The following is a 57,084-nucleotide window of genomic DNA, read 5'->3' as shown; positions in this document are numbered from 1 at the left end:
CGTGGAAAAGGCGATCCTGCGTCACGTCTACGCGCAACAGCACGAGTTTCATATCCTCGCGACCGTGGGCCTTGCACTCGTGTTGCAGGAATGCGCGATCCTGATCTGGGGGCCGCTCGGCGACAACGTTCCGGTGCCTGACGTCCTGAATGGCGTCGTGATGTGGGGCAGCTTCATTTACCCGAAGTATCGTCTCTTCGTGATCGGCTTCACGGCGGTGCTCGCCGTGCTGCTGTGGTGGATCCTGGAAGGTACGCGGCTTGGCAGCGCCGTGCGCGCCGGCAGCGAGTCGAGCGAGATGGTGTCGCTGCTCGGCATCAACGTGACGCGCATCTTCAGTCTCGTGTTCGCGCTCGGAGCGGGCACGGCGGCGCTGGCGGGCGTGCTCGCGGCACCGATTCGCGGCGTCGATCCGTTCATGGGAATCGAGGCGCTGGGCGTGGCATTCGTCGTCGTGGTGGTCGGCGGGATGGGTAATTTTCTCGGCGCGCTCGTCGGCGGGCTGCTGGTGGGCATCGTGCAAAGCGTCATGAGCACGCTCTGGCCCGAAGGCGCGCGCCTCATGATTTACGTTGCGATGGCGGCCGTGCTGCTGCTTCGTCCCAACGGACTGCTCGGGAGAGCCGCATGAACGCCAAGACACTCGATGCGGGCGCGCCGCCGCGTTCGCTCAGCGCAACGCTCAATCGCTACCGGTTCATGCTGCTCGCGGTGCTGGTCGTCTGCATCCTGCCGATGACGCTGCGCTCCGGCTCGCTCGCGACCGAAGTGCTGGTGTTCGCGCTCGCGGCGCTCGGTTGCAATCTGCTGCTCGGGCATACCGGCTTGCTGTCGTTCGGCCAGGGCATCTTCTTCGGGCTCGGCAGCTACAGCGCGGGCCTCGTGCTGACGAAGACGGGCTTGCAGGCGCCGTCCGCGCTCGTGGCGGCGATCGTCGTCGGCGCTGCGGCCGCTGCGCTCGTCGGCTGGTTCTCGATCCGGCAGCGCGGCGCGTACTTCGTGATGCTGACGCTCGCGTTCGGGCAGATGTTCTACTTCCTCGCCTACACGACGCCCAACCTCACGGGCGGCGACAACGGCCTGCTCGACATCCCGCGTCCCGCGCTCTCGCTCTTTGGCCGCGCGCTCGTTCCGATCGCATCGCCGTGGCAGTACTACGCGTTCGTGGCCGTGCTGTTCCTGGCCGCGTTCTGGCTGATGATGCGCGTCTCGCATTCGGTTTTCGGCCGCACGCTGCTCGCGATCCGCGAAAACGAAGCGCGCGCGGCGGCTGTCGGCTACGACGTCAAGCGCTTCAAGCTGGCGGCGTTCGTGGTGTCGGGCGCCGTGACGGGTTTCGCGGGCGCGCTCCACGCGATGATGACCGGCATCGCGCCGCTCTCGAACATCGACTATCACACGAGCGAGATGATCCTCGTGATGACGGTGATCGGCGGCACGGGCAATCTTTTTTCATCGGTGCTGGGCGCGGCGTTCTATGTGCTCTTCGCCGACTGGCTCTCGACACTGTGGCCGCGCTGGCTGCTGCTGCTCGGTCTCGTACTGATCGCGGTCAGCCTCTTCATGCAGCGCGGCCTCTGGGGTCTTGGCGAACGAATCTGGCGGGCGGTGCGCCGAAACGGGGAGGCCGCATGAGCGAAGCAATTCTTCAGGCGAAGGGCGTGGTGAAGCGCTACGGCAAGTTCACCGCGCTCGCGCAAGTCGATCTACGGATCAAGCCGCGCACGGTCCACTCCGTGATCGGTCCGAACGGCGCGGGTAAGACGACGCTCTTTCACGTGCTGACGGGCACCGTGCCGATCACGGCGGGCAACATCGTCTTCGACGGCCACGATGTCACGCACGAGCCCGATCACCGCCGCGTGAAGCGCGGCATCGCGCGGTCGTTCCAGGTGACGAGCCTGTTCGCGAACCTCAGCGTGCGCGAGAACCTGCGGCTCGCGGCGCAAGGCGTCGATTCGAAACGCGCGCTCAACGCGTGGAAGCCGCCGCGCGGGGCGCTCGAACACGCGGAAACGGTCGACGCGATCCTCGAACGCCTCGCGTTGCAGCGCTTCGCGGCGTCGTCCGCGGGCGTGCTGTCGCACGGACAACAGCGGCGGCTGGAAGTGGGCATGGCGCTCGCCGCCAAGCCGAAGGCGATCTTTCTCGACGAGCCGACATCCGGCATGGGCATCGACGACCTCGACGACATGAAGCAACTGATCTGCGGCCTGCGCGACGACTACACCGTGGTGCTGATCGAACACAACATGGGGATCGTGATGGACATTTCGGACACCATCACCGTGATGCAGCAGGGACGCGTGCTGGTCGAAGGCCGCCCCGACGACATTCGCGGCGACGAGCGCGTGCGCAGTGCCTATCTCGGCAACATGATCACCGGAGGCCGCGCATGATGCTCGACGTGCGGGACATTCACGCGTTCTATGGCAAGAGCCACATTCTTCAGGGCGTCTCGCTGACGGTGGGCGACGGCGAGACCGTCACGCTGCTCGGGCGCAACGGCGCGGGCAAGTCGACGACGCTCAAGAGCATCGCGGGCGTCGTGCCTGCCGCGCGCGGCACAATCGTCTTCAAGGGCGAGCCGACGGCGAAACTCGCGGCGCACAAGATCGCCGCGCGCGGCGTGTGCTTCGTGCCGGAGCATCGCGGCATATTCCGGCTGCTCACCGTCGAGGAGAACCTGCGCCTCGGTGCGCGCAAGGATTCGCCGTGGCAGCTCGCCGATATCTACCGGATCTTCCCGCGCCTCAAGGAACGTCGCGCGAACGGCGGCGGACAGTTGTCGGGCGGCGAGCAGCAGATGCTCGCGATCGGCCGCGCGCTGATGAACCATCCGCGCCTCCTGATGCTCGACGAACCGGTCGAAGGACTCGCGCCGGTGATCGTCGAGGAGATCGTCGCGCAACTGAAGCTCATCAAGCAGGCGGGCGTCGCGATCCTGCTCGTCGAGCAGAATCTCGAAGTGTGCACGCAGCTGGCAGACCGGCACACGATCATCGAGCAGGGAAGGATCGTCTACGAGGGCAGCAACGCCGCGTTCGCCGCCGACGACACCATCAAGGATCGCTACCTCGGCGTCGGCGTGGTCTGAGGCCGGTCCCATCATCCATCATTTGCAAGGAAACGCGATGCAGGTTCACGATTTGCCGGCGCTGGCCGGCTTGCGCGTCGACGGAGCGCGCCTCTGGAAAAGCCTGATGGACCTCGCGCAGATCGGCGCGACCGCGAAAGGCGGCGTGTGCCGTCTCGCGCTGACCGAACTCGACCGCGAAGCGCGCGATCGCTTCGTCGAGTGGGCGAAGGAGACGGGCTGCACGGTGCGCGTCGATGCGATCGGCAACATCTTCGCGCGCCGTGCGGGACGCCGCGACGACCTGCCGCCCGTGACCACCGGCAGCCATATCGATACGCAGCCGACCGGCGGCAAGTTCGATGGCAACTACGGCGTGCTCGCCGGGCTCGAAGTCCTGCGCACGCTGGCCGACGCGAACGTGCAGACGGACGCGCCGCTCGAAGTCGCGGTGTGGACCAACGAGGAAGGATCGCGCTTCGTGCCGGTCATGATGGGCTCCGGCGTGTTCGCAGGCGCTTTCACACTCGACCACGCGCTCGCGCAATGCGACCGCGAAGGCGTCTCGGTGCGCGACGCGCTGTGCGCCATCGGTTACGACGGCGCGGCGCTCGCACCGCATGCGGTCGGTGCGTACTTCGAAGCGCACATCGAACAGGGGCCGGTCCTCGAAGCCAACGACAAGACCATCGGCGTCGTGACGGGCGCGCTCGGCCAGCGCTGGTACGACCTCACGATCCACGGCATGGAAGCGCACGCCGGCCCCACGCCGATGGAACTGCGCCGCGATGCGCTGCTCGTCGCCGCCGACCTGATTCGCGCGGTCAATCGCATTGCGCTCGATCACGCGCCGCACGGTCGCGGGACGGTCGGCTGCGCCGATGTGCATCCGAATTCGCGCAACGTGATACCGGGCCGCGTCGCACTGACCGTCGACCTGCGCGCCGCCGACGACGCCTCGCTCCGGGCGATGGACGCCGCATTGCGCGCCGCGTGCGCGAACGCGCCGCTGCCGGTCGACGTGAAGGAGGTCGTGTATTTTGCGCCGCAGCCGTTCGATGCCGCGCTGGTCGAGTCGGTGCGCGAAGGCGCCGGCGCACTCGGTCTCTCGTCGATGGACGCCGTGAGCGGCGCCGGTCACGATGCCGTGTATCTCGCCCGCGTCGCCCCCGCCGCGATGATCTTCGTGCCGTGCAAGGACGGCATTAGCCACAACGAAATCGAGGACGCGCGCGCCGATCATCTCGAAGCCGGCTGCAACGTGCTGCTGCATGCGATGCTGCGCGCCGCCGGTTCGACGCAAACGGAGTCCGCATGAAAATCCTGATCGCGCGGATGAATCACGAGACCAACACGTTCTCGCCGGTCGCGACGCCGCTTTCGGCGTTCGGCCGCAACGGACCGGCTTATGGCGAGGACGCGTATCGCGAGAACAAGGGCATGCAGACTGCGATGGCGGCGTTCATCGACGCAGCCGAGCGCGAGGGCGCGCAGATCGTCACGCCGGTGTCGGCATCGGCGAATCCGAGCGGGCCGGTTCATGCCGCCGCCTACGACGCGATCTGCAACGCCATCGTCGAGGCCGCGCGCGGCTGCGATGCCGTGATGCTCGATCTGCACGGCGCGATGGTCGCGGAGAACTCGGACGACGGCGAGGGCGATCTGCTCGAACGGGTGCGCGCCATGCTGCCCGATGCGCCGATCGCCGTCTCGCTCGACCTGCACGCCAACGTCACGCAGAAGATGATCGACAACGCGGACGTGATCGTCAGCTTCAAGACTTATCCGCACGTCGACATGTACGAGTCCGGCGCGCATGCCGCGCGGCTCATGTTCGATCGCGTGCATGGCCGCGCGCAGCCGGCTATCGCGTGGGCGCAGCCGCCGCTTCTCACGCACACGCTGCGCAGCACGACGGCGGCGGGCGCGATGAAACGGGCGGTCGAGGCGGCACGTGCCGCCGAACGCGAAGGCATGCTCGCCGTGTCGGTGCTGTCGGGCTTTTCGCTCGCGGATATCGAGGCGCCGTGCATCAGCGTGGTCGTTGTCGGCGACGGCGATCGCGAGGCGGCGGCGCGGGCCGCCGAGCGCATCGCGCGGCAGATCTGGGATGTGCGCGACGAGTTCTTCTATCGCAGCGCGCCGCTGGCCGAATCGGTGGCCGAGGGCGCCGCGCTCGGCCGCGACGGCGGCAAGCCGGTGCTGCTGCTCGATCACGGCGACAACTGCATGTCGGGGGGAACGTGCGACACGATGGATGTCTTCGAGGAAGCGCTGAAGCAGGGTCTCGACGGCATCGTGACCGGGCCGTTGTGCGATCCGCAAGCAGTCGCGACGCTCACGGCGGCGGGCGTCGGAGCGACGGTCACGCTCGATGTCGGCAACAAGCTTGCAGGCAACGCGGCGAAGCCGCGCCCGCCGCTCACGCTGACGGGCGTCGTGAGCGCGGTGACAGATGGCGAATACGTGATCAGCGGCCCGACCTACACGGGACAGCGCGCGTATATGGGCCGCGCGGCGGTGCTCGATACCGGCTCGGCGCGCGTCCTCGTGACCGAGCGCACGCACGAGCCGTGGGATCTGGGCGTATTCGAGAGCGTCGGCATCGATCCGCGCGGCGCGCGATTTCTGATCCTCAAGTCGCGGATGTATTGCCGGCCGGTGTTCGTGCCGATCGCGCAGGGTCTCGTCGAATGCGACAGCCGCGGTGTCACGAGTTCCGATTTCGGGCTGTTCGAGTTCAGGAAATTGAAACGGCCGGTGTATCCGCTCGATGTGGATGCTTCGTGGTAGCGGCCAATCCATGCCATCGACCATAGGAAATTCCCTCGTCTGGATCTTCGAAGCATTCGAGCGCGATGCAACCTACATTCGCAGACGGATGTTCGGCTGCGACGCCGCATATATCGACGGCCTGTTGTGTCTGGTCGTAGCCGATCGGGACGAGCCTTGGAATGGCTTGCTGGTTTGCACATCGCAAGAGCGCCACGCGGCTCTCATCGAAGACATGCCTGCTTTGCGGCCGCATCCCGTGCTTGGGAAATGGCTTTTCGTGCCGCAAGCCGATCCGGCGTTTGAAGACATCGCGCAAAGGATGACGTCGCTCGTGCTTGCGCGCGACTGGCGCGTGGGCGTCGAGCCGAAGCCACGCCGACGTGGCAAAAAAACTTCGCCGCCCGGGACATAAGGAGTGGGGCGTTCCTGCATGTGGTCCGTTTGAAAATAGATCGCGACAATCTCATCGAATGCGCCCACACTGTGAGTCGTGACGAGCGCCTTCGCGCCCGTCGAAGCGGAGCAACATGATGGCAAAGGGTCAAGCGCGTAGTAATCGAGAGGTAAAGAAGCCCAAACAGCCGAAAAAGGTCGCTTCTCCCGCGGAAGCCGTGTCCTGGACGACGACTTCCAAGAGCACTGCAGCCAGCGCGCCCACCAAGAAGAAATAGCAGTTACGCGCGAAAGCGGGTCAATCTCTCTCCATCGACGGCCCCTTTCTCGAAGGCTCAGGCCTTATCCGAACTGGTTCAGACACCGGCACGAAGGCACGGCGTGAACGGTGACGCGCGACCTGCGTGCCTTACACCTGGAGGACGCATCTTCCGGATCGTAATCCCTCTACTTCACACTCTTGCATTGGAATAGCCATGTCATCGCCCATTAAAACGAACGCATCCATCCCGGCCAAGCAAAGCGAACACGCCCTCGCGCAGAAGTCGCGTGCCTCGGCCCTGGAGCGCGCCGACGCCGACCGCGCTCAACAACGGCGCATCAATTACGCGCGCATTGATGTCAATGCGAGCAAGTGGCGCTATGTCACGTCGACACAATGAGAGAAAAGTCCGTGGCGCTCAGCTTCCCCAATCCGAGCCGCAGCTACGACCCAGCGCGACACTGTGTGTGCTTCTGGGGCTATGACAATGCGCGCGAGATTTCCTTTCTCGTCGACGATGCGATGCTCAAGAAACTGAACCCGGATATCGGCACTGGCGAACCCGCGCTGCTGGCTGCATTCGACCGCAACCGCGATCGCATTCTTGGGCTTGCCCAGAACCTTTACACCGGCGGCTCGCAGAACCGATACACGATCTCGTGAGCAATCCCGGATAGCTTTGCGAAAGAGATAGCTAAGGCGCGAGCAAGCTCTTCAGGTCGTCGAGTGGAATGGCACCCGTGACCAGCTCGCCGTTTGCAAAGATGATCGTGGGCGTGATTCTTACCCCTAAACCTTTCGCCAGCGAGAGATTGCGTTCAAGCGGCGCGCCGGCGCACACGCGTCGGAGCGGAGTTCGGCCATCGAGCATCCAGGCATGCCAGGTCGCTGAGCGGTCGGATGCGCACCAGATTGCAGCAGCCATTCGCTTCGAATCGGCTGTGAGGATCGGGAATAGAAACGTATAAATCGTGACGTCGGGCACCTCGCTTAGCCTTCGCTCAAGCGTCCTGCAATAAGGGCAATACGGGTCGGCGAATACAGCCAGCTTTCGCATTCCGTTGCCTTGAACCGTCTTGATCGCATCGCCGAGCGGCAGGCTGGCGAAGTCGATACGCCTGCCTTGCATTTGCGTCGCGCTCGCTTCTTCTTCGCCTGTCGCGGTAGAACTCAGGAAGAGCAGCGTCGAACCGATGACGAATGCAGCGAGTAGATCGCGCACGCCAATCATGGACCAAGGTTTCATCGAGTCTGCCGCGCCGCAGCGCATGTTCCTCACGACGGGATCGTCACCGCAGCGTAGGCGCGCGGCAACTCAGACTACACCCAAGCCCAAGCGCCCGAAAGCGAGCGGCGCAATCAAATGGGTTGAGCAGCCGGTCCCAACGTTTTTTCTTCGACGCCGCTGCATTCGTCTGCGCCTATACTGGCATTGGACAGATGAATGACCTTCAATGCCGTCGATCACTCCGAGACCGCGTGGGATGCCGATATGACCGCCGACAAGTCCGGCATACCCTTGAAATGCACGATATGGACTACGCGCAAACGAAGCGGGCGCCGCGTTCCGCGCGTCCTTGTCGTCGATGACTACGCCGACACCGCTGACGCAATCAGCATGGTTTTGTCACTCGACGGTTTCGATGCGCAAGTCGCCTACCGCGGGGACGCGGCTGTTGATGCCGCCGCGCGCTGGCAGCCGCAGGCGGTGTTACTCGATATCTGTATGCCGGACATGTCCGGGCTAGAGGTGGCAGCGAGACTTCGAGCGACAGAGAGCACGTCGGAGACCGTGCTGATCGCGCATTCGGCACTGGCTTCGGAGGCCGATCTGGCGCGCGCAAAGGAGTCCGGCTTCGACGCATTTTGCGCAAAGCCGACTGATGCGATGAAGCTTGGTCCGCTTCTTCGCTGTTTCGTCGGCCCCGCTGGCGATTGAGTGTGCGCGTTGTCATCGTGTGGCACCGCTAGCAGTACAATCGAATCACTTCGTGAACCTGAGGAGTCTGTCATGACCGAGTCGATGACCGTCGTGCTCTTAGGGCTGGTCGTTCTTGCGCTTGCAGGAATCCTCGTAATGGAACACTACAGACAGGAGCATCGCCGAAACCGACAGCTTCGGTGGCTCGACACGCATCCAATGAAGGACTGGGTGCATCGTCGGCCTTGAGGCTAGACGTGTATTGAAGCGCTTCACGGATAGCGCTTGCGCACCGCGCCCACAGCCGAGCCGTCGATCAATGCGTGCAGCAGCTTGATCGCCATCGTTGCGGCGACTTCCGTGGGCACCGCCACCGTGGAGAGCGCGGGCCGCGACTCGCGTGCCAGTTGAATATCCGTGATGCCGATAACCGAGAGGTCGCGCGGTATGTTGGGGACAAGGTCCGCCGCGGCATGCATCGCGCCGAGCGCGCGGAGATCGTTGGTCGGGAAAATCGCGGTCGGGTCAGGCGATGCCCCGTCAGTAACGCCGTCGTGCGTGATCCCTGCGTCGTGCAATGTCGCGCAAAAGCCCTGGTAGCGTGCCGCGTGCACGCCATCGCGCTGGCTGCCTATGATCGCGCCGAATCGTTGGTGGTCGTCGAATGCTGGTCAACCCGGAGACAAACGATTCATGAAGCGAGCATGGGCGTTCTCCTGCATTCTCGCCTTGAGCGCGATCCTTGGCGGATGCGGCAAGGACACGAAGCAAAACACGGCTCAGGAATCAGGCGCATCCGCGAGTCAGGCGCCGGTTCAGCCTGGACAGTCCGCGAGCGGCACACCTGCCGCATCAGGCGCGCAGGAGCGCAGCGCGCCGGCCTCCGTCACCAAGGCGCAGTTGCCGGCGGAAGCAGCCGACACACTGCGTCTGATCAAAGCGGGCGGCCCTTTCCCTTTTGGCGAGGACGGTGTCTTGTTCCGCAACAGCGCGGCATTGCTGCCGGAGCATCCGCGCGGCTACTACCATGCCTATACGGTGCGCACGCCTGGCTCGACGGATCGCGGGCAGCGTCGCATCGTATGTGGCGGACCGCGCAAGCAGACCACCGACTGCTATTACACCGACGATTACTACGTCAGTTTCAAACGCATCGCAGGATGACTTGAGCCGGTGAGAAACGCGCGGGCCTTCTATTACATCGGACTGCGCTCCCGAATGCTGTGGCGTGCTTCCTGATAGCTGCGCCATCCGGCGAGGCTGAGTAACGCCGCGCGATTTCAAACCGCGAGAGCGCGCTGGCGCACGTGATGCCGAAAGTCGGCTCGCCAGCGCAGCCTGCGCCACTCTCGCAAATGCAACGTTTTCATTTGGCTTGCGCGATGTCCGTCTGAGCCGCTTAAGCGAACGACGTGAACGAACCAATGGCCTGCTGCACTGGGCGCCGAGGTGGCGGGCGCCTTCGTGGTGCACGCTTCCTGACATGGCGACGACCAGGTTTGCAACATTTCCGACGCACGTCTTTGGGCCAGCGTTTGATTCGAGCGCGGTGTCGAACGAATCCCGTCGATGAAAGCGCGCAAACGCTACACCCGTTTCCGATGCGGCCATGAAACCGCCTTCGGCGACCGGCATGTTCTTTTCGTCTGTTCAAAACTGAATCAAATCCGCCTGAACGCCTACCGTACGTTGCGGGACATTCCGTGATCCCGCTTACTGGTAGGCGCTTTTCGGTCGCTGGCACGCCTCTCGCTTATGTACGACAAAGCACAAGAACAGCCGCCAACCCGCGTCGAACGAGCGGCAATAACAGTGCTACGGGGCCGGTCACGCCAAATTTCGATAAACGCCGCAGATGCGTTCACGAAGCGGAAGCGGACCGGAAAAAGTACAGCGCATCGCGCACAGACCAGGCGAAAGAAAATCATGTTGACCCTTCAGTCCGACCTGCACGGCAATCATTTGTTGGGCGCGCTTCCGGCGCATGAATGGCAAGCCATCGCACCTCATCTCGAACTCGTTCAATTGCGCACCGAGCAACTGCTGTGCGATTCGGGCCAGCGCATTCATCACGTGTATTTTCCGACCACGGCCATCGTCTCGCTTCTGCACACGATGGAAGACGGTGGTTCGGTCGAAGTGGCGGCAGTGGGCCGTGAAGGGATGACGGGCGTGCCCGTGCTGACCGGCGGCGATACGATGCCCACTCGCGTTCAGGTTCAGGCTGCGGGTTTCGCTTATCGGATGAGCGCAAGTGCGTTGCGCGAACACTTCGGCCGCTCCGATTTTCTGCGTCGCGTGATGCTTCTGTATATGCAAGCGCTGCTGACGCAAGTGGCGCAGACGGCCGCGTGCAATCGCCATCATGCGCTCGCCAAGCAGTTGTGCCGCTGGCTGTTGATCCAGGCAGACCGCACTTCGTCCGACCAGTTTCGCGTGACGCAGCAGATGATCGCGGACATGCTCGGCGTGCGTCGCGAGGGTGTCACGGAAGCAGCGGGCAAGCTCCATGACGCGGGGCTGATTCAGCACAGCCGCGGTTGCATCAAGGTGCTCGATCGCGCTGCGCTCGAGGCGCGCGCGTGTGAATGCTACGGCATCGTCAAGCGTGAGTTCGAACGGATGCTGCCGCGTACGCGTCAGGCCGAAGCCATTGCGTAGTTGTGCATCGGCTGCGCGTTGCCGCGCAGCTCACCGATTGACGTGCGGGCTTACGGGTTTCGCGGCGGCGGCCGGTAACCCGTTTGCCCGAGCGTTTCGGCGACAAGTTCTCTGAACCACCTGTGTCTTGCATCGTTGTGATGCCGCGCGCGCAGAACTGCTGGACCGTCAGATCGGGAAGCTTGATCGGCAACGAAAACACGTCGACATCCGCGAGCCGCGAGAACACTCGGCGAGTTTATCGGGCACGGCCGCAATGAAATCGGACGTGGCGACGAGGACTGGTTCGTGAGCGCGAGCGTGCCCGCGACCACATGCTTGCGCCCGACGAACTCATCGAGCGTCATCCACACCTTCTTGCGCGTCGCGCCGCCTTTGACGATGCCGACGAGTGAGCGCCTAAACAGCGGCTGCTGATGCAGGTTCTCTCCCATCTTGCCCAGATAGCCGATCGCGAGATCCAGCGCGCCGTTCGACGCCGTCGTCCCCGAAGACGCGAAGCGCGGCGCCATCGGCGAAAGCGCGGTTTTGCTCGGCCGAGTGCCGTTGCCGGTGGCTTTAGTTAGAATCTGTATTCGATTCGTTTATTCGTCTATCACCGGAGACGACCGTGCCAGGATTACTTCCCCATGTCGACCGCGAGGGCCTCCTCGAATATTCCGTCGTTTACACCGACCGATCGATCAATCACATGTCGGCGCTCTTTCAGGGCGTCATGCGCGATATTTCCGCCGCGCTGAAAAAAGTCTACAACGCGAAGTCGGCCGTCGTCGTTCCGGGCAGCGGGACCTTCGGCATGGAAGCCGTTGCCCGGCAGTTCGCGACGAACAGGAAGTGCCTGGTCATCCGCAATGGCTGGTTCAGTTTCCGCTGGTCGCAGATTTTCGACATGGGCGGCATTCCGTCTGAATCGTTGGTGTTGAAGGCGCGACCGGTCCAACAAGGCAGGCAGGCCGCCTATGCGCCGCCTCCGATCGAAGAAGTGGTCGCTGCGATCAAGGAAAACAAGCCGGATCTGGTCTTTGCGCCGCATGTCGAAACCGCATCCGGAATGATGCTGCCTGACGTCTATTTGCGCGCGGTGTCCGACGCCGTTCATGCCGTCGGCGGCATGTTCGTACTGGATTGCATCGCCTCCGGTACGGTCTGGGTGGATATGCAGGCGAGCGGCGTCGATGTCCTCATCAGCGCACCGCAAAAAGGATGGAGCGCGTCACCTTGCTGCGCGCTGGTCATGCTCAGCCCTCTCGCCCGCGAAAGAATCGAGCTGACCACCAGCACCAGTTTCTCCTGCGATCTTCGCAAATGGCTGCAGATCATGGAAGCTTACGAGCACGGCGGGTTCGCGTACCACGCGACGCTGCCCACGGACAGTCTCGCGACGCTGCGTGACGTCATAAAGGAAACCGAGTCTTACGGCTTCGACAAAGTGAGAGTGGAGCAGCTTGAACTCGGCAAGCGCATTCGCTCGCTCTTGACTGGCGCAGGTTTCAAAAGCGTGGCGGCCGAAGGTTTTGAGGCTCCGGGCGTCGTGGTCAGCTACACGGACGATGACGGCATACGATCCGGGAAGAAGTTCGCCGACGCCGGCTTGCAGATCGCGCCCGGCGTCCCCCTGCAATGCGACGAGCCTGACGACTTCAAGACCTTCCGCATCGGGTTATTCGGACTGGACAAACTGCATGACGTCGAAGGCGCTGTTGCCAGGTTCGCCAAGGCGTTGGACAGTATTGTTTAGGGCGCGGCGCGAGGAGTGTTTGATCGCGCTCGAACGAGGGCGCACTAACAAGAACCTCTGTCGAGGGGTCTTCAAGAGTCGCAGGCAGCATAGCATCGCCGCTTGCGCCAATATCGGTCACGGACAATCTTTACGTTACGCTGAGCGCCCCGGGTCATCTTCAGACAGGATTCGATCATGAGTGAATGGAAGCCAGCGAGCTATCCGTCGGTCAGTCCGTATCTCATCTGCGTCAATGCCGAGGACATCATCCGCTTCCTGGAGGGCGTGTTCGACGGCGCAGTGACGCGTCGCGTCGATCGATCCGATGGGACGTTGATGCACGCGGAAGTTCGCATCGACGACAGCATCGTGATGATCGGCGGCGGCGTAACCGCAGAGCAAAGTGCGGCGCCGCATGTCCACGTCTATGTCGCGGATGCGCAAGCCGTCTATGACCGCGCGATTCGGCACGGCGCGCAGCCGGTGCAGCCACCTGAACGCAAGCATCCAGATGACGATTTCAGAGGCGGCTTCCGCGATGCAGCGGGAACGACATGGTGGGTGGCGAATCAGTGAAGTGTTGATGCGACGAAGAGATTCCGGCTCGGAACTGCCAAGACCTCGTTTCATTCTGCGGCAATGCGCTGACTTATCCTTCCCTCTAAGATCGCGCAGTTCGCGTAGACGTTTTTTGCTACATGCCATACAGTCCTCCAAGGGCGGGAAACGCGCGACCTTGGATGCATTCGCTGCGACGATCCCGTGATCCACGCGGCATGACGATGGCAACGTCAGTCAATCAACGGGTGGGAAGGGCATATGCTCGTACAACGACCAATCGGCTTTCGTACAGCCATGCTGGCGCTCGCTGCCGCAATCGGGATCAGTCCGGCACTGGCGCAAGTCCCGGCGCAGCCCGAGCCGCAGGCAATGGCTTGGGCAATGGGTACGGTTGTCTACCGCGGACAGCACAAGGGCAGACAGTCTTACGTCTTCAACGCCAGTCTGCCCGTTCCAGGTCGGCCGCAAAACCCTGGAGCTTCGGCAGCATTCGGCGTTGACGATGCGGGAAACGTGACGTGGCTGGGGCAAACCGAATATCAGCCTACGCAGGCACTGGCGACCGTCAGGCGCCGCTTCTCTACGCCCAAGCCACCGCTGACGAACGAACAGGCCCCTCGCTATTTGATGGTCTGCTCGTGGCCGCTCAATGACCAGCGCAAGATCACTGGACCGGTCAGCGTCGGTTTCGCGGAGCGTGACGACTCGCGAACGACATCCGCCAAGGACGGAACGCTTCAAGAAAACACCAACATGCATTGGGTTGGTGTGCCCGCCGCTCGCGCAAAGGACAAGTTCTCGAAGCGCGACTACTGCGGCGAAGTGGCAAACGGGAAGGTCAGTTCAGCCCCGCATTGGTTGCAGGACCGGACGGAAAACTAGCCATCGCGTTGCACCGCAAACGCTGGAAAATGTCGTGCTTCTGCTGCGAGTCGTGGGCGAATTAATTCGACGGCGGAAGCTGCCCGGATAACGGCCATCCGCCCTCGATTATCCACGTGCCTCTTGGGAGGGGTGGGAAGCCGCAGGCTTCTCGCTTCGACCACGCCACGACTCCAGGCCGAGCAAGCGTATTTTTTCTTCCATCGACCGCTTCGGTCCGAGCATTCCGGCGCGACACGTTCGCAGGCACGCCCAGTCTGAAAGAATGCTTGCCCTACCTGTTCATTTGCACGGCATCTGCGGACCTGCTCGGCGCCGCGCGATTTTCGCGCCGAGGCACGCTGGACAAAGGGCTCAGGCGAACCGCCAGATGTCGCACGAACGCTACGACTGTCCCTCATGGTCTCCGATTTCGACGTTTCTTTTGTAAGTCTTATATAAGACATAAGACATAAGACGTTTGACACACGGTCACATCGTAATTAAAATTGCAGCCAAAGTAGTGCCCGGAACAGCCTCGGCGTGTCTGGAAAGGCTCCCCTGAAACGCAATACAAACGGTGTCCCATGCTTGAAAACTATCGTGCTCACGTAGCCGCACGCGCCGCGCTCGGCATTCCTCCCTTGCCGCTGACGGCGCAGCAAACCGCCGAATTGGTCGAGTTGCTGGCGAATCCGCCCGAAGGTGACGAGCAGACCCTGCTCGACCTGATCACCCACCGCGTGCCCGCCGGCGTGGACGAAGCCGCCCGCGTGAAGGCGGGCTTTCTGGCCGCCGTCGCCAAAGGCGAGACCGCCTGCGCGCTGATTTCGCGCGCGCGCGCCACCGAACTGCTCGGCACGATGCTGGGCGGCTACAACATCCAGCCGCTGATCGAACTGCTGTCCGACGCCGAAGTGGCGGCCGTGGCCGCCGAGGCGCTGAAGAAAACCCTGCTGATGTTCGACCAGTTCCACGACGTCAAGGAACTGGCCGACAAGGGCAATGCCAACGCACGTGCCGTGATGCAAAGCTGGGCCGACGCCGAATGGTTCACGAGCCGTCCGGAAGTGCCGCAAAGCCTGACGATTACCGTCTTCAAGGTGACGGGCGAAACCAACACTGACGACCTGTCGCCGGCTCCGGATGCCACCACCCGTCCGGACATCCCGATGCACGCGCTGGCGATGCTCAAGAACGCCCGTCCCGGCCTCACCCCGGAAGAAGACGGCAAGCGTGGTCCGATCAAGTTCATCGAGTCGTTGAAGGAAAAGGGCCACCTGGTGGCGTACGTCGGCGACGTCGTCGGCACCGGCTCTTCGCGCAAGTCGGCCACCAACTCGGTGTTGTGGTTCACGGGTGAGGACATCCCCTTTATTCCGAACAAGCGCTTCGGCGGCGTGTGCCTGGGCAGCAAGATCGCCCCGATCTTCTACAACACGATGGAAGACGCCGGCGCGCTGCCGATCGAACTCGACGTATCGAAGATGGAAATGGGCGACGTGGTCGAACTGCGCCCGTACGAAGGCCGTGCACTGAAGAACGGCGAAGTGATCGCCGAGTTTCAGGTCAAGTCGGACGTGCTCTTCGATGAAGTGCGCGCCGGCGGCCGCATTCCCCTGATCATCGGCCGCGGACTAACCGTCAAGGCACGTGAAGCGCTGGGTCTGGCGCCGTCGACCTTGTTCCGCCTGCCGCAGCAGCCCGCCGACAGCGGCAAGGGTTTCTCGCTGGCCCAGAAGATGGTCGGCCGCGCTTGCGGCTTGCCGGCTGGGCAGGGCGTCCGTCCGGGCACGTACTGCGAACCCAAGATGACTTCGGTCGGCTCGCAGGACACCACTGGCCCCATGACGCGCGACGAACTGAAGGATCTGGCGTGCCTCGGCTTCTCGGCCGACCTCGTCATGCAGTCGTTCTGTCATACGGCCGCCTATCCGAAGCCGGTGGACGTGAAGACCCACCAGACCCTGCCGAACTTCATCAGCAACCGTGGGGGCATCTCGTTGCGTCCGGGCGATGGCGTGATCCACTCGTGGCTGAACCGCATGCTGCTGCCCGACACCGTGGGCACCGGCGGCGACTCGCACACCCGCTTCCCGATCGGCATCAGTTTTCCGGCTGGGTCGGGTCTGGTCGCGTTCGCGGCCGCCACCGGCACGATGCCGCTCGACATGCCGGAATCGGTGCTGGTCCGCTTCAAGGGCAAGATGCAGCCGGGCGTGACGCTGCGTGATCTGGTCAACGCGATCCCGCTGTACGCGATCAAGCAAGGCATGCTGACGGTTGCCAAGCAAGGCAAGAAGAACATCTTCTCCGGCCGCATTCTCGAAATCGAGGGCTTGCCCGAACTGAAGGTCGAGCAGGCGTTCGAATTGTCGGACGCTTCCGCCGAGCGCTCGGCCGCCGGTTGCACGGTCCACCTGAACAAGGAGCCGATCATCGAATATCTTCGCAGCAACGTCACGCTGCTGAAGTGGATGATCGCCCAGGGCTACCAGGACCCGCGCAGCCTGCAGCGCCGCATCCAGGGGATGGAGCAGTGGCTCGCCGATCCGCAACTGCTGTCGCCGGATGCCGACGCCGAGTACGCGGCGGTCATCGAGATCGACCTGGCCGACATCCACGAGCCGATCGTGGCCTGCCCGAATGATCCGGACGACGTGAAGACGCTGTCGGACGTGGCCGGTGCCAAGATCGACGAGGTGTTCATTGGCTCGTGCATGACCAACATCGGCCATTTCCGTGCCGCGTCGAAGCTGCTGGAAGGCAAGCGCGACATTCCGGTCAAGCTGTGGGTGGCCCCGCCGACCAAGATGGACCAGAAGCAGTTGACCGAGGAGGGCCACTACGGCGTCTTCGGCACAGCCGGTGCGCGTACCGAAATGCCGGGCTGCTCGCTGTGCATGGGCAACCAGGCGCAGGTGCGTGAAGGCGCGACGGTCATGTCGACCTCGACGCGTAACTTCCCGAATCGTCTCGGCAAGAATACGAACGTGTATCTCGGCTCGGCGGAACTGGCGGCGATCTGCTCGCGCTTAGGCAAGATCCCGACCAAGGACGAGTACATGGCCGACATGGGCGTGCTCAACGCCGACGGCGACAAGATCTATCAATACATGAACTTCGACCAGATCGAGGACTTCAAGGAAGTGGCCGATACCGTGACGACGTAAGCATGCTATCGGGCTGCGACGTGTCGTTGGCGTCGCAGCGTCGTCGTAGCGGCATGACATGGCGCCGCAGGCTGTATGCCTGCGGCGCCATTTTTTTATCAATGTTCAACCTGCCATTTCAGAACCGGATGAGTCGCGCCAGCCGGCATCACCCACACGCCGTTCTGCCCGAAATTCCAGGTCGGGCCGAAGCTCGATACGACGCTCATTTGCGCGGTCGTCAAACCGTTCGCTGAAGGAACCGCCGTGCCCTCGAAGACACCGTTGGTGCGGCCCGTCGTTTGCGTGTTCCAGTACACGTCGCGTCCCATCGTGCCGGTGTTATTGCGCACGATGCCGCCGGCCGAAGGCGGCACGCCCGACGGTATCGACGTCGCCGCGAACGATTCGGTGATCGTCCCTGTGTTGAAGTCGACCAGACCGCCCGTGTCGAGCGCGCCAGCCGAGCCCGACGCATACGATTGCCGGATCGTCCCTTCGTTCACGCCGACGAGACCGCCTGCTCCGGTTAGCGCGGTGCCGCTAACCGAACCGCTCGCGTAGGACTGCCTGATCAGGCCGTTGTTCGTCGCGACGAGGCCGCCCAGTTCTCCCGAACCCGTGACCGTTGCGCTGCTGCCCGAGCGTTCGATGATGCCGTTGTTGATGCCCACGAGGCCGCCCGCGCCCGCACCGGAAAAGGCATTGAACGGTGACACGTCACCCGACGTATACGCATGCGTGATGAGTCCGTTGTTCGTCCCTGCAAGCAGGCCGACCGCCGCGACGAACGAGTTCGCTGACGAATCGACGATCCCGACATTGCGCACCACGCCTGCACTGCCGATCGTCGAAAAGAGGCCGACGTAGGCGAGGTACGAAGGATCGGTCTCGTCGTAGCCCGTTATCTTGATGCCCTTGATGACATGGTCCATGCCATCGAACTGGCCGTTGAACGCCGTGTTCGTGCGGCTGCCGAGCGAAGTGAAATGGGTGGTCGACGTGCTTGCGTCGATGTCCTTGCCGAGCGCATAGGTCCCCGCGAGATCGCTCGAAATGCGAGCGAGATCGTCGATCGAATTGACGAGTTCGTAAGCGGTAACTTGCGTCTTGAGACCGCTGTAGCCCGCTGGGCTCCATGCGGGATTGCTGCGTATCGCGCCTGCGGTGTAGGTCCCGTTCATGTCATAGAGCGCCGCGACGGTGCCCGTGCTTTGCGACCAGTCGATCGTGCCGCCGTTGGTTACGCTGCCTGCGTTGTCGATCGCGCCAGCGTCCGCGCGCAAGGTCAGATTGCCCGCGCCCGTGTTCCCGACTGTCGCAAGGGGGCTCACATTCACCGAGTGCTGCGCGTTCAATGTGAGCGATGCGTCGCCGCTCCAGCGCAACGCCGACTGCACGTCGATGTCGCCGCTCGAGTCTTGCGTGCCCGTCGCGTTCACGGTGATCGACGTGCCGCGCGACAGGTTCCTCGCCAACGTTGCAGCGGATCGCGGGCCGGCCACGTAGGCGGGCGCGCTCACGTTCCATTGCGCGGCATCCACGACGACGTAATCGAGATCGAACGTTCGCGCCGTGGTATCTACTGTGCCACCGCTGCCGTTCGCATTCGATGCGCCTACATACCCGTGACTTTCCACAGTGCCGCTATCGGCGACGAGCCACACGTGACCGTCACGCGTCGCGGTGCCGGCCGCGCGCAACTCGCTGTTCTTGCCCGCGAGCGCGAAGATGTTGCCATCGGCGGCTTGCAGATTGATCTGCGCAGCGCGGATCGCACCCTCGTTGGTCACGTTGCCCTGGCTGCCCGCTTGCACGAACACCTGCGAACCGCTCGTCGAATCCTTGAGCAACACCTGACTGCCCGCGGCGAGTTCGACTGTTCCGCGCGGCGCCTCTACCGTGCCCTCGTTCACGACGCTCGCGTGCGAGATCAGGAACACATCGCCCTCGCTCGAACCGATTTTGCCGAGGTTGACGACGACGCCGCAGCTATCGCCGGTAAGCGTGAGCGGGCCGCCTTTCATGAAGGCGTCGTTGGTCATGTCGAGCGTGGATGCAACGAAGCGCCCGCCTGTCGTGACGATGCCGCTCGTCCCGACCAGCACGCCATGCGGATTGATGAGATAGAAGCTGCCTGTCGCGTTCAACTTGCCGTCGATGATCGACCGGTCGATGCCTGTCACGCGGCTAAGCGTTGCGCCCGATCCATTGTCGACGTTGACCCTGTTGCCGCTGCCAATCGAAAAGCTGCGCCAGTCGATGACGCCGCGCGTCGTGGTCTGCGTGATGTCGAGGGCGCTACCATTTGCGCGAATCGCGCCCGTGCCCGCAACGAAGTTGCCGGCCTCGGGCAGTGGACCTGCATGGGCGAGTTGCATCGTGAACAACATCGAAGCGATCGCACGAAGGGGATGCCCTGCCGCGAGTCGTCGATGCCTTGGCTTAAACGCGTCACACACTGAAGTTCCGAGGATCAATGCGATTCTGGCGTGCGGCATGTTCCACTCCAAATTTCTTGTTCTTACATTCGGCCTTAAGTCCCTAATAGTTATAGCAGACGGTTGTAACGCGCACGGCTTGGCGACCCCAGCTAAATCGGACATTGTTATCAGCGATTTTTACCGTCGGTTTCGGACGGCTCGCGATCCGGGGACAGGACAGTCGCCTTAAATCCACTGGTCGTTTTCGACCGTGCGCTCTCCCTTCGTGCCGTCACCCGTGTTCACCACGCCTCGCGGTTCGATCAGCAGCAGCTTTACTTCTGCGCTCGCACAGGGCTTGTGCTCGACGCCCTTCGGCATCACGGCCATCTGACCAGGGCGCAGCACGATCGAACTGACGTCCGAAGGCCCCGTCCGAAAATCGATACGCAACTCGCCTTCGAGCACGATGAACGTCTCGTCGGTATCGGCGTGCTGGTGCCACTGGAATTCGCCTTCGACCTTGACGACCTTGAACTGATAGTCGTTCATTTCAGCGACGACGCGCGGTTGCCAGTAACCGTCGATCAGGCCGATCTTGCCGACCAGATCGATGGTCTGGGATTGGCCGCGTTCAGTCGGCGCGGCAGTGTGGTTCGAGTGCTGGGACATCGTTCTCTCCGTTAAGGGTCGATGCGTTGAAGATACACGTGTTCCCAGCGATCGCGGTGCTTTGCCGCGTCGAGTTTGCCGAGGGGAACGACGCGCGCAGTCGACGTGCAGATAGTTGCAGCCACAAGGCGCGAATCGGTCGTCACGCCGGCCCGGGGAACGCGTGACTACGTGAATTTCTCTCAATACCTCATGCAGCCTCAGGCATATTGTTGAGCGAGCTACAAAAGCCTAAGCTTGTCCCTTGTCATGGGCAAGACGAGGAGATGCAACGTGGAAAAGCGCAAATTGGGGACGCGGCGGGCTGAAAGTGTCGGCGATCGGAGTCGGCTATATGGGCCTGAGCTTCGGCTATGGCCCGGCGACTGAAAAGAGCGAAGGCATCAAGGTGATTCGCGCGGCGTTCGAACACGGCGTTACCTTCTTCGATACCGCGGAGTGCTACGGCCCGTTCGTCAACGAGGAATTGGTTGGAGAAGCCGCCGCGCCATTTCGCGACCAGATCATGATCGCGACTAAGTTCGGCTTCCAGGACGGAGACTCGAAGCAACCGCTCGATAGCCGCTTTGAGCGCATACGCGAGGTGGCGGATGCGTCGCTCAAGCGGTTGAAGACGGATCGCATCGACTTGTTCTATCAGCATCGGGTCGATCCGAACGTGCCGATCGAGGACGTGGCCGGCACGGTGAAGGATCTGATCGCGCAAGGGAAGGTGAAGCATTTCGGCTTGAGATGCTTTGACGCATAGCTCGGAACTCGGACGATACTCTCTTCCCCAACTTAAAGATTAAAGCCATGACCAAAGAAGCTCAGGCCATCATCCGCAACGGCACGAAGCCATCGATCAAGGGACCCGAGAACTGGTTTACCGGCTCAGTTTGTATCGACAGCCTCTTTCAGGCCGAGCAGCCGGCAAGCCTCGGCGGCGGCATCGTGACGTTTGAACCCGGTGCGCGCACCAACTGGCATACGCATCCGCTCGCGCAGACGCTTGTCGTGCTCAATGGCGTCGGCTGGACCCAATGTGAAGGCGGCCCGAGAACAGAAATCCGCCCGGGTGACATCGTCTCGTGCTCTTGCGGCAAGCGGCATTGGCACGGAGCATCCGCGACCACGGCAATGTCGCATCTCGCGATAACCGAATTGCTCGATGGCAAGAACGTCGAATGGATGGAGCCAGTGACCGACGCGCAATATCAGTCAGGAGCGCTCGTCACCGACTAACTGGATGGAAAAAACGGACGCAGTTGCGGGTAAAGAGTTCGGAACGAGGCTAGGCGCTCCAAGAGCATTGAGCGCTAAAGGTCGAAGTTAGTCGGCATCAGCACTACGTCACGAATGGTTAGGCCGCGTTGTCGCGTCAGCATGAACATGATGACTTCAGCTACCTCACTCGCCTCGATCAGGCTGCCCGATGCCTTGGCTTCTTTCAGTTTTTCTTCCGGCCAGTCGGCGAGCAATGCACTAATGACCGGGCCGGGCGAGACCGAGCCGACACGAATTCCATGCTTGAAGACCTGACGCCGCACGGTCTGCACAAAGCAGTTGATCGCCCATTTGGACGACGCATAGACCGGCTCCCACGGCGTCGGAAAGTGAGCAGCCAGCGAACTGGTCACGATGATATCGCCGGTGCGCCGGGCTATCATGTGGGGCAAAACATCGTGGATGTTTTTCATCACGACATTGACGTTGAGATTCAGCATCCGGTCGATCGCCGCCGTATCCGCATCGACTAAATCTCCACCGACATAGGTGCCTGCATTGGCATGCAGGGTATCGATTTGCCCTGTGATTTCCAGCACGCGCGGTATGAGCGCCGAGCAAGCCGTCGGCTCAAGCAAATCTACGACGAGCGGAGTCGCTGCTTCGCCATATTTCTTGCAAATCGACGTCAGTGCAGCCTCATCCCGGTCGACCAGCACCACACGGGCGCCGGCTGAAAGAAGGGCCTCGGTAGTCGCCAGCCCAATGCCGGAAGCTGCACCGGTTACCACAGCGACTTTGTCCTGCAATTTTCCTGGCATCTCTTTCAACTCCCGGGCGTGACGTATGGTCGACTGCTCGTTTGACGGGCAAATATGCGATCTCGCGCCGACCCTGTCAAGGCAATTTTGGGGAGGACAAACCCGGTAACGTGCGCGATAAGCAAACGACGCAATCCTGATTCGGTCACGAAACTAAGCGTACTCTGTTCTAATTCGCGTTTAGCGCATTGTCGAATTCGCAAGCGCGCTGACGGCTCTGGTCGTCCAAGTGCTCAGGCCAGCTTGCAGCGCGGTTTGCAGCGCCCGCCTCGGCCCAAGCACGACGAGGCCAACCAGCAGCGCCGACACCAGCGCCGCATTGGGCGTGCGCAACATCCACGGTCCGACGTTCGCGGCTGCGCTCCATGCCCGAGTTCTAGCCGTAGAGACATCGCGCGGTCGCGCCCTGACGAACTCGTCGCGGGTCTGCTCCATGCGTGCAAGGACGCGTGATTGTGCTTCAGCGTGCTTCATTGACTGGCCTCCTTAATGGCCTGCATGTCGCGCTCGAGTTCTCTGCGTAAGAGTTGGAAAGGCTCCGCAGGACGCCTTGAGCGCATAACCAACCACGCGGCAATCGTCACGAGAAGCCATACGCCCGCCACACCCCACGCGACTTCGACGAAGTATGGGGAAGTGATGGACGTGACGATGACGGCGATCGATATGAACGACAGTGAGAACATCGCACCGATCGCGAGTGCGACGAGTGCGACGCATTCATGCAGCACGCGCGTTTTAGTTTCCGCCAACTCGATCTGAAAAAGGTCGCCATAGTCGGCCACGCGTCGTGCGCAGAAGCGGCTGACATTGCGCCACTGAGAGATCTTCGACTGGAACGTCATGCTTCCACCTCCCTGATTCCCTGGATCATCCAAATTCCCCAAGCAGAGCGCCGAGCGGATCGGTTGCCTGGCGTTAATTCGGAACAGCGCCAGGGTCGGACGCAGTACTCGTGCCCGGAAACTTTTCCAGCCGAGCAACGAAGCAAGGATCAGGACCGGCATGAGCTGAACGTCATTCTTCGATTCATCCGGCCTCAGGCATCGCCAATGCTAGAAGCGGGCAGCAGCGTAAAAGGAGATAATCATGGACAACGCATCCGCGCACGATGTCAAAAGCCGAACGGGCGGCGCCTTCGCGTGGCCCGTGCGCACATTTAAGCGCTTCAGTGAAGACCGCTGCGCGCCGCTAGCGGCGAGCATCGCGTTCTGCTCGGCGTTTTCGCTCGCACCGACGCTCGTCATGGTCATCGCCGTCGCCGGGTTGGTTTTCGGCGCGGAGGCCGCCCGTGGGCGGCTCTTTCATCAGATTAGCGGAATGCTCGGAAAGGACGCCGCCGCAAGCGTGCAGACGATCGTCGAACACGCGCATCGGAGCGGCGACGGCGGCATCGCGGCCACCATTTCGTTCGTGCTGCTGGCGGTCGGCGCATCGGCCACGTTTTCGTCGTTGAACACCGCGCTGTCCATCATCTGGCCCGCCAGGCAGACGATGTCGAGCGTCGCGACGCTGGTCAAGGTGCGGCTGATTTCCTTTGGTCTGGTTCTAGGCGTGGCCTTCCTGCTGATCGTATCGCTTGTTCTCGATACCGCGGTGCAGGCAGCCGGAAAATGGGTCTTCGGTAATTCCCCGCTTCTCATTCTCGGCGATATCGTTCAATTCGTGCTTGGCTTAGTGATCCTGTCGGGTGCTTTTGGCGCGCTGTTGAAATATTTGCCCGACGGCGATGTCAGCTGGCGCGAAGCGTTTATCGGCGGCGCCATTGCCGCAGTCCTCTTCTCGGTGGGCAAGAAGCTCTTCGCGCTCTATTTGACGCATGCGGGAATGGCGAGCGCATTCGGCGCGGCCGGCTCGCTTGCGGTCTTGCTGATGTGGCTTTACTTCGCTGCCGCCGTGCTGTTGCTGGGCGCGGAAGCGGCGGCTTCCCGAGTTGCAGCGCCTAAAGCCGATGCGCAGTGGAAGGAACACGCAGGTCCCAAACGGTCATCAACGCGAACGCCTCCGGCGCTTGCCAATAATACTGGTAGCGCAGTAACAAGGCCGCCTCTCGCGCTTGATCAGCGCGGTCCGAGTACGCAATCGCGCTCGGACGCTTTGGTCAAAATCATCGGCGCGGTAAGGGCCCATCCGAGCCGATTGGCAATGGCCGCCGCCGGGGCGAGTCTCTTCCTGTTCACGAAGACATCGCGCCGCCCGGATGCAAGGAGCCGTTCACGTAAGGCCTGATGGTTCTGAAGAACGGAGGGCGCCTGAGGTGTCAGGCCCGTGGAATGCTTCGAGGAACGCGTACTCATGTCCAGGAAAACTTGATTATGTCCTCGTCTATTCCGCAGAACGAGCCCGGCACCGATGTCGCCGACCAAAAACCGGTTGAGCGCGCAAAGCCGGAGAGCCCGCCGAAATCACCACCGGAAGACGGACAGGCCGACAAGGAAGCGTCCTGACGAGGGCGCACTTGCAAAAGCGGCTGAAGCGCCTGTGATTTGGCACAAGAGTTCGGTGTGCATAACGCGACGCTTTTCAAGGCGTCGCTCCCGTCGACCACTTTCGCGATCGCTCTCGTTCAATCACCATTGGCTGATCGAACCTCTCAGCTATCTTCCGCACGCTGAAGCTGAGGCAAACTCTATCGGCGACTTGGAAACACCGGTCGCCGAACCCGCATTAACCTAAGCCAACGAGGATTTTGATCGCTGGGTGGCCCGAAATGGCGTCACGTGGTCAATCGGGAATGTGCAAACCTAGATTGAACTCGTGATGCAGAACGTTGAAGCGCTCTCACGCCGCTTCGTCGGGTTGCTCGAAACTGCTCAGCGGGCCAAAACGGTAGGGGGTGTCATGCGCGCCAACACGGCACTCGGCAAATTTCGGCTGTGACACTGCGCATGCTCCTTTTTTAGTGATTCGCGCTGGTGTGGGGTTTCTTGCAGCATTTGCTCGGATAACGCTTCGTAACGGTGCTGTACGTCCGCAATCGAGTCGCGCCTGGCGCTCCACCGCGCCGGCGTCGAGCCCTCCGCAACGGTCGCGCAGCATCGCGTTCTAGGCACGCAGGTCGGACAGTTCGGAATCGCGTGCGGAGACAAACGCGCGCAGCCCGCTCACTTCCTGGTGCGGCAATTCGACGCGCAGTTCAGCATCGGCGCGGCGATCGCCTGTGTTGCATCGGCCTTCAGGCGGACCGCATCGTCGAGTCGCACGGCGACGGCTGCCTGCCACCGCACGCGCATCTGTTCACCAATTTCCAGAGGGATGCCGGGCATTGCGCTATCGGTGAGGACCGCACGCAAATGCTGGTTCGACCCAGCCTCGTCAGCAAAGCAATCAGCCCCAGGCAAGTATCGCCACCGTATACACGATGCCGATCCAGAACATCATGATCACCGTGTAGCCCATGATGTCCTTCAGCTTGAGCTTGGAAAGCGCGAGCGCCGGCAAGATCCAGAACGGCTGCACGAGATCGTTCCACGCGTTGCCGAGCATCACGGCCATCGATGTATGACCGACCGAGGCGCCGATCGCCTTTGCGGCCTCGATCATGAACGGCCCCTGAATGACCCAGTGCCCGCCGCCCGAAGGCGCGAAGAAGTTGATCACAAACGAACTGATCAAGCCCCAGAAGGGCAGCGTTGCAGGCGTCGCGATCTTGACGAAGAAGTGCGAGAACGTGTTCACCAGACCCGACGATGCCATGATCGCCATGATCCCCGCATAGAACGGGTACTGCAGGATGATGCCGCTGATCGTGCGGATGCCTTCATTCAGCTTTTCGACATATAGGATCGGCGTGCCGAGCAGGATGATGCCGAGAAAGAGGATGATGAAATTGATCAGGTTGAGATCCATCGAGCCGCCGCTGCGAAAGTAGATCGCGACATAGACGATCCCGATCGCGCCGATCAAATAACTCAGCACGCGGCTGTTGTTCAGGCGGTTCGCCAGCGTGCCGGCCTCGTCGCTCTTATCGGCTTCGGATTCCGGCGACGCGGCCTTCGCCGAGTACTCCAGACTGCGGTCGATCTCAGTCACCGGCTGGCCCGGCTTCGGATGCAGCCATGCATTGAGCAGCGGCAGCGTCACAATCACGACCAGGCTCGTCATCAGCATAGCCGGCGAGAATATCGTCTCGGACAACGGGATCACGCCCATCTGCGCCTCGAGCGGATGGCCCTTGGTGGAGATGAGCACCGGAATGCTCGCCGACAATCCCAGCCCGTACAGCGTGAAGCCGCTGTAAGCCGATGCGATGATCAGCGGATAGTGCACGCCGCGCACGCGCAGTGCGAGTTTGCGCGCGACGATCCCGCCGACGACGAGGCCAAAGCCCCAGTTCAGATAGCTGCCGATGCCGCCCACCAGCGTCGCGACGATGATGGCAATGCGCGGATCGTGCACACGCGCGACGACACGATCGAGCAGGCGCTCGGTCAGGGGCGCTGTGGCGAGCACGTAGCCCATCGCCAGAATCACCGCCATCTGCGTCGTGAAAGCGAGCAGCGCCCAGAAGCCTTTGCCCCAACTCGTCGCGAGCGCGGTGACAGCCTGTCCCTGGACGAGCACAGCGAGAACCATCGTGAGCAAGGTGAGGCCGATCGCGAAGACGAATGGATCGGGCAAGTACCGGCGCATCAGCTCGGTGAAGAAAGCGGTGATTTTCTGCATAGCGTGTCTCTGTCTTTGTCGTTGTTGTCGTGCCTTGCATGTGACGCAAAACGACGATCAGTGGTCTGCGTCTTCCGATTGCTTCCGGTGACGCACGAGTTTCGTCAGCTCTCGATCGCGCCAGGCGACGCGCTCGTTCCAGCGTTCCAATGGCAGCGCACGGCGGCGCTCGGTCTCGACGCGCGCGACGAGCTCGGGCGTCCACGGATCGTGCTGTCCGCGCTCCGCGCCCATGCGGGCATACGACGGCCCCATCTTCTGCGCGTGTGCGGCGATTCCGCCGCGTGTGTTCAAGTCGACCGTCTCGAACGGACCGACCACCGACCAGCGCGGTCCCAATCCTTCGCGCATCACGGTGTCGATGTCGTCGACCGACGCGACGCCGTCGCGAACGAGGCAATAGGCTTCTCGCAACACGGCGCCCTGCAGCCGGTTGAAGACGAACCCCTCCGTTTCCTTCGACACCAGCACCGGCTTCATACCCGCGTCGCGGAACAGGTCCGCCGCGCGCGCAGTCGACGCCGCGGAGGTGCACGGCGCCGGCACGATCTCGACGACGGGAATCAGATAGGGCGGATTGCCCGGATGCGCGACGAGGCAACGGTCGCGCGCGGACAACGTTTCATCGACGAACTTCGACGCCGCCAGAAACGACGACGCGCTCGCGAGAATCGCATGCGCAGGCGCGGCGCGGCTCAATCGCTCGAACAGCTCGCGCTTGATCTCCACGCGTTCGGGCGCGCATTCCTGCACGAGATCGGCGTCGGCGACCGCGCCTTCGAGCGTGTCGACGACCTCCACGCACTCGGCCACCTGACGCACCGCCGCGTCGAGCAGACCGAAGCGCGCGAGCGTCTCCAATCGCTCGACGATTTCCGCCGGCACGGCCTCGCGTCTCGCGGCATCGGGATCGTGCAGGCGCACGCGCCATCCGGCGCGCGCGAACACGACCGCGAACGCCACGCCGATGCTGCCGCCGCCGATGACCCCCGCGCGCCGCAACGTCTCATTGCTCATCGTCAGACTCCCGCGACGCCGACGGTCATGCCGCCGCACACGTACAGCACCTGGCCGGTTACGAAGCCGCTGCGCGCGTCGAGCAGATAGGACGCCGCATGCGCGACGTCGTCCGGCGTGCCGACACGCTTCACCGGCACGCTTTCGATGATCGCGCGCGTGCGCGGCGCATCGGGCGGATTGGCGCGATCGAAGAGCTCGGTGCGGATCGGGCCCGGACCGATGGCGTTCGCCGTCACGCCTAGCGCGCCGAGTTCGAGCGCCCAGACGCGCGTCATGCCGATCAGCGCGGCCTTCGTCGCCGCGTAGGCCGTGCGCAGTTCCTTGCCGAGCGCCGCCCGCGAGGACATGTTCACGATCCGCCCGAAGCCCGCGGCCTTCATGCCGGGCAAGAGCGCCTGCATGCATTGCTGCGCGCAGCGCACGTTCAGTGACCAGGCGCGTTCGAGTTCTTCGAGCGTCTGGCTTTGCGCATCGGCCGGCACCACCACGCCCACGTTGTTGATGAGCCGCGTGATCGGGCCGTCCTCCAGCGCGCGGGCGAGCGCGTCGGCGGTTGCGCGCGTGTCGGACAGATCGGCGATCAGGCCGTCGCCGACCCGGTCGATGACGACGACTTCATAACCGTCGGCCGCGCAGCGAGCGGCGCACGCCGCGCCAATGCCGGCGGCGCCGCCGGTAATCAGGACTCTTTCTCTGGACATGTTCGATATCGAGGGTGATGAATGAAGGTCACACGGTGGCGACCGGCGTGACCGGCGAACCCATTGCGCCGGGCAGGCGCAATGGCGGTGCGGTCAGCATGAAGCGCGAGCGCTGGTGCTTGCGAAGCCAGTCCGCGAGATCGCGCAGATACCACAGCTCGCCAAGCGGCAAACCGAGTTTGAAAAGACAGTGGTGATGCAGCGGCATCGCCGGATGTTCGCCGGGCGATGCGGGCGGCCGTGCCGGATAGCGTTCGACTGCATAGTTGTCGGCGGCGAGCGCCGCGATGCCCGAATCGGTGATCCACTTCAGGAGGCGCTCGTCGCGTCCGTCGAGCGCGCTGCAATGGCTGTTCAGCACCGTTTCGTCCGGATGGCGGTTCATCTCCAGGATCATTTCCGCGAAGCCGGTGCGCAGCAGCAGCATGTCTCCCGTTTCGATTTCGATACCATCGGCATCGAGCACGGACATCAGGTCGTCGTAGCCGATCGTGCGGTGCTCGCGGCCGTAATGCGCGACCAAATCGATCAGCACGCCCCGGCCCTGCATGCCCTTGACCGCCAGGTTTTCGATGCCGAGCGCCTCGGCGCAGCTATGCTCGCCGCCGCATGCGTGTGGCGCGAAACCGTCGTCATGGCGGTAATCGACCGGGCCGATGACATCCTCGTTCGCGCGAAAACCGTTGTAATAGACGCTCTCCGCGACGCCATCGCCGTCGGCGTCGAAGCGGGCACCGACGTGCGCCAGCGCGTCCCACTGCGTCGAGTATTGCAGCGACAGCAACACCTGGTCGTCGCTGACGACGTCCGTCGCACCTTCTTCGTTGCGCGCGAACGGGAAGTTCACGTAGGGCAGGCCGTCACGAAACGTGGGGCGCAGTCGCGGAGGGTGGCGGCGCACGTTGAGCTTGTTGTCGCCGGGAAAGTCGAGCGGCAGGGAGAGCGGGAAGCTCATTCCCGCGCGAATCTCGCGCGCGCCCTTGAGCACCTGCTCGGCGCCGATCAAATTGAGTCGTCCAAACTCGTCATCGGGGCCGAAATCGCCCCAGTTCGACCCTTCGGGCCGGTTTTTCCAACGCATCAAGACATCCTTTTGCTATTCGCGGGCAAAAACAGGGAAGGGCAGTCGACGCCGCCTAACCCAGCAACGATGGCGGAATTTGCCCGTAGACCTCGAGCAACGCCTGAACCGCGTGTCGCTCGTTTTTCAGAAGACGCGCTTTCGGCGCCCCGATCACCAGCGCGAACGCCTCGCCGTGAATCAAGAAGCCGCGTGCCAGTCCGGCGACATCTTCGACGTTCTCGCCCGTCGAGCGATGCCAGCCGTCTTTCACACCTTGCTCGATCTCCCGTTCGAGTACCGCGCGATCGGCGATCGAACCGTCGGTGAATGCCGGCAGCGGTTCACAACTATCGAGCAGCTTGCGGCGCGCGGCCAGTGAAAGCGCGCCGGCGAGCGCTTTACCCGCTGCGCTCGCATGCACATACATGAAGCCGCCCGGCTCGTCGCTGTAACGAATCTTCTGGCGCGATTCCATCACGTCGAGATACACGACCCGGTTGCCCGCCAGTGTCGCCAGCGCGGCGGTCTCTCCCGTCGCATCGCGTAGCGCGCTCAGCAGCGGCTGGAATGCGAGCGTCAACGGGTCTTCGCTGCAGATGTCGCGCGCGACGTGCAGCAAGCGCTGCGTCGGGTAGTAGCCCGCTTTGACGCCGGGCGCGTACAGGTAACCCTTCGCGACCATCGTCTGCAAGAGAGCGTGGCAACTGGAGAGCGGGATTTCGGTTCGACGCGCAATTTCGCTGTAGATCATCGGTTGCCGAACTTCGGCGAAGAGATTGATCACATCGAAGACGCGGGCAGCGGTTTTCACATCCATGAGAACATTATCGACATTCCGATAGATTCGGCGCAATAGACCGAGGGTAAACACCTAAAAAAGGTAGATCGCGCTCTCTTTGCCTTAACGCCACCTCGGGTAATCCCTTGATTGACGCTGACGGACCGCAGCGGTCATAGTCCGCCACCTCGCCGATTGTTCGGATAAAGAAATGTGGTTCGGATAGCGAACAACTGGCGGCAGCCGGGCGGCTATAAAAAAGCCGGCCGTGTGTGAACTGCAATCGATTTTGGAGATGTGTCTTGACAGCTAACGCGCCCGAAAACAGACAAGGCCAGGCCCGTAAGGCGGGTATTGCATCGTTCGTCGGAACGACGATCGAGTGGTACGACTTCTACGCTTACAGCACCGCGGCGGCGCTCGTGCTGGGCAAGGTTTTCTTCCCCACGACCTCGGCGTTGGTCGGCACGCTCGCCGCGTTCGCTTCGTTCTGGGTCGGCTTTCTCGCGCGTCCGATCGGCGGCATCGTCTTCGGGCATCTCGGCGACAAGGTCGGCCGCAAGAAGACGCTGATCGCGACGCTGATGCTCATGGGTTGCTGCACGACCTGCATGGGTCTCTTGCCGACCTACGGACAAATCGGCGTCCTCGCGCCGGTGCTGCTGATCGTGCTGCGCCTGTTACAAGGCATCGCGATGGGTGGCGAGTGGGGCGGGGCGGTGGTGCTGTCGTCGGAGCATGCGCCAAAGGGCAAGGAAATCCTCTACGCGGCGTTCGCCCAGCAAGGGTCGCCCGCTGGCAATCTGCTTGCAACGCTTGCGTTCCTGATCGTCTCGACGCTTCCCGATCATCAGTTCATGACATGGGGCTGGCGTGTTCCGTTCCTCTTCTCGGCCTTGCTGGTCGGTGTGGGATTGTTCATCCGGATGAGCGTCGAAGAGTCGCCTGCGATGCAGGAACTCAAGGATAAGAAGCAGATTGCGAAGCTGCCGATCGGCGAGGTGTTGCGCAATCACAAGAGCCTCGTCGCGATGGGCGTGGGCGCCTGCGTTATCGCGCTTTCCGCGACGTACTTCAAGACCACGTTCGCGCTGTCATGGGCGGTCACGAGCATCGGCTTCGACCGCACGCAGTTCCTCGGTGTGATCACCGCAGCGATCGTCGTGCAACTGATCGTGCAACCCTTCGGCGCCGTGCTCGCAACGAAGATGGACTTGAAGAAAGCGGTGACCTTCATGCTGGTGCCCGAAATCGTCGCGTTGCCATTGATGTTCTCGCTGATCGCGACCGGCTCGGTGAAACTCGCGATGATCGGCATGGCGTTGGCATCGATTCCGCATTCGTTGTACTACGCGGCGATGGCCGGCATTCTCGCGAAGTCGTTTCCGGCGCAGGTTCGCTACACGGGCATCTCGCTGTCATATCAGATCTGCGGCATGCTGTTCGCTGGCACGACGCCGATTCTCGGGCAATATCTTCTGAGCTCGACGGGCAGTATTTGGTCCGTGGTGGCGTTGGGAGTGGTGCATGTTTTGATCACGCTGGTTTGCGCGCTGATGCTCGTCGGACGGATGCATCAGGAGAGCGCGCGTAGCGAGCAAAATGCGACGCTTGTGAGTACGTGAGACGCGGCGGGACGATAAGCGTTGGAGTCGAAGCTGGCCGATCTGCTTTTAGCCGCGCGCGTCCAAGCGTTCGGACATTCGCAGACCGGCGGCTGGATCGGTTTCGTTGTGTCGACGCGCGTTGTTCTTCGGGATCTGACAAGGACACCTCGGCGCTTCTCGCGCGACTCACAGCCCAAGCGCAGTGCTTCCTTTTGCGTCTGTTTTTTGGGGGCTGAGGAGCGATGAAACAAGGAAGTCAGTTGAGCCCGGCGAACTCGCCTGACATAGAATTCGGGCCAATGAAGGCGCCGCGAATCTCTCTAGCGCCGGGAGCATGGTCCACGGGCTGCGATTCGCTTCGCCCGTAGCAAGTGAAGGATGGCGACCATCGGCTGGTAGGCGCGATGCGCGCCTACTGCGCCGGAGTTTCGCTGCGCGTGGCGTGACTCGTCTCGTGCTGGGCGAGACAGCGTCCCGCAGGCGTGACCTTGCCGTTCTTCCTGCCACCGTTCGACATGAGTGTGACGGTCGTTTTGGTCGCGGCGGGATCCCAGCCCTGCTGACAGTACATCGCCACGCAATAGCGCAGCTCCGGCTCGCCTTGATAGTTGCTCTCGAAATGCACTTCGTAAGCGGCATGATGGGCGTCCGCGACGATCGCGAAGTACGAGAACTGGTAGCTGCCTTGCGATGGCGCCTTCGCCGCCGCACGCGCGGCGGCATTCAGTGCCGCCTTGCTGCAGCCAAGCATCATGGCGTCGAGATCGTTGAGGTCTGATCCCGGCGGCACCGCTGGCGCTGCTGCTACCGGCTGTGTCGCGGGAGTCGGCGCACTGCTGCTGCATGCAGCCAGCACCGCAACGCAGGCCATGACAAATGTTTTCATCGCGTTCACCTTCCGGGCATCGGCGATCGTCGTTCGAGCGCGCAATCGCCACGGTTGCTCAAAGTCCGTACTGAACCACTTTGTTGCTGAACGTGCCCACGTACACGCGTCCGTTGGCGACCACTGGCGTCGAATACTTGGCGAAATTGCCGAGGTTGTTAGCGGGATCGGCGTCGCTGTGAAAGAGCTGCTTGAGATTGCCGTTGATCGTCTGCGTCGCGTCGTACGCCACGAGTGCGCCGTGAACCACCATGGAATTCGCGTTACCGAACACGGGATACGTGCCCCAAATGATGCCGGTTCCGGACGCCGTGCCATTTGACGACACGACGAGCCGTCCTCCCGGCATGCCGCCGGGCGCCTGCATCGCACCGGAAGCGAACTGGGTTCCCTGTCCTCGAAAGGTCGTGATGCGCCGTGTCGCCAAGTCGATGTCAAATGCCTTCAGGCGTTCGTTCTCGCCCCACACATAGACGCTCGCGCTGTCGCCACGCTCCATGTACACCGGCGTGCCGTGAATATGGTAGCTCTTTCCCGTCGGCGTTCGGGCAGTCGTATTGCGGTCCCGATCGACGATCGGCCAGTTGGGATCGGGAACCGTCGTCGTGGGCAAGCCAGCGGCGCCGTTCGGCGGGTTCGGCAGATAGCTCGCCACGAAAGGCAGATTGAAATGCGGATCCCATCGGGTCTTGCCCAGATTGCGCATGTTGAGGTTGTACAGAATGCCGTCCTTGCCGCCTCCGACCAAATTGCCGCCCGCTGGCACGATGAACACGCCAGCGGCGCCCAGATCCTGATCTTCATCGGCCCGGCCGAAGTCGCTGAACGCACCCCAGTAGTCAGCCAGCTCGAGCTTCGGCTTGCCATTGTCCGCGCCGGCAACACCCGGCGTATAGCGTAGCTTCACAAAGCTCTCGCCGAAGTTGCCCGGCATCGTGCCGGGGTCCATGCCGTTTCCTGTCGTGAGGTAGATGTCGTTGCCGTCGATGGCCGGCCCGCTGCCCGACATCCACACGCCGCCCGCGCCGCCTCCGGGCGTGACGTTCCATACCGCGGGCGTCGGCGAAAAACCAGCATCGCGGTTCAGGCCGCGAACATCGAAAGCAACGACGAAGCCGTGCCCCGGTCCGCGCGGATTCTCGCCGTTGATCGAAAACGAGATCACGACCGCCTTGTTGCCATCGGCGCCGGAAAGCAGAGCCAGTCCCGCGCGCATCTTCTGATAGGGCAGACTGAAGCCGTTTGCGATGCCGCCGCCACCGTTGTCCGCGTCGCCGGCGATGAGCACAGGCGGCTTTTTGTCGGCTAGCGTCGTCGCGTCCAGAATCCACAGCATGTTGTTGCGTTCGGTGTTCGGACTCGTTGGCGAAGGCTTGCCGAACGTCGTGACGTACAGCGTATTCGTGGCGGTGTCGATGACGGGCGTCGCCGTAATGCCCCAATTGTGATAGAGCCGCCATCTGTCCATCTGTCCCGGATCGGGCCTCGGGTCGAACGGCGGTGCGAGCTGACGCGACGTTAGTCGAGCGCCGGTGTCGACGTCGAAAATGAAGGCCGTGTTCGTCATCGTGAACACATAGAGGCGCTTGCCGACGATGAGCGGCGTCACATCGATTTTTTCGTCGACAACGAATTCGCGCAGCTTGTGCAGACGCGGCACGTTCGCGGGCGTGAGCGTCGTCTCCGACCGGTTCCATCCTTGCCTCGTGTTGTCGATGCCGACGGTCGATACGTCGACGGCCGATGCGGGCGCGGCGGCGCACACGAGTCCGATCATGCACAGTCCGGGCAACACACGCAGGAAGACGGACATCGCGACTCTCCTTGGCGGTCCGGAGCACCGTCAATGCGTTGGCGATCGACCGATCGTCAATCGGCCGTTCGAATCGAGATGAAAGATAGAGTAGGAGGAGAAACCTCGAATTGCCAGTCGATGAGCGATTGGGGCGTACATCTGAGCGACGGCAAGCACGATGAGAGCTTCTCAGGCTTCGTGCAAATGCGCGGAGGGGAGTATTTCTTCGCGCCATCGATCTCTTTCTTGAAATCGCTTTGAGCGCGTGATCCGCGGTTTTTGGCGGGTTCGGCCTGGCGATGCAGGTCGAGCCCTATCAAGCATGGGTCATTCGAAGCGACTTGCGTCACTTTGCGTGCGTCCGCCGAAGACGCGCGCCGTCTCATTGAGCCCTCTTGCGCAAGGTATGTTGCGATGGCTACCAAAAAACCTACCGAAGCCGCGTCTGGCGGCTCGTCAAATGGCTGCATTACGCGGACGTCGACGGCAAGGCGATGTCGAGCGTGACGTCGTGCTCGGCGACGTCGCCGACATGCAATCCGACGATGCGGGGAATCCCGTGCTTTTCTCCGTCGGCATCACGGGAAAGAATTTCAGATGGCCCAACGGACGGATTCCGTATTAGATTGATCCCGCTTTGCCGGATGCCCAACGCGTGACCGATGCGATTGCTCACAGGGAACAGAAGACCGCCATTCACTTCGTTATCCGAAGCGACGCCAACGCAGCGCAATTCTCCGAGTTCGTGGTCACCTCTGTATCTCCTGCTCAAAGATTGAGCAGGACATTCAATCACGTGGGTCAAAATTCGATGAAAACTACTGGCTCAGGCGGGGGTGCGGGTCAATTCTGGGTGGACATCAACAGGCCAGCACGACATGGCGGTCCCGTGATCCTGATGTTGCTGACCGTCTGGCAGTGTCACACTTAGAGTCCAGTCCAGAAGAACGAGGGCAATGTCGTCGCTCGACAGCACGCGACGCACCGTGTTGCGAATTCGCGGTCGAACGGCCAGCAACTTTGCCAGCGCCCTGCGCAGTTTCGCCGGGCTTTGCTGTGCCACCTCTCCGTTTGTCATCCGCGTCGCGGCGTCGTTGGGTGAACGCGGAGCAAAGCATCAAGATCGCCGGCCTTCGTTGCCGCATCACAGGCGTGCGGGACTTCGGCTGGGGCGTTGCACACCACGGACTTGTTTTCTATTGCCGCGAGAACGTCTGCAATGATCTTGCAACGTCTGCCGGCGCCTCGAGCGGTGACAGGAAGAACGTGCATCGCCGGATGCGGGATGCGAGGCAACGGCTCGATTGCGGTCGAATGTATTCCATAATCGTATAGATGGGGCGTTATTCTTCATTTTAAAAGCATGTCGACCGCCGCTAGCATGCGGACTCATGGCTGCGCCCCTGCACGAACCCAGCATGGCGTCCTTCCGCCGCCTTGCCGCGCTAATTGATGCGAAAGGGCCGCACCGACCATTCATGAATGCGCCGCCTACGTCGAAGGCGAGGCGAGCATGCGAGGAGGAGACTCGAACGTGAAAATGACCTTTCGATGGTATGGCGACACGGACCCCGTGCCGCTCGCATATATCCGCCAGATCCCCGGCGTGGTCGGGGTCGTCTCGGCGATCTATGACGTGCCCGTGGGCGAGGTGTGGCCGATCGACAGGATCCTGTCGCTGAAGGAGGGGATAGAGGCTCACGGCCTGACACTGGAAGTGATAGAAAGCGTGCCGGTGCACGAGGACATCAAGCTCGGCAAACCGACGCGCGACACGCTCATCGCCAACTACGGCCAGACGCTGCGTCACCTTGGCGCCTGCGGCGTGAAAGTGGTCTGCTACAACTTCATGCCGGTTTTCGACTGGACCCGCACCTCGCTGGAAATGCGCCTGCCTGATGGATCGACGACGCTCGCGTTCGACACACAAGCGATCCGCGAGCTCAATGTCAGCCAAGGTATCCATCTGCCCGGCTGGGACGCGAGTTATCGGCCCGAGCAGTTGAGAGCCCTGCTGCGCGACTACGAAGCGCTTGACGAAGCCGGTCTCTGGGCCAATCTCGACTACTTCCTGCGCGCGACCATTCCGGTGGCTAAACAAGCCGGCATCAAGATGGCGATCCACCCCGACGATCCGCCGCGGCCGATTTTTGGGCTGCCGCGCATCGTGAAGAATCGCGCTGACCTGCAGCGCGTGCTGGCAATCGTAGACGATCCCGCCAACGGCCTGACGCTGTGTTCGGGGTCACTGGGCGCGGACCTGCAGAACGATATTCCGGCACTGGTGCGCGAGTTCGGCGCGCGTGGCCGGATTCATTTTGCACACCTGCGTAACGTGCAAACCAATGCGGCGGGCGATTTTCATGAGACCTCGCATCGCTCGGCCGACGGCTCGCTCGACATGGCCGAGATTGTAAGAGCCTATTTCGAAACCGGCTTTGAAGGCTATGCAAGGCCGGACCATGGGCGAATGATCTGGGGCGAAACGGGCCGCGCCGGCTATGGGCTGTTCGACCGCGCGCTGGGTGCGGTCTACCTGAATGGCCTCTGGGAAGGCCTCGCCAAACATCCGGCCCATCATGCGGCTGAGTAATGCCGCTCTGGCTGCGCTCGCGGCGCGCACTGCTGGCGAAGTCATCGTTCCCGACTACGATCGCGCGAGCCTTGCACCGGGCATTGTCCATCTGGGCCTCGGGGCGTTTCATCGCGCGCATCAGGCCGTGTACACCGAGCACACGTTGCGTGCTGGCGATCACCGCTGGGGCATCGTCGGCGTGTCGTTGCGGCGTGCAGATACGTCGAAGGCGCTCACTCCGCAAGATCATCTGTATGCCGTGGATGTGCGCGACGGCGCCACGGATTCGTTCCAGGTCATCGGTGCGCTGATCACTTCGCTGGTCGCGCCGCAGTCGCCCACCGCCGTGCTCGATGCGATGTCCGATCCGCGCTGTCATATCGTCAGCCTGACGATCACCGAGAAAGGCTATTGCCGCAATCCGGCCAGCGGCGCATTGCAGTTCGATCATCCCGACATTGCCCATGATCTGCGCGAGGCCGCCGCGCCACGAAGCGCGATCGGCTTCGTCGTGCGCGCGCTGGCGCTGCGCCGCGCGGCCGGTCTCGGCCCGTTTACCGTGCTGTCGTGCGACAACCTGCCGTCCAATGGCGACACGATGCGCGCGTTGACGCTGGCGTTCGCGCGCAAAGCGGATCCTCTGCTGGCCGACTGGATCGAATTAGAGGGCGCATTTCCCAGCACGATGGTGGATCGGATCGTGCCGCTCACCACCGACGCCGATCGCATGCGCGTCGCGAAGCAGCTCGGTGCCGACGATGCGTGGCCGGTTATGACCGAGCCGTTTTCGCAATGGGTGATCGAGGACCGCTTCGCGGGACCGCGGCCGGCGTGGGAGCGCGCGGGCGCGACGCTCGTGGGTGACGCGCGTCCCTATGAGCAGGCCAAATTGCGGATGTTGAACGGCGCACACTCGGCGCTCGCGTACCTCGGGTCGCTAATCGGCTATGACACCGTCGATCAGGCGATCGGCGCACCGGCGGTGCTCAACTTTGTGGAACGCATGTTGCGCGACGAGGTGGAGCCGACGCTGTCGCGACCCGCTTTGGCCGCCTATCGCGCTGAGCTGTTCGCGCGTTTTCGCAACACCGCGCTCGATCACCGCTTGCAACAGATCGCGACCGATGGCTCTCAGAAACTGCCACAGCGCTGGCTGGAGAGCGTGCGTGCCAACCTGACAAGTGGCAAGCCGACCGAACACCTCGCCTTTGCGTTGGCCGGCTGGATCGCGTACCTCAGCGGTCAAGACGAGACGGGCCGCACCTACGCCATCGCTGATCCCCTTGCCGGTACACTGACCGAGGCGGTCCGATCGACCTTGCACGCGGATGCCGTTGATGCGGTACAAACACTGTTCGAAATTGAGTCGATTTTCGGATGCGATCTGCGCGCACAGCCGTGCTTCGTCGCACACGTTGCACGCCATCTGTCGGCGATTCGCGCACAAGGCGTCGTCAAAGCCATGGACGCCTGTACCGCCTCAGGACATGCGCGCAGCCGCACCGGCCGCCGCGTTTTGCCGAGCAGTAGTCCTAAATAATTGGAGGAAGACATGAGCGACCTGCTTGTCAAACCGTCGAAGCATGCCGAAGACGGCCAGATCATCCATATCACGCCGGCGAGCGCCCGCTGGAAATACGTCGGCTTCGATGTTTTCGACCTGAAGGCCGGCGCCACGGTCACGCGGGAGACGGGCAATCGTGAAGTCTTGATCGTCCTCGTCAAGGGGCACGCGATGGTCGGTTGCGAAGGGCTCGCGAGCCGCGCGATCGGCGCACGGATGACGCCGTTCGATGGCGCGCCGTGGTCCGTGTACGTGCCGCCGCATACGTCCTACACGATCGTGGCCACGGGCGACGTCGAACTCGGCATCTGCTCCGCGCCCGCGAAGGGCGGTCTGCCGCCGCGCTTCATTCCACCCTACGAGGTCAAGCAGGAAACCCGCGGCGCCGGTGCCAATCTGCGTCACGTGCGCCACATCCTGCCGGAAACCGAGCCGGCGGAGAGCTTGCTGGTGGTGGAATCGGTGACGCCCGCGGGCAACTGGTCGAGCTACCCGCCGCATCGGCACGATACCGACGATGGCGAGCAGCAGACCTATCTCGAGGAAACTTATTACCACCGTGTCTCGCCGCCGCAGGGCTTCGCGATTCAGCGCGTCTATACCGACGACCGCAGTCTGGACGAAACGCTCGCGGCGTATGACAAGCATGTCGTGCTGGTGCCGCGCGGCTATCACCCGGTTGCCGCCGCGCACGGCTACGACCTCTACTACCTGAATGTGATGGCTGGTCCGCGCCGCACCTGGCACGTACACAACGAGCCGGCTCATGAATGGTTACTGCAATCCGGCGCAAGCGTCGCGACGGACGGCGCGCGCTGAGTTCCCTGTAAGTCAATCGCTGTCAGCGTCGGGGCCTTGAGTGTCGAATCCGGCCGCCTCGCGCAGCGCTTGCAGCATCGCTCGCGCGCCCGGTGAGAGCCTTTGGCCGCGCCGAGTGACGATGGCCGCCGGTCCGAGCTTCAGATCGAGTTCGAACGGTAGCGGCTCGAGCGCACCGGCAATGCAATACGGCCGCACCGGCTCGCGCGCAAGCGGCGCGATCATATCGCTCATCTGCAGCAGACTGGTGATGACTGGCAGCGACGAGCTCTCGACCACATCCGTCGGCAACGCGAGCTGACGTTCGAGAAAAAGTTGCGTGAACTGATTGCGCATCACGTTGCCTTTCGGCGGCAAGATCCATGTTTGCGGCGCCAGTTCGTCCCAGCTCAGAGTCTTGCGCTTGACGAGCGGGTGGCCAACGCGCGCGAACAGCGCGTGCTGTGCTTCTGCGAGCGGGGCGTAGTGCAGTTCCGCCAGATCGTCCGGATTGCGAATTCGCGCGACGATCATATCCAGCTTGCCTTCCTGCAGACGCTGCACTAGCACCTCACTGAACTCCATCTCGATGTTGACGCGAATCTGCGGAAAGCGCTTCTTGAGCAGCGCCACCGCTTGCGGCACGACGTTGGTGGCCGCCGTGACCTCGGTGCCGATCATCGCCTGCCCGGTCAGGCCGGCTTTGAGCGCGGATACTTCGTCGTATGCGTGTTGCAACTCCGCCAGCACGCTGCGTGCATGGCGAATCAGCACCTCGCCGTACCAGGTGGGCTCGACACCGCGCGGATGCCGTTCGAACAATGGCACACCCATCGTGTCTTCCAGTTCCCGCAGTAACTTGGTCGCGCCGGGCTGCGTCATGTGCGCGGCGTCCGCCGCGCGCAACACTGAGCGATGGATGTCGAGCTGAACGATCAGGGCCAGTTGGCGTGTCTTCAGACGCGTGGGGTCGAAGCGGCCCGTCGCGATGGCCGCCGCGCCCTTGCCCGGATCAATGCTTGCGGTCACGACGTCGTCTCCATGTATTCCGTTTCGATATAGATCATGTGTTATTTTTCATTATAAATGCATATCGAACGATTCTACTATGCCGAAGAGGTCCTGCATTCCAAGGCGGGGCCGATTCACATCATGGGCATCGAGACCGGCTGCATGCAACATCCGCGCATGCAGTCGCACAGGAGACGAAGAAGCAATGAACACCCGTACCGCAGACATGCCGCCGGAAGGCATCACCACCGACGAGTTCCTCGTCCGCGTCGCGAAGGTCCGCAGCGCACTCGACAAGGCGGGCCTGGTCGGCCTGCTCGCCTTCGGCGATTGCTGGCGTGGCGCGAACATCGGCTACTTCACCGAGTTCCGTCCGCTCGACGGCGTATCGGACATCGCCAACGCGATCCTGCTGTTGCCCGTGGACGGCGACCCCGTGCTGTTCGTGTCGGATCAATGCTTCGACTACGCGACGAGCGTGACGGCCTTCGAGGTGCGCAGCCTGCGTGAAGTCACGCAACACGTGCAGGCATTTTCGGCGCGGCACCGTAGCGGCACGGTCGGCCTCGCCGGCGCCGCCTATATTCCCGCCGATCTGTTGAAGCGCCTGAACGCCGGTCTCGGCGAACTGAAGCTCGAACCAACGATGGTGCTGGCCGAAATCAAGGCGGTCAAGAGCGACGCCGAAGTGGCGCTGATGCGCAAAGCCGCCGCCTTGACCGATTCGGCGATGGCAGCAATCCGCGACGCGCTCGCCGACCGCCGTCCCTACACCGAGCGCGAACTCGCTCTGATCGCTGACCGCGCGATGCTCGCGGGAGGAGCAGACCGGACCGCGTTCGATTCCATGGTGCAATCCGGTCCGCGCTCGGCGTTCAACCTGGCGCGCCCCACCGACCGCATCCTGCAACCGGGCGACCTGATCATGACCGACATCGGTGCGCGTTATCGTGGGTACGTGGCCGATGGCGGACGCGGTTTCACCTACGGTCCGGCGAATCCCGAGAAGATGGCGATCGTCGCGGCAGCGGCGCGCGCGGTTGAAGCGGGCCTGGCCGCCGCGCGTCCCGGCATGGCGGCAATGGAACTGAACGCGGTGATCCAGCAGGCGCTGGTGAAATCAAACTACGAGCAATACTCAAGCGAAGCGCGTGGCCATGGCACCGGTCACGGCACCGGCATGGACCCGGAAGAAGAAGCGCCGTGGATCGGGCCGGGCAACAAGACCGTGCTGCAGGAAAACATGGTCTTTACCCTGAAGGCGACGATCACGGTGCCGAACGTCGGCGGCTTGCGCACCGAACGTATCGTGCGGTTGACCTCGGGCGGCGTCGAAACGCTCGACCAATTCCCGATGGAACTGCACTGGTGAGCACAGGGTATTTATCGTAACGTGCCGGCGGACCCGCGCCGCCGACACGCAGCAGTTCAAAACACAGATTCCCAGAGAAGGGAGGAGACATGAATACATCGCCCGTTTCATCCGGCGGCGCGTCGGCTATCAGCCGTTCGGCCGTCAACCGTGTGCTGGTCGCTTCGGTGGTCGGAACCGCCATCGAGTGGTACGACTTTTTTCTCTATGCCACGGCTTCGGCGCTGGTCTTCGCCAAGCTGTTCTTCCCCTCGTTCGATCCGGTGGTCGGCACCATCGCGGCGTTCGGCAGTTTTGCGGTCGGCTATCTCGCACGGCCTTTCGGCGCCGTGTTTTTCGGGCACTTTGGCGATCGCATCGGACGTAAGGCGACGCTCGTCGCGACACTGACGATCATGGGTGTCAGTACCTTCGTGATCGGCCTGCTGCCGACTTACGCCTCGATCGGCGTCTGGGCGCCGATCCTGCTGGTGGCGATGCGCTTCCTGCAAGGGCTCGGCGTCGGCGGCGAATGGGGCGGCGCGGTGCTGATGGTGGTCGAAACGGCGCCGGCCAGAAAGCGTGGCTTTTTCGGCGCGTTCCCGCAACTGGGCGTGCCGCTCGGGCTGATGCTCTCGACCGCGGTGTTCAAAGCCGTGTCGAGTATGCCGTCGGACGCGTTCTATTCATGGGGATGGCGCCTGCCGTTCCTGCTGAGCGTCGCGCTAATCGCGATTGGCCTGTTCATCCGCTTGCGTGTCATGGAGTCGCCGGTATTCGAACAGATCAAGGCGAGCAAGCAGGTCGTGAAGGCGCCGTTGATCGAACTGCTGCGCCGGCATCCGAAAGACCTTGTGCTGACGATCGGCACGCGCTTCGCGGTCGACATCACCTTTAACGTGATCAACGTGTTCGTGCTGGTATACGGAACGACGCGGCTCGGCTTGTCGCGCGGGCTACTGCTGAACGCCATCATTGTGGGCTGCGCGTTTGCGCTGATCACGCTGCCCTTGTTCGGCAAACTGTCGGACGTGATCGGACGGCGGACGGTCTTCATGCTCGGCGCGGTGTTCGTGGCGATATATGGATTCGCGTTCTTTCCGTTGCTTGAGACGCGCAATCCGAACTTGATTTTCGTGGCGTACGTCTGCGGTATCGCGTTGAGCCAGGCGTCCGTGTACGGCGTGCAATCGACGTGGTTTGCGGAACTGTTCGGTACGCGGGTGCGCTACACGGGCGCGTCGCTGCCGTATCAGATCGCCGGCATCATCACGTCAGGACCGACGCCATTGATCGCCACCTACCTGTTCGCTACGTATGGCCAGACGTTGCCCATTTCGATCTATATCGCGGCGACAGCGTTGCTGAGCCTGGTGTGCGCGTTTTTCCTCGCCGAGACATTCAAGCGCGATTTGTCTGAGGAGCCGGAAGATGAAGCGGCTGCAGCGCTGGATGCGCATGCGTGCGCGCACTCGCCGCATCCTCTGTCGCGCTGAGCGCAAATCGGTCGGGCTGTGATGCCGTGGATGGCCCGGCCGTTGGCGGCGCCGGAGCGTCGGCCGGATCGAGGCGACCGTCGAGTCGCTAACGCGAGTTGAATGGGTTCCTCGTTGCCCCGCTTAATCTCGTATGGGATAACGTCGGCGAGCAAGGGCATTCGGCCATCGCTTGACACTGCTCGAGCACGCGTGACTTGGCGCTGCCGCTCAACCTTCATCGCCGTCGCGGGTCGATTTTGCGGGGCGATCCAAATGGATCAGACATTTGATGGTCGGCGTGCTTTCGGACGTTCTGCGATTGCCGGGGATAACCGCGCCGCTCAGCAATGCCGTTAGCTCAGCCGACGGTCGCTGTGAACTCGGTAGCGTAAGTCCCGTTTCTCCTAAGAAAAGGAGCGCGAGGTCGCCTTCATCGCGACTTCCTATCGTCAAGTAGGGGAAACCACGGGCGGCATTGACAGTCAGTATCATAGGTCGAGGCCCAGTATGCTTCTGGTGGCCGGTCAACAGGGGGAAGCGGCCATTGAACCCGTCACATCTCGATTGTCCGCAACGGATCGGGTCTGGAAGTTCGCCGCTGGTCGCGTCCAGTGATCTTCCGACTCACTGCGTATTTCCGGGTTCGGCCATGAAAAAACACACCGCTCTCAGCGATAAATGACCGCTTACACGACGGAATCGGCCACTCGCTCCGCTCTCGGAGCGACCCCGCGGGTTCCGAGCGTGCTCACCCTCATGGGGCTCTTTCCCTCGCATGATGCAAAATAGCCGCACATAAAATGCTGAGGACGGCCCGTGGGCGTCAACTTCGACCTGAACGATTTACAGGCGTTTCGAGCTGTCGTGGAGTTGGGTAGCTTCCGCAAAGCAGCGGAGGCGGTCAATATTTCGCAGCCAGCGCTGAGCCGGCGCATCGAGAAGCTCGAGACGGCGCTCGGCGTGCGGCTCTTCGAGCGGACCACTCGCAGCGTAACGCTCACCACTATAGGCCGCGTGTTCGCTCCAAGCGCGGAACAACTGCTCGACGATCTAGATGTCGCATTGCTTGGCATCCGCGACGTATCCAGCAGCCGCCTCGGTCATGTGACCATCGCGTGCGTGCCGTCGGTTGCCTACTATTTTCTGCCGAGTGTCGTGGCCGCCTATCACACCCGCTATCCCCGGATCCGGGTCAAGCTGCTCGATTCGAGCGCCAACGAAGTGCTCGGCTCGGTCATCAGCGGTGCAGCCGATTTCGGCGTCAGCTTTATGGGCAGCCAGGAAACCGAGGTCGAGTTCAAGGTCCTGCTGCAGGAACGGTTCGTCGCCGCGTGCCGTCGCGATCATCCGCTGGCACGGAAGACACGCGTGTCCTGGAGCGAGCTTTATGAACACGAATACGTTTCCGTCGACAAGACGTCCGGCAACCGCCTGTTGCTGGATCAGGCGTTGACCAGCGTGGCGCCGGCCGTACCGAGCGTCTGCGAGACTCGCCATGTCACCACGATGCTTGGCCTGATCGAAGCGGGACTGGGTGTAGCGGCTGTGCCTTCGATGGCGATGCCGATGCATGACCATCCGATCCTGACGAGCGTGCCACTTGTTGATCCGGTCGTAACGAGGCGGGTGGGCATCGTCAGGCGCCGGGGACGCCCGCTCGCGCCAGCCGCGCAGCAGTTTTATCAGACGATTCTCGACATGAAACGCGGCGGCATGACGCGTGCGGTGAAGAAGACCCCGAAATGACCGTGCCGAGGCCTTTCAATGTGCTGTACGTTCAGGTCCTGCTCGGCATGGGGCTCGGGATGACCATCGGCCACTTCTGGCCACAGGCCGGTGCGTCGTTCAAACCGCTCAGCGATGCGTTCGTCGCGCTGGTGCGCATGATGATCGCACCGATCGTTTTCTGCACGATCGTCACCGGTATCACGTCGCTTTCGAGCGGCTCGAAGATCGGCCGGACCATCCTGAAAGCGTTGGCGTTGTTCTACTTTCTCACCATCGTTGCGCTCGTCCTGGGCCTCGCGACCGCATTCGCGCTGCACCCCGGCGCGGGACTGCACATCGACACGCATCTTCTCGACACGGCCGTTCTCGCGCAGTATTCGCCGCGCACGCAGCCGCACGGGCTCGTCGAATTCGCGCTGCATGTGATTCCGGAGACGCTCGTCGGCGCCTTCGAGAAAGGTGAGGTGCTGCCGGTCCTGCTGCTCGCCCTGCTGTTCGGCTTCGCATTGAACGCCAGTGGAAACGCCGGGCAGCGGGTACAGGCATTCATCGATGGCATCGCGCACGTGTTGTTCCGCATCCTCGCGCTGATCATGCGGCTCGCGCCCGCCGGCGCATTCGGCGCGATGGCGTTCACGGTAGGCCGCTTCGGCATCCGCTCGATTGGCTCGCTTGGCATGCTGATGGTTTCGTTCTATGCGGCGTGCCTGCTGTTCGTCGTCTGCGTGCTCGGTCCGCTCGCGCGCCTGCACGGCTTCTCGTTGTGGCGGCTGCTGCGTTACATTCGCGAGGAACTCATCATCGTGCTCGCGACTTCGTCGACAGAACCGGTGTTGCCGCGCCTCATCGTCAAGCTGGAAGCGCTTGGCTGCGACAAAGGCATCGTCGGTCTCGTGCTGCCCGCCGGCTATTCGTTCAACCTCGACGGCACGGCGATCTACCTGACGCTCGCTTCGATGTTCATCGCTCAAGCGTGCGACGTACACCTCTCCGGCGGCCAGATCGCGACGATGCTGGCGGTCATGCTGCTGACGTCGAAGGGTGCGGCGGGCGTATCGGGCAGCGGGCTGGTTGCGCTCGTCGCCACGCTCGCTGTCATCCCCGATCTGCCGCTGGCGGGCGTCGCACTGCTGGTCGGCATCGATCGCTTCATGTCCGAGGCGCGCGCCCTCACGAGCGTGATCAGCAACACCTGCGCGGTAATCTTCGTATCGATGTGGGAGCGCGCCTGTGACCGGGCGCGCCTGAAAGAAGCGTTGAGCCTTGCGCACGAGCCGGAAGAACCCTTCGACCAGCCCGCGGACCTGCCCGGCTGAATCGCTGCGGTCGTCTCACTGCGTGGCGACGGAATCGAGGCCCGTCGATGTCACCTCCGGCTGCACGGCAGGCGACGCGAGATAGTCGAGCAGCGCTTTCGCCTCCTTCGGATGCTGCGCGCCGACGGGTATGCCCGCTGCAAAGCGCGTGACCGACTGCATCGACTCCGGAATCTTGCCGACGTACGCCGCCCCCTTCACCGGCAGCAACTCGCTCACCTGCTGAAAGCCCACTTCATAGTCGCCGGTCGCAACCACGGACGCCACCGGGATCCTGGGGACCATTTTCGCCTTGCTCTTCACCTGTTCTTCGATGCCGAGCCGCTTGAACAACTCGCGCTCGATATAGACGCCGCTCGCACTATCCGAGTAGGCGATCGACCGTGCATGCAGCAAGGTGTCCCTGAGCGCCGCCTCGGACCCGATGTCGGGCTTGGGCGCCCCGTCGCGCACGACCATGCCGATGCGCGAATCCGCGAGTTCGACGCGCGAATCGGGAATGACCTTGCCCTGCTTGATCAGGTCGTCGAGCGCGTAGCCGACCATGATCACGACATCGGCAGGCTCGCCGCGTTGAAGACGGTTCGGAATGGCTTCGGGCGACTTGCCCATCGACGGGCCGAGCGCGGTATCGAGCGTGTTGCCGGTCGATGCCGCGAATTTAGGGCCGAGCAACTTGTACGCCGAAGTGAAACCGCCGGAGCTCATCACATGCAGATCGGCGGCCTGTACGTTTGCCGCGGCGACGGCGCTGCCGAGCAGCGCGGCGGTGCAGCATTTCAGAAGGATGGATTTCATGATTGAACGGATGCGATATGTCAGGACGCCGCGTGCAGCGGCACAGGACGGCGCCGATACAGCGCCAGCGTCGCACCGAGCCCGCACACCGCGGCGAAGCTCATCCAATAGCCGGGCGCGGCCTTGTCGCCCGTCATGTGGATCAGCGCGGTCGAGATGACGGGCGTGAATCCACCGAAGACCGCCGTCGCGAGGCTGTAGGCGAGCGAGAATCCGGCGACTCGCACTTCGACCGGCATCACTTCGGTGAGCGCGACGACCATCGCGCCGTTGTACATGCCGTACATGAACGAGAGCCACAACAGCACGAGCAGCATATTGACGAAGCTCGGCGCGTGGGCAAGCAGCGACAGTGCGGGATAGGCGGTCGCGATCGCCAGAATCGTCATCCCGAGGAGGAGCGGGCGGCGTCCGATCCGGTCCGACAACGCGCCGCCGATCGGCAGCCAGATGAAGTTGGAGATACCCACGCACAGCGTGACGAGCAGGCTGTCGGCGGTGCTCAGATGCAGGACCGTCTTGCCGAAGGTTGGCGCATACACCGTGATCAGGTAGAAGCTCGTGGTGGTCATCGCGACAAGCAGGACGCCGGCGATCACGACAGTCCAGTTCTGCACGAGCGTCGTAAAGACTTCTTTCATGCTCGGGCGATGCTGGCGCTGCTTAAATTCTTCCGTTTCCTGGAGATTGCGCCGCAGGATGAAAATGAACGGCACGATCATGCAGCCGACGAAGAACGGCACGCGCCATCCCCACGCGGCGATCGTCGCCGTGTCGAGCCATTGATTGAGGGCGAAACCGAGCGCCGCCGCGACCACGATCGCCACTTGCTGGCTGGCGGATTGCCAGCTCGTGAAGAACCCCTTGCGTCCGGGCGTCGCCATCTCGGCGAGATAGACCGATACGCCGCCCAGTTCCGCACCCGCCGAGAAGCCCTGCAGCAGACGGCCGATCAGGACCAGCGCCGGCGCAAAGAATCCGATCGACGCGTAACCGGGGACGAACGCGATCAGGATGGTGCCGCTCGCCATTATCGACAAGGTGACGATCAGGCCCTTGCGTCGGCCGACGTCATCGATATACGCGCCGAGGATGATCGCGCCCAGCGGCCGCATCAGGAAGCCGGCGCCGAACACCGCGAACGTCATCATCAGCGAAGCAAACTCGCTCGCCGCCGGGAAGAAAACCGCAGCAATCTGGGTGGCATAGAAGCCAAACAGAAAGAAGTCGAACTGCTCCAGGAAGTTACCCGCCGTCACGCGTAGTACAGCGGATGCCTTCGATTGCCCGGGGGCCAGGGTGGTTGAGGAGGGATGCATCGAGGTGTCTCCAGAAATTTTGAACTTGCGGTGTTCAGGCGATTTATTGTTTGTCGAATACTCGCCCGAACGGTGCGAAACGATAAGTGCTATTTTTGGAACGATTGATGTGCGCTAATTATCAATGCCCGTGAAGCGTTCAAGCCACGAAGCGGCACTGGGAAGCCGGCGTGCGCGTGTCCATGTTGCGTCCGCGATTCAGGTGATCGTCGATTTCCGCCGCACAGCCGAGCATGCGGGGATAAAGGAAGATCGTGAACGCGGCGGTTTCCAGATCGGACTCAGCCAGATCGCCGCGTCGCAACGGTTGCCACAGCATCTTGAGCAGCAACGCCGCGATCACCGCATCGACGTTCACGCAGTACACGTTGCGCGACACGCCGGCATCGAACAGCGCCTGCACGAGCTCGCGGTAGAACGCATGGAACGCGTTGTATTCCCCGCGTTGCTCGCACAGGTTTGCGATGAACACCTCGCGCGGATCGTGGTTGACGGGCCTGTCCTTGAACACCGGATGATTGACCCCTGGCAGCTTCGCGATGTCCAGGCTGCCCGCGCTTTTTTGCCGCGCCTTATATTGCGCGTAACGCTCAACCGACCGCGCGGCCAACGAGTGCAGATCGACGCCGTGTTCAGCGTCCGACGGATCGTCGAGCGAAGTATCGCGGAACGCTTCGATCAGGAAGGCGATTCCCTCGTACCCGTTGCCGCCATGCGTAAAGCCGGTATGCGAAAGGAAGCCGACGAGCGCCTTGTTGAGCTGAACGCGCTCGGGGCTTTCAGGACCGTCAGCCGAGACGGCGCCTTTCGCGCCTTGGGCCGAGATGGCTCCCGGTCCGTTGGTGAGCAGCAGTCCGGCGAGCGTTTTGAAGGCGAACAGATCGTCGGGGCCGGGTTCGAGATCGAGCAGTGCCGCAAAGCAAATCTCGGTGAGGCTGCGTTCGTTCAGGAGCGATTCGGTGGTGAAGCCGCAGAATCCTTCCGGGGCGTGACGAGATGCATCCGCCGAAGCGCCGATCAAACGTCCGAACAGCATGGTCCACCAGGGCAAACTTTCGGCGGTCACGCGCGACACACGCTTGCGCATGAGCGGACCCCACGCCAATGTGGTCGTGATCGCGGCGAGCACGGCGTCCGCCGTCGGGTGCGCCGGCTGGGACGCCAGCCAGCGGATCGGCACGGACTTGGCGCCACGCTTCGCAAGTCCCGCGAGCATCGCTTCGGCGCGCGGATCACGAGCATCGGCGAAAAGCGGCTCGCAGCCGGCGGTGTCGATCTGGCCGATGTCGAAGCTTTCATCGAGCGCGTTCGTGAGGCCCGCAGCCGCGAAGCGATCGATCAGCCATTTGGCGGCATCGCGCGCGGCGCGCTGACGATTCGGCCCGACAATCGATGCCGCAGCCGCCAGAACCGCGTTGGGGGCGTTGCCTGCCTCGCGCGCCGCCTGGGCCGCGACGAGTTCCGGCGTTCCATGCAGATTGACCGATGCCGCGATCGCTACGTTGATCAGCTTCTCGTCGTTCTCGCCGCCGGGTTCGTGCAGAAGGGCAAGGTTCACGTTCGCTTCGAGTGAGCGGGTCGCGGCGTCCAGCATCGAGGTTCCGTGCAGGCTGCTGACTTGCGTTTTCGCATCCATTTGCGACGCGCCCGATGCGTCCTTGAGCGCCTGACGCGGCGCAATCGCCCCGATCTGGCTATTGACCCGTAAGACTTGCTCGTCATACGGAGCGACCGCGCCGACCACGGGAATCGCAAGCCCTGACGGAAGCTCGATACCCTGATCGGAGCCGAACCACGGCTTCAGCGCGAGGCTGCCTTCGGGCTCGAAGTCCGGCATCGTCGCGTTTGCGCGCATGACGGCGGTCAGCGCCGCCGGGATATGCGCGATGTTCGTGACCACCGCGCCTTTGGCCGAGCAGCATGGATCGTCGGGGCTGAAGAGCCGGTCAACGCCGAACTTCTCCATGAACCAGCGTTCCTTCGCTTGCGCGTCGTCGGAACCACCAGCCATCGCGCCCGCATGCCCGACCGCGCGCGTCAGCCGGCTTTTCCACCGGCCCACGACGCAGGCAACCACCGGTTTCGTAAAGGTCGCATCGGCTTCGTAATAGCCGCCCGGTTCACAATAGAGTACAGCGGCCTTGCTGCGCGCATCGTTGGCGAGCGCGAATGCAAATTCCGGCGCGGCGTAGTGGATGTAGACGTCCTTGCCGCTCGAAATAACGGTCGACGTGCCCCAGCCGCTCATGCGCAGGTACTGCGCGATTGTCGTGCTGAAGCCGCCGGAGTTGGAGAAGATAGCGATCGAACCCTTGCGCAGCGAATCGTCCGGATTGTCGCCCCCGAGCGCTCCGCCGATCCTCACGCGATTCCAGGAGTCCGCGACGCCCAACCCATTCGCGCCGAAGATGTCGATGCCGGCTTGCTGCCCCATTGCGCGAATTTCGCGAGCGTCGTGCACGGCGATCTTCTCGGTGATGATGAAAATCTTCTTGAGGTCGGGATTGACGCGAATAAGCTCGGCGACGCCGTCACGGGCAGCCGATGGCGGCAGATACACCACGCCGCAGTTGAAGCGGTGCCCTGCCTCCAGCCCTTCGCGGACGTTGTTATACACCGGGATATCGCCGGCCGATGTCGCGAGCGTTTGGCCACCTTTCCCCGGTGCCGTACCGAAGACGATGTTACCGCCCGAGAAGGCGTGACTGACGGGCGTTACATCCGATGACTCACCGCCCAGGATGTTGAGCACGCACACGCGATCGTCGCGCGTGGCGATCTGCGCCAGCGAGTTCACGCCGACGAAGTACTTGAACGGGTTGCTGTGTTGTTTATGCATGTCGTGCTCCTCAAGCCTGAGCCGTTTCGGCTTTCATCGCGGTCGCGCCGATCCGTGCTGCGATCTCGGCCCGGCCACCCTCTCGCATCCACGCGTCCGCCTTTCGTGCGTACTGGATGACTTCGCTGATGTCGGAGTCGAATCCGAACAGTCTGTAGGGCAGGCCGAGCGAGTCGCAGGTGTCTTTCAACGCCGCCATGCCGCGCACGAGGTTCGGCCCGCCGCGGCCCAGCACCACGTAGAGCGGCGTCGGTCCATGCTCGCTGAAGTGTTCGCGAAGGGCATCAGCCATCGCTCGCAGCGTCTCGAAGATGTCGGTGTTGTTCGACTTGCCGCCGATAATGAAAAGCACGTTCGACTGCTTGAGCCAGTGTTTGAAGCAGATACGGGCCACTTCTTTCATCTTCGCGTAGGGTGGATTGCCCCCGAAATCCGACGAGATGATCGCGGCGTCGCCGAGCATTTCGGTCACGAGCGAGTTGGCGCCGCCGCCGAACGTCGGCGCGAGGATCGTTCCCTTGTCGTTGATCACGTACACATCGCTTTGGCCCTGATGCGTGCGCAACTGATTGATCTCCTGCTCGAAGTCGGAGTAGTCGGCCGCGAACAGGTGTTGCGGCAGTCCAAGACGCGTCCAGCGCGGATCGTCGCGATCGAAGCCGCACTTGAAGTCGCAGGCGACCGGTGTCAGCCGCCCGTTCTTGTCCTCGCGCATCCGGATCGGGTTGAGCTCCAGCGTCGTCATGCCGAAGTCGTGAAAGAGCTCCCAGAGTTTCGGCAACTGCTGCACGAGCGGCGAAATGATCTCCTTCGGCGCGCCGATCTCGCTCAGCGCGTTCGCCACGACGAACGCCTTGAGGCCCGTCAACGCATCGAAAGGCACCATCGCCACATGCTTTGGATCGACCTCCTCGATATCCATGCCGCCCATGTGCGAGAGCGTCATTGTCGGTGCACGAAAGCGGGTGGAATCCGTTATCGAGAAATAGACTTCATGCTTGGCCGGAACGCCGGCTTCGAACGTCACGCCGTTCGCTTTCGCCCTCAGGTGTGCAACCGTGTGCTCGGCAAAATACAACCGCTCTTTCTCGATCAGTGCCGTCTTGAGATCGGTGGCGCGGCCGAGCAGGCCCGCTTTGCCCTTCTTTCCGACGCCGCCCTTGAAGACGGGCTTGATGAAAATCTGGCGATGACGATCGATCAAGGTCTTTATCTCCTCTTCGCTGGCGCTCGGGCCGAGGATTTCGCTCGCCGGGAATCCGACGAATTGCAACAGGCGCGCGCCGTGCAACATACCGGTGATTTGCATGAAGTTTGTCTCCTGATGGGCATTGCGATAAAAAAGGAACAGTTGTTCGGATTGGGCGTCAGGCGAAAGCGATAGACGTGACGCGCAGCCGATACGCCGTTGGCGCTCGGATACCGCGGTCTGATGCGTGTTGAATTGGCGCGTGCTCGCGCCGGTTGGGGCGCGAGACTACGTGGCACGGAGGCGATCGTTAGCCGTTCTGAGTGCGCCTTGCGATGTACATCGCCTTGTCTCCGATGCGTTTTACTTTAGTTCCAATCTCGCTGGAATCTTGAGTACAGATATTCATGCAAATGGAGTTAAACGATAAGTGCATTTTTTTGAAGCATTGATGTGCAGGCGTTATCAATGCTCCGGACGAAACGTGGCATCACTGCTACATTCCTTTCGGCTACAAGGTCCGCAACGGCGAATGAAGGGATATTTGACATTCGTAAAAGAACGTCCGTTCGGGGTCGAGGCTGTGTGAAAACGTGTTGATCGCCTATAGTTGGGCAACACCTTTTCAGATGGTGGCCCATGAAGCGATTCATCGAAAGCGCGGCGCGAGATCAAGTCGCGTTGCTACCGAGTGTCTCGACGATTACGTAGATGTAGAGAACCCGGTACGGGTGGCTGATGTGTTCGTCGATGAGCTTGACCTGGCGAGCCCTGGCTTCGCGCAAGCGTCGCCCTCCTTGATTGGTCGACCGGCATATCATCCATCGAAACTCCAGGCTCGCATGGAGCAACTCGAGCATGGCATCAAGCGCTACATGGATGAACTGGACCGGGCTGATCGAGAGCCAGCGAGCCTGCCGGATGAACGAATTCCTCACCTGAAAGAGAAGATCGAGAAGCTCAAAGCGCAAGTGCAAAAGCTCGGTGAGATCGAGACACGGATGCGCGCCGCTCCCGATGGCCAGATCTCACTGACGGACCCGCACGCGCGCTCAATGGCAACCAGCGGGCGTGGCACGGGAATGGTCGGCTACAACGTGCAAACCGGTGGATCTCAAGAATCACATGATCGTTGCTCATGATGTCGTCAATGTTGGTCACGATCGTTCTCAACTGGCCACGATGGCGACAATGGTGCGAGATGCTATCGGTCAAAAGAAACTGACGGCGCTTGCCGATCGCGGCTACTACAAGAGCGATGAAATTCTGCGCTGCGAGCAAGAGGGCATTAAGACCTTGGTGCCCAAGCCGCTGACATCGAACAGCAAGGCAGACGGTCGCTTTGACAAGCTGGACTTCGTCTACATTGAGTCGGATGATAAGTATCGCTGTCCAGCAGGAGAGCGGGCCAATTGGCGCGTCACGACGATCGAGGCTGGACTGAAGATTCACAAGTATTAGCCTTCAGCGTGTCCAAGTTGCAAACTAAAGCCGCACTGCACTCCGAGTCCATATCGAAGGGTAACGCGGTGGGAACACGAGAAGATACTTGAGGACATGCAGCGTCGACTCGATCAGAATCCAGACACCGCGAGATTGCGAAGACAGACAGTCGAGCACCCGTTTGGAACGCGCAAGTTCTGAATGGGCTCCGCACACTTCCTGATGAAAACGCTTCCGCGTGTGCGACCCGAGATGAGCCTTCACGTATTGGCCTACAACCTGAAGCGAGCAATGAGCATTCTAGGCACGCAGTCATTGATCGAGGCGATGAGGACGTGAAAGCGCGCAGCGTGCCGCGATAACTGGAAGAGGGCGAAATTGCTCCTGCCGATCGCAATTAGCCGATAGCTCGGCGATTGATCGCGTCTGCCGGTAACTCGCCGATATGCTGCGACTGTTTTTACACAGCCTTGACCCTAAGCGGCCCTTGGACCCGTTGCGAGCTCTATGCCGGCTTCCATCTGGTACTGCCAGGGGGTCAGCTAATTCAAGTGTTGACCTTCTGCTCCCCGGCAGCCTGCTCACGCATGCGACGGGCTTCGTCACGCAGGAACTGCTGGTAATCGTCCAGATCGCCGTCGAAGGGCTCGACGCCACCCTTGGTGACGAGCCAGAACTCGTCACAAACCGCGCGTAGTAGGGAGCGGTCGTGACTGACCAGCATCACTGTGCCTTCGAATTCGTTGAGCGCCATGCCTAGCGCTTCGCGCGTGGCCAGGTCGAGGTGGTTAGTAGGCTCGTCGAGCAGCAGCAGGTTAGGACGCTGCCACACGATCATGCACAACACGAGCCGCGCCTTCTCGCCTCCGCTCATCGTACCGACTGCCTGATGGACCATGTCACCACTGAAGTTGAAGGTGCCGAGGAAGGTTCGAAGCGATTGTTCTGTGCCGCTCTGGCCGGGGGCACGCATGTGCGCCGGCGTGTCCTTGGCCAAGCGGATCATGTGTTCCATCGGCGTGTCGAGCGGGCGCAGCACGTCGAGCTCCTGCTGGGCGAAGTAGCCGATGTTCAGGCCTTTGCCTTCGCTGATTTCGCCGGCAATCGGCGCCAGCGCGTGCGCCACCGTCTTCACCAGCGTGGACTTGCCCTGGCCGTTGGCACCCAGAATGCCAATGCGCTGTCCCGCCAGCACGGAACGGTTGATGCCCCGCACGATGACCGTGGGTGGCGTACCCGGCGGTGCGCCAGTCGGCGCGGGGTAGCCGAAGCTCGCATCCAGCATCGACAACAGCGGATTCGGGACGTTGAGAGGCTCTTTGAACTCGAAGCTGAACTCTGCGTCGGCAAGCACCGGTGCGATCTTCTCCATGCGTTCGAGTGCCTTGACCCGGCTCTGCGCCTGTTTCGCCTTCGAGGCCTTGGCCTTGAAACGGTCGATGAATTTCTGCAGGTGGGCGATCTTGTCCGCCTGCTTGGCCATCGCGGCCTGCTGCAACACGAGCTGCTCAGCGCGCATCTCTTCGAACTTGCTGTAGTTGCCGCCATAACGCACGAGCTTGGCGTTGTCGACGTGCACGGTCACCTGCGTCACCGCGTCGAGGAATTCGCGGTCGTGGCTGATCACGACCATGGTTCCTTCGTAGCGCTTGAGCCAGGTTTCCAGCCAGACCAGCGCGTCGAGGTCGAGGTGATTGGTCGGTTCGTCGAGCAACAGCAGGTCCGACGGGCACATGAGCGCGCGCGCTAGCTGCAGACGCATGCGCCAGCCGCCGGAGAAGCTGTTGACCGGCTGGTTAAGCTGCTCGGCACTGAACCCAAGGCCGAGGATCAGCGCCTGAGCGCGTGCAGGGGCATCGTGTGCACCGGCGTCGTGCAGGCTCATGTAGGCGTGCGCCATGCGCATGCCGTCGTCGCTAGCTTCGGCGGCGGCTACTTCGGTCTGCGCGGCCAGCAACACGGTGTCACCCTCGACGACGAAGTCGGTCGCGCTCTGCGTGGTCTCCGGCATCTCCTGCGCGACCTGGCCCATCCTGTATGCAGCGGGGATCGAGAATTCGCCGCCATCTTCGTGCAGCGTGCCGTTGAGCAGGCCGAACAAGGACGACTTGCCGGCGCCATTGCGGCCGACAAGGCCGATCTTTTCGCCGGGGGTGAAGGTGACGGACGCGCGGTCGAGTACGACATTGACGCCACGGCGCAGTGTGACATTACGGACGGAAATCATAAGGGGGAGCTACTTCGGAGAGGATAGGCATGATAGCCGACCGGACGTACGGGGCTGACTCTTTTCTCGCCGCACGAGTGAAGAGCCGCTGGCGCTTTGCGGCGCGCGCCGGCCACAAAGCGAGGCGGGTACTGGCGCACCGGGCGTTCCGGGTGCGGGGCCAGGAACAGACGGTGAGTGACGGCTCCTGGCCGAGAGGGAGTGATGCCCCAAGACGCGAAAGCGGCCGCAGCAACAGACAGGGACCTGTCAGGAATCTTGTGTGCTGAGGCCGGTTAGAAATCTCAGCTGATGGCGCTGGTGAAGCGCTCGCCGAACAGAATGGCGAACTGATTCACTGCTTGCCGCCAGGTGATAGGCGGCATCTTCCAGTCCTTTTCGATGTTGCGCAAGGCCAGATACAGCAGTTTGCTGGCCGCCTCGTCGCTG

The 57,084-nt window shown here is 62.4% G+C and carries 49 protein-coding genes and 4 pseudogenes (1 of these 53 only partly in view); 29 read left to right on the top strand and 24 right to left on the bottom strand.

Annotated features, from left to right (window positions below; translation table 11 throughout):
- From AWB66_RS08250 to AWB66_RS08210, 9 genes are all read left to right on the top strand, one after another.
- Positions 1–631, top strand: the 3' portion of a protein-coding gene (locus AWB66_RS08250) for a branched-chain amino acid ABC transporter permease (protein ID WP_087629801.1). 230 nt of this gene lie to the left of the window's left edge; the window shows 631 of its 861 coding nt (coding positions 231–861); its start codon lies beyond the left edge, outside the window; the stop codon is at positions 629–631.
- The gene (locus AWB66_RS08245) at positions 628–1,635 is read left to right on the top strand and encodes a branched-chain amino acid ABC transporter permease (protein ID WP_087629800.1); all 1,008 of its coding nucleotides are present in this window, start codon (positions 628–630) and stop codon (positions 1,633–1,635) included. Before AWB66_RS08250 ends, AWB66_RS08245 begins: the two co-directional genes overlap by 4 nt.
- On the top strand, positions 1,632–2,399 hold the full coding sequence (locus AWB66_RS08240) for an ABC transporter ATP-binding protein (protein ID WP_087629799.1): 768 nt from the start codon (positions 1,632–1,634) through the stop codon (positions 2,397–2,399). The genes AWB66_RS08245 and AWB66_RS08240 overlap by 4 nt, the downstream gene beginning before the upstream one ends.
- Positions 2,396–3,097, top strand: coding sequence for an ABC transporter ATP-binding protein (locus AWB66_RS08235; protein WP_087629798.1), 702 nt, complete (start codon positions 2,396–2,398; stop codon positions 3,095–3,097). Before AWB66_RS08240 ends, AWB66_RS08235 begins: the two co-directional genes overlap by 4 nt.
- A 37-nt stretch (positions 3,098–3,134) precedes the next feature.
- A complete protein-coding gene (locus tag AWB66_RS08230; RefSeq protein WP_087629797.1) occupies positions 3,135–4,394 on the top strand; it encodes a Zn-dependent hydrolase in 1,260 nt (419 codons plus the stop codon).
- Positions 4,391–5,869 (top strand): M81 family metallopeptidase, encoded by a 1,479-nt coding sequence (locus AWB66_RS08225; protein ID WP_087629796.1) that lies wholly within the window; start codon positions 4,391–4,393, stop codon positions 5,867–5,869. The genes AWB66_RS08230 and AWB66_RS08225 overlap by 4 nt, the downstream gene beginning before the upstream one ends.
- Before the next feature lie 10 nt (positions 5,870–5,879).
- Positions 5,880–6,263 carry a hypothetical protein gene (locus tag AWB66_RS08220; protein WP_087629795.1) on the top strand — a complete coding sequence of 128 codons (384 nt, stop codon included), beginning with the start codon at positions 5,880–5,882 and terminating at the stop codon, positions 6,261–6,263.
- A 457-nt stretch (positions 6,264–6,720) separates the two neighbouring features.
- A complete protein-coding gene (locus tag AWB66_RS08215; RefSeq protein ID WP_087629794.1) occupies positions 6,721–6,906 on the top strand; it encodes a hypothetical protein in 186 nt (61 codons plus the stop codon).
- Between the two features lie 11 nt (positions 6,907–6,917).
- Entirely contained in the window at positions 6,918–7,169 is a 252-nt protein-coding gene (locus AWB66_RS08210) for a DUF1488 family protein (protein WP_407642273.1), read from the top strand.
- A gap of 31 nt (positions 7,170–7,200) precedes the next feature.
- Here the strand turns inward: AWB66_RS08210 and AWB66_RS08205 are convergent, their stop codons facing one another.
- Complete coding sequence (locus tag AWB66_RS08205; protein WP_159462891.1) at positions 7,201–7,752, bottom strand: DsbC family protein; 552 nt, start codon at positions 7,750–7,752, stop codon at positions 7,201–7,203.
- Between the two features lie 198 nt (positions 7,753–7,950).
- Between AWB66_RS08205 and AWB66_RS08200 the strand changes: the two genes are divergently transcribed.
- Positions 7,951–8,445: a response regulator gene (locus tag AWB66_RS08200; protein ID WP_235021038.1), complete on the top strand. Its 495-nt coding sequence runs from the start codon at positions 7,951–7,953 to the stop codon at positions 8,443–8,445.
- Between the two features lie 287 nt (positions 8,446–8,732).
- Here AWB66_RS08200 and AWB66_RS08195 read toward each other — a convergent pair.
- Positions 8,733–9,083, bottom strand: a pseudogene (locus tag AWB66_RS08195) (substrate-binding domain-containing protein); the annotation flags it as partial.
- A gap of 37 nt (positions 9,084–9,120) precedes the next feature.
- Between AWB66_RS08195 and AWB66_RS08190 the strand changes: the two are divergent.
- From AWB66_RS08190 to AWB66_RS08185, 3 genes are all read left to right on the top strand, one after another.
- The gene (locus AWB66_RS08190) at positions 9,121–9,591 is read left to right on the top strand and encodes a ribonuclease (RefSeq protein WP_087629790.1); all 471 of its coding nucleotides are present in this window, start codon (positions 9,121–9,123) and stop codon (positions 9,589–9,591) included.
- A gap of 405 nt (positions 9,592–9,996) precedes the next feature.
- The gene (locus AWB66_RS33640; RefSeq protein ID WP_159462890.1) at positions 9,997–10,134 is read left to right on the top strand and encodes a hypothetical protein; all 138 of its coding nucleotides are present in this window, start codon (positions 9,997–9,999) and stop codon (positions 10,132–10,134) included.
- A gap of 219 nt (positions 10,135–10,353) precedes the next feature.
- Positions 10,354–11,088: a Crp/Fnr family transcriptional regulator gene (locus AWB66_RS08185; RefSeq protein ID WP_087629789.1), complete on the top strand. Its 735-nt coding sequence runs from the start codon at positions 10,354–10,356 to the stop codon at positions 11,086–11,088.
- Between the two features lie 50 nt (positions 11,089–11,138).
- On the opposite strand, the gene AWB66_RS33635 is transcribed toward AWB66_RS08185, so the two are convergent.
- Complete coding sequence (locus AWB66_RS33635; RefSeq protein WP_087629788.1) at positions 11,139–11,600, bottom strand: type 2 periplasmic-binding domain-containing protein; 462 nt, start codon at positions 11,598–11,600, stop codon at positions 11,139–11,141.
- A gap of 98 nt (positions 11,601–11,698) precedes the next feature.
- On the opposite strand from AWB66_RS33635, the gene AWB66_RS08175 reads away from it, so the two are divergent.
- From AWB66_RS08175 to acnB, 4 genes are all read left to right on the top strand, one after another.
- Positions 11,699–12,826 (top strand): aminotransferase class V-fold PLP-dependent enzyme, encoded by a 1,128-nt coding sequence (locus tag AWB66_RS08175; RefSeq protein WP_087629787.1) that lies wholly within the window; start codon positions 11,699–11,701, stop codon positions 12,824–12,826.
- Between the two features lie 177 nt (positions 12,827–13,003).
- Positions 13,004–13,384, top strand: a complete 381-nt coding sequence (locus AWB66_RS08170; protein WP_087629786.1) for a VOC family protein — start codon at positions 13,004–13,006, stop codon at positions 13,382–13,384.
- Positions 13,385–13,627: 243 nt separating this feature from the next.
- On the top strand, positions 13,628–14,251 hold the full coding sequence (locus AWB66_RS08165) for a hypothetical protein (protein ID WP_125469681.1): 624 nt from the start codon (positions 13,628–13,630) through the stop codon (positions 14,249–14,251).
- A 566-nt stretch (positions 14,252–14,817) separates the two neighbouring features.
- Positions 14,818–17,403, top strand: coding sequence for a bifunctional aconitate hydratase 2/2-methylisocitrate dehydratase (gene acnB, locus AWB66_RS08160; protein WP_087629784.1), 2,586 nt, complete (start codon positions 14,818–14,820; stop codon positions 17,401–17,403).
- Positions 17,404–17,501: 98 nt separating this feature from the next.
- Here the strand turns inward: acnB and AWB66_RS08155 are convergent, their stop codons facing one another.
- The gene (locus AWB66_RS08155) at positions 17,502–19,775 is read right to left on the bottom strand and encodes a two-partner secretion domain-containing protein (protein WP_235021037.1); all 2,274 of its coding nucleotides are present in this window, start codon (positions 19,773–19,775) and stop codon (positions 17,502–17,504) included.
- Between the two features lie 276 nt (positions 19,776–20,051).
- Positions 20,052–20,477, bottom strand: coding sequence for a cupin domain-containing protein (locus tag AWB66_RS08150; protein WP_087629783.1), 426 nt, complete (start codon positions 20,475–20,477; stop codon positions 20,052–20,054).
- Between the two features lie 273 nt (positions 20,478–20,750).
- On the opposite strand from AWB66_RS08150, the pseudogene AWB66_RS08145 reads away from it, so the two are divergent.
- Both AWB66_RS08145 and AWB66_RS08140 read left to right on the top strand, forming a co-directional pair.
- Positions 20,751–21,207, top strand: a pseudogene (locus AWB66_RS08145) (aldo/keto reductase); the annotation flags it as partial.
- A 65-nt stretch (positions 21,208–21,272) separates the two neighbouring features.
- A complete protein-coding gene (locus AWB66_RS08140; RefSeq protein ID WP_087629782.1) occupies positions 21,273–21,701 on the top strand; it encodes a (R)-mandelonitrile lyase in 429 nt (142 codons plus the stop codon).
- A 74-nt stretch (positions 21,702–21,775) separates the two neighbouring features.
- Here the strand turns inward: AWB66_RS08140 and AWB66_RS08135 are convergent, their stop codons facing one another.
- The 3 genes from AWB66_RS08135 to AWB66_RS08125 all read right to left on the bottom strand — a co-directional run bounded on the left by AWB66_RS08135 (position 21,776) and on the right by AWB66_RS08125 (position 23,511).
- On the bottom strand, positions 21,776–22,504 hold the full coding sequence (locus AWB66_RS08135) for an SDR family oxidoreductase (RefSeq protein ID WP_087629999.1): 729 nt from the start codon (positions 22,502–22,504) through the stop codon (positions 21,776–21,778).
- Between the two features lie 180 nt (positions 22,505–22,684).
- Positions 22,685–22,978, bottom strand: a complete 294-nt coding sequence (locus AWB66_RS08130) for a hypothetical protein (RefSeq protein WP_087629781.1) — start codon at positions 22,976–22,978, stop codon at positions 22,685–22,687.
- A complete protein-coding gene (locus tag AWB66_RS08125) occupies positions 22,975–23,511 on the bottom strand; it encodes a phage holin family protein (protein ID WP_235021036.1) in 537 nt (178 codons plus the stop codon). The genes AWB66_RS08130 and AWB66_RS08125 overlap by 4 nt, the downstream gene beginning before the upstream one ends.
- Before the next feature lie 82 nt (positions 23,512–23,593).
- Between AWB66_RS08125 and AWB66_RS08120 the strand changes: the two genes are divergently transcribed.
- The gene (locus tag AWB66_RS08120; RefSeq protein ID WP_087629780.1) at positions 23,594–24,733 is read left to right on the top strand and encodes a YihY/virulence factor BrkB family protein; all 1,140 of its coding nucleotides are present in this window, start codon (positions 23,594–23,596) and stop codon (positions 24,731–24,733) included.
- 875 nt (positions 24,734–25,608) lie between these two features.
- On the opposite strand, the gene AWB66_RS33630 is transcribed toward AWB66_RS08120, so the two are convergent.
- From AWB66_RS33630 to AWB66_RS08090, 6 genes are all read right to left on the bottom strand, one after another.
- A complete protein-coding gene (locus AWB66_RS33630; RefSeq protein WP_159462889.1) occupies positions 25,609–25,770 on the bottom strand; it encodes a hypothetical protein in 162 nt (53 codons plus the stop codon).
- Between the two features lie 61 nt (positions 25,771–25,831).
- Positions 25,832–27,169 (bottom strand): short-chain fatty acid transporter, encoded by a 1,338-nt coding sequence (locus AWB66_RS08110; RefSeq protein WP_087629779.1) that lies wholly within the window; start codon positions 27,167–27,169, stop codon positions 25,832–25,834.
- 57 nt (positions 27,170–27,226) lie between these two features.
- On the bottom strand, positions 27,227–28,186 hold the full coding sequence (locus AWB66_RS08105; RefSeq protein ID WP_087629778.1) for a 3-hydroxyacyl-CoA dehydrogenase: 960 nt from the start codon (positions 28,184–28,186) through the stop codon (positions 27,227–27,229).
- A 2-nt stretch (positions 28,187–28,188) separates the two neighbouring features.
- Positions 28,189–28,890, bottom strand: a complete 702-nt coding sequence (locus AWB66_RS08100; RefSeq protein ID WP_087629777.1) for an SDR family oxidoreductase — start codon at positions 28,888–28,890, stop codon at positions 28,189–28,191.
- 28 nt (positions 28,891–28,918) lie between these two features.
- The gene (locus tag AWB66_RS08095; protein ID WP_087629776.1) at positions 28,919–29,971 is read right to left on the bottom strand and encodes a cyclase family protein; all 1,053 of its coding nucleotides are present in this window, start codon (positions 29,969–29,971) and stop codon (positions 28,919–28,921) included.
- 55 nt (positions 29,972–30,026) lie between these two features.
- The gene (locus tag AWB66_RS08090; RefSeq protein WP_087629775.1) at positions 30,027–30,770 is read right to left on the bottom strand and encodes an IclR family transcriptional regulator; all 744 of its coding nucleotides are present in this window, start codon (positions 30,768–30,770) and stop codon (positions 30,027–30,029) included.
- A gap of 263 nt (positions 30,771–31,033) precedes the next feature.
- Here AWB66_RS08090 and AWB66_RS08085 point away from each other — a divergent pair, with 263 nt between their 5' ends.
- Positions 31,034–32,356: an MFS transporter gene (locus AWB66_RS08085; RefSeq protein ID WP_087629774.1), complete on the top strand. Its 1,323-nt coding sequence runs from the start codon at positions 31,034–31,036 to the stop codon at positions 32,354–32,356.
- Positions 32,357–32,750: 394 nt separating this feature from the next.
- On the opposite strand, the gene AWB66_RS34010 is transcribed toward AWB66_RS08085, so the two are convergent.
- From AWB66_RS34010 to AWB66_RS32855, 3 genes are all read right to left on the bottom strand, one after another.
- The gene (locus AWB66_RS34010) at positions 32,751–33,224 is read right to left on the bottom strand and encodes a hypothetical protein (protein ID WP_200818950.1); all 474 of its coding nucleotides are present in this window, start codon (positions 33,222–33,224) and stop codon (positions 32,751–32,753) included.
- A 58-nt stretch (positions 33,225–33,282) separates the two neighbouring features.
- Positions 33,283–35,037, bottom strand: a complete 1,755-nt coding sequence (locus AWB66_RS08075; RefSeq protein WP_087629772.1) for a hypothetical protein — start codon at positions 35,035–35,037, stop codon at positions 33,283–33,285.
- A gap of 451 nt (positions 35,038–35,488) precedes the next feature.
- Complete coding sequence (locus AWB66_RS32855; RefSeq protein ID WP_125469680.1) at positions 35,489–35,719, bottom strand: hypothetical protein; 231 nt, start codon at positions 35,717–35,719, stop codon at positions 35,489–35,491.
- A gap of 834 nt (positions 35,720–36,553) precedes the next feature.
- Here AWB66_RS32855 and uxuA point away from each other — a divergent pair.
- The 3 genes from uxuA to iolB are packed head-to-tail and all read left to right on the top strand — an operon-like array spanning position 36,554 to position 39,977.
- Positions 36,554–37,612 carry a mannonate dehydratase gene (gene uxuA / locus AWB66_RS08070; protein ID WP_200818949.1) on the top strand — a complete coding sequence of 353 codons (1,059 nt, stop codon included), beginning with the start codon at positions 36,554–36,556 and terminating at the stop codon, positions 37,610–37,612.
- Positions 37,599–39,134 carry a mannitol dehydrogenase family protein gene (locus AWB66_RS08065; RefSeq protein ID WP_087629770.1) on the top strand — a complete coding sequence of 512 codons (1,536 nt, stop codon included), beginning with the start codon at positions 37,599–37,601 and terminating at the stop codon, positions 39,132–39,134. The genes uxuA and AWB66_RS08065 overlap by 14 nt, the downstream gene beginning before the upstream one ends.
- Positions 39,135–39,146: 12 nt before the next feature.
- Positions 39,147–39,977 carry a 5-deoxy-glucuronate isomerase gene (iolB, locus tag AWB66_RS08060; protein WP_087629769.1) on the top strand — a complete coding sequence of 277 codons (831 nt, stop codon included), beginning with the start codon at positions 39,147–39,149 and terminating at the stop codon, positions 39,975–39,977.
- A gap of 12 nt (positions 39,978–39,989) precedes the next feature.
- On the opposite strand, the gene AWB66_RS08055 is transcribed toward iolB, so the two are convergent.
- The gene (locus tag AWB66_RS08055; protein WP_087629768.1) at positions 39,990–40,985 is read right to left on the bottom strand and encodes a LysR substrate-binding domain-containing protein; all 996 of its coding nucleotides are present in this window, start codon (positions 40,983–40,985) and stop codon (positions 39,990–39,992) included.
- Positions 40,986–41,172: 187 nt separating this feature from the next.
- On the opposite strand from AWB66_RS08055, the gene AWB66_RS08050 reads away from it, so the two are divergent.
- The 4 genes from AWB66_RS08050 (at position 41,173) to dctA (ending at position 46,840) form a co-directional block, all read left to right on the top strand.
- Entirely contained in the window at positions 41,173–42,339 is a 1,167-nt protein-coding gene (locus AWB66_RS08050) for a M24 family metallopeptidase (protein ID WP_087629767.1), read from the top strand.
- An 89-nt stretch (positions 42,340–42,428) separates the two neighbouring features.
- The gene (locus AWB66_RS08045; RefSeq protein WP_087629766.1) at positions 42,429–43,814 is read left to right on the top strand and encodes an MFS transporter; all 1,386 of its coding nucleotides are present in this window, start codon (positions 42,429–42,431) and stop codon (positions 43,812–43,814) included.
- 798 nt (positions 43,815–44,612) lie between these two features.
- Positions 44,613–45,542 (top strand): LysR family transcriptional regulator, encoded by a 930-nt coding sequence (locus AWB66_RS08040; RefSeq protein ID WP_087629765.1) that lies wholly within the window; start codon positions 44,613–44,615, stop codon positions 45,540–45,542.
- Complete coding sequence (dctA, locus tag AWB66_RS08035) at positions 45,539–46,840, top strand: C4-dicarboxylate transporter DctA (protein WP_087629764.1); 1,302 nt, start codon at positions 45,539–45,541, stop codon at positions 46,838–46,840. Before AWB66_RS08040 ends, dctA begins: the two co-directional genes overlap by 4 nt.
- A gap of 15 nt (positions 46,841–46,855) precedes the next feature.
- On the opposite strand, the gene AWB66_RS08030 is transcribed toward dctA, so the two are convergent.
- The 4 genes from AWB66_RS08030 to AWB66_RS08015 form a co-directional block, all read right to left on the bottom strand.
- Positions 46,856–47,638, bottom strand: coding sequence for a substrate-binding domain-containing protein (locus tag AWB66_RS08030; RefSeq protein WP_087629763.1), 783 nt, complete (start codon positions 47,636–47,638; stop codon positions 46,856–46,858).
- A gap of 20 nt (positions 47,639–47,658) precedes the next feature.
- Positions 47,659–48,957 (bottom strand): MFS transporter, encoded by a 1,299-nt coding sequence (gene tcuC, locus AWB66_RS08025; RefSeq protein ID WP_087629762.1) that lies wholly within the window; start codon positions 48,955–48,957, stop codon positions 47,659–47,661.
- Positions 48,958–49,096: 139 nt separating this feature from the next.
- Positions 49,097–51,796, bottom strand: a complete 2,700-nt coding sequence (locus AWB66_RS08020; RefSeq protein ID WP_087629761.1) for a CoA-binding protein — start codon at positions 51,794–51,796, stop codon at positions 49,097–49,099.
- Between the two features lie 10 nt (positions 51,797–51,806).
- The gene (locus AWB66_RS08015; RefSeq protein ID WP_087629760.1) at positions 51,807–53,105 is read right to left on the bottom strand and encodes an ATP citrate lyase citrate-binding domain-containing protein; all 1,299 of its coding nucleotides are present in this window, start codon (positions 53,103–53,105) and stop codon (positions 51,807–51,809) included.
- A 519-nt stretch (positions 53,106–53,624) separates the two neighbouring features.
- On the opposite strand from AWB66_RS08015, the pseudogene AWB66_RS08010 reads away from it, so the two are divergent.
- Positions 53,625–54,767 (top strand): annotated as a pseudogene (locus AWB66_RS08010) (transposase).
- 208 nt (positions 54,768–54,975) lie between these two features.
- On the opposite strand, the gene AWB66_RS08005 reads toward AWB66_RS08010, so the two are convergent.
- Together AWB66_RS08005 and AWB66_RS32850 are read right to left on the bottom strand one after the other, a co-directional pair.
- Positions 54,976–56,655, bottom strand: a complete 1,680-nt coding sequence (locus AWB66_RS08005) for an ABC-F family ATP-binding cassette domain-containing protein (RefSeq protein WP_087629759.1) — start codon at positions 56,653–56,655, stop codon at positions 54,976–54,978.
- A gap of 284 nt (positions 56,656–56,939) precedes the next feature.
- A pseudogene (locus tag AWB66_RS32850) lies at positions 56,940–57,084 on the bottom strand (IS256 family transposase); the annotation flags it as partial.

This window comes from Caballeronia telluris (assembly GCF_001544495.1).
Classification (GTDB): domain Bacteria; phylum Pseudomonadota; class Gammaproteobacteria; order Burkholderiales; family Burkholderiaceae; genus Caballeronia; species Caballeronia telluris.
Note: the sequence above shows the minus strand (reverse complement) of the source record. Positions and strands in the feature narration are given on the sequence as shown.

Bases quoted from the DNA above. Each gene is read 5' to 3' on its own strand.
- AWB66_RS08135 (WP_087629999.1), bottom strand. From the start codon at position 22,504: ATGCCAGGAAAATTGCAGGACAAAGTCGCTGTGGTAACCGGTGCAGCT.
- AWB66_RS08140 (WP_087629782.1), top strand. From the start codon at position 21,273: ATGACCAAAGAAGCTCAGGCCATCATCCGCAACGGCACGAAGCCATCG.
- AWB66_RS08225 (WP_087629796.1), top strand. From the start codon at position 4,391: ATGAAAATCCTGATCGCGCGGATGAATCACGAGACCAACACGTTCTCG.
- AWB66_RS08020 (WP_087629761.1), bottom strand. From the start codon at position 51,796: ATGCATAAACAACACAGCAACCCGTTCAAGTACTTCGTCGGCGTGAAC.
- AWB66_RS08230 (WP_087629797.1), top strand. From the start codon at position 3,135: ATGCAGGTTCACGATTTGCCGGCGCTGGCCGGCTTGCGCGTCGACGGA.
- tcuC (WP_087629762.1), bottom strand. From the start codon at position 48,957: ATGCATCCCTCCTCAACCACCCTGGCCCCCGGGCAATCGAAGGCATCC.
- AWB66_RS08150 (WP_087629783.1), bottom strand. From the start codon at position 20,477: ATGTCCCAGCACTCGAACCACACTGCCGCGCCGACTGAACGCGGCCAA.
- AWB66_RS33635 (WP_087629788.1), bottom strand. From the start codon at position 11,600: ATGGCGCCGCGCTTCGCGTCTTCGGGGACGACGGCGTCGAACGGCGCG.
- AWB66_RS33640 (WP_159462890.1), top strand. From the start codon at position 9,997: ATGAAAGCGCGCAAACGCTACACCCGTTTCCGATGCGGCCATGAAACC.
- AWB66_RS08220 (WP_087629795.1), top strand. From the start codon at position 5,880: ATGCCATCGACCATAGGAAATTCCCTCGTCTGGATCTTCGAAGCATTC.
- AWB66_RS08030 (WP_087629763.1), bottom strand. From the start codon at position 47,638: ATGAAATCCATCCTTCTGAAATGCTGCACCGCCGCGCTGCTCGGCAGC.
- AWB66_RS34010 (WP_200818950.1), bottom strand. From the start codon at position 33,224: ATGAAAACATTTGTCATGGCCTGCGTTGCGGTGCTGGCTGCATGCAGC.
- AWB66_RS08005 (WP_087629759.1), bottom strand. From the start codon at position 56,655: ATGATTTCCGTCCGTAATGTCACACTGCGCCGTGGCGTCAATGTCGTA.
- AWB66_RS08170 (WP_087629786.1), top strand. From the start codon at position 13,004: ATGAGTGAATGGAAGCCAGCGAGCTATCCGTCGGTCAGTCCGTATCTC.
- AWB66_RS08095 (WP_087629776.1), bottom strand. From the start codon at position 29,971: ATGCGTTGGAAAAACCGGCCCGAAGGGTCGAACTGGGGCGATTTCGGC.
- AWB66_RS08200 (WP_235021038.1), top strand. From the start codon at position 7,951: ATGACCTTCAATGCCGTCGATCACTCCGAGACCGCGTGGGATGCCGAT.
- AWB66_RS08245 (WP_087629800.1), top strand. From the start codon at position 628: ATGAACGCCAAGACACTCGATGCGGGCGCGCCGCCGCGTTCGCTCAGC.
- AWB66_RS08120 (WP_087629780.1), top strand. From the start codon at position 23,594: ATGGACAACGCATCCGCGCACGATGTCAAAAGCCGAACGGGCGGCGCC.
- AWB66_RS33630 (WP_159462889.1), bottom strand. From the start codon at position 25,770: ATGCCCGGCATCCCTCTGGAAATTGGTGAACAGATGCGCGTGCGGTGG.
- AWB66_RS08100 (WP_087629777.1), bottom strand. From the start codon at position 28,890: ATGTCCAGAGAAAGAGTCCTGATTACCGGCGGCGCCGCCGGCATTGGC.
- AWB66_RS08105 (WP_087629778.1), bottom strand. From the start codon at position 28,186: ATGAGCAATGAGACGTTGCGGCGCGCGGGGGTCATCGGCGGCGGCAGC.
- AWB66_RS08185 (WP_087629789.1), top strand. From the start codon at position 10,354: ATGTTGACCCTTCAGTCCGACCTGCACGGCAATCATTTGTTGGGCGCG.
- AWB66_RS08155 (WP_235021037.1), bottom strand. From the start codon at position 19,775: ATGTTGTTCACGATGCAACTCGCCCATGCAGGTCCACTGCCCGAGGCC.
- dctA (WP_087629764.1), top strand. From the start codon at position 45,539: ATGACCGTGCCGAGGCCTTTCAATGTGCTGTACGTTCAGGTCCTGCTC.
- AWB66_RS08125 (WP_235021036.1), bottom strand. From the start codon at position 23,511: ATGCCGGTCCTGATCCTTGCTTCGTTGCTCGGCTGGAAAAGTTTCCGG.
- AWB66_RS08110 (WP_087629779.1), bottom strand. From the start codon at position 27,169: ATGCAGAAAATCACCGCTTTCTTCACCGAGCTGATGCGCCGGTACTTG.
- acnB (WP_087629784.1), top strand. From the start codon at position 14,818: ATGCTTGAAAACTATCGTGCTCACGTAGCCGCACGCGCCGCGCTCGGC.
- AWB66_RS08045 (WP_087629766.1), top strand. From the start codon at position 42,429: ATGAATACATCGCCCGTTTCATCCGGCGGCGCGTCGGCTATCAGCCGT.
- AWB66_RS08130 (WP_087629781.1), bottom strand. From the start codon at position 22,978: ATGAAGCACGCTGAAGCACAATCACGCGTCCTTGCACGCATGGAGCAG.
- AWB66_RS08240 (WP_087629799.1), top strand. From the start codon at position 1,632: ATGAGCGAAGCAATTCTTCAGGCGAAGGGCGTGGTGAAGCGCTACGGC.
- iolB (WP_087629769.1), top strand. From the start codon at position 39,147: ATGAGCGACCTGCTTGTCAAACCGTCGAAGCATGCCGAAGACGGCCAG.
- AWB66_RS08050 (WP_087629767.1), top strand. From the start codon at position 41,173: ATGAACACCCGTACCGCAGACATGCCGCCGGAAGGCATCACCACCGAC.
- AWB66_RS08090 (WP_087629775.1), bottom strand. From the start codon at position 30,770: ATGGATGTGAAAACCGCTGCCCGCGTCTTCGATGTGATCAATCTCTTC.
- AWB66_RS08205 (WP_159462891.1), bottom strand. From the start codon at position 7,752: ATGAAACCTTGGTCCATGATTGGCGTGCGCGATCTACTCGCTGCATTC.
- AWB66_RS08215 (WP_087629794.1), top strand. From the start codon at position 6,721: ATGTCATCGCCCATTAAAACGAACGCATCCATCCCGGCCAAGCAAAGC.
- AWB66_RS08075 (WP_087629772.1), bottom strand. From the start codon at position 35,037: ATGTCCGTCTTCCTGCGTGTGTTGCCCGGACTGTGCATGATCGGACTC.
- AWB66_RS08235 (WP_087629798.1), top strand. From the start codon at position 2,396: ATGATGCTCGACGTGCGGGACATTCACGCGTTCTATGGCAAGAGCCAC.
- AWB66_RS08015 (WP_087629760.1), bottom strand. From the start codon at position 53,105: ATGCAAATCACCGGTATGTTGCACGGCGCGCGCCTGTTGCAATTCGTC.
- AWB66_RS08065 (WP_087629770.1), top strand. From the start codon at position 37,599: ATGCGGCTGAGTAATGCCGCTCTGGCTGCGCTCGCGGCGCGCACTGCT.
- AWB66_RS08165 (WP_125469681.1), top strand. From the start codon at position 13,628: ATGCTCGTACAACGACCAATCGGCTTTCGTACAGCCATGCTGGCGCTC.
- AWB66_RS08190 (WP_087629790.1), top strand. From the start codon at position 9,121: ATGAAGCGAGCATGGGCGTTCTCCTGCATTCTCGCCTTGAGCGCGATC.